This is a genomic window from Actinomyces respiraculi, assembly GCF_014595995.2.
GTDB classification, from domain to species: domain Bacteria; phylum Actinomycetota; class Actinomycetes; order Actinomycetales; family Actinomycetaceae; genus Actinomyces; species Actinomyces respiraculi.
This window is the reverse complement of sequence record NZ_CP063989.1, coordinates 2,129,688-2,187,358: the sequence shown is the minus strand read 5'-3', so window position 1 is coordinate 2,187,358 and position 57,671 is coordinate 2,129,688. Positions and strand designations below refer to the sequence as shown.

Genomic DNA, 57,671 nt, shown 5'->3' with positions numbered 1-57,671 from the left:
TTCCGGGCACTCATCTACCTGCACCGTTACACGCCGGCCACCCTTGGCACGGTGCTCGGCGACTACCTGCGCGAGTACCAGGCGAAGCTTCAGGCCGAGGCCTCACGTTTGGAACGTGCGGGCTCGGCTGCGGACCTCAAGCGGGCGGATGCTCACCGCCGTGCACTGACCGAGTGCGAGGACTACGAGCGCGACGTCCTCTACCCCCTCGTCACTCAGGGTGTGGACATCACCCTTGATGACGGCGTGCTCGTCAACTACCTGCGCTTCGGCCGCGCCCTGCAGAAGGTGGCCTCCATCGAGCGCAAGCGCGCCGACGCCACCACCTGGACCTGGCCCACCCACCCCCTCGCCCCCCAAGGCGGTACCCGATGAACCCAACGCGGATCCATAAGATCAAGAAGATCGACAACTACCGCATCTTCCAGGGATGGAAGCCGAGCGGGGTGGTCGAGTTCGCGCGCGTCAACGTCATCTACGGGCAGAACGGCAGTGGGAAGAGCACGCTTGCGAGTCTCCTGCAGGGCTGTGCTGATTACGCAGCCGATCAGTCCACCGAACGCGGCACTCGGCACACTGAGGTGATCAGTGCAGGCCTGCAGCTCGAGGTGTGTGATCCCTCCGATACGTCCGCTTCCGGCAACTCGTCGATCAGTCTGGATGATCGCAAATTCTGGGCGCGTGTGAGGGTCTTCGACAAGGACTTCGTCCGCAGAAACCTCCGATTCGAGGAGGCTGACGGCCCGCAGCCCGAAGCGCTCCTCACCATCGGTGAGAGACTTGCCGACGCTGAGAAGAAGATTGAGGAACTGCGCGCCGAACTGGCGACCAAGCGCGACGATCTTCCCCGGTGCGAAATGGCAGTGAAAGATGCTAAAGATGCCGTTGATAAGAAGTTGACAGACACGGCAAGACGGGTCGTTGACGATCTCAGGACCTCACCGGATTCTCGTTATTGGGCAACCAACACCTACAATAGGCGGCAGGTCCGTAAACTTCTCGACGGCAATCTCGCTGTCCTGGATGACGCAACAAAAGACCTGACTGCCGATCGCAAGCGTGCCACTAGCCCAGTGATGCGGTCTGTCAGCATCCAGCCTCGGGACGCATTGTTGGAGCAGGGCGGTCTCGACGATGCACATCGGCTGCTGACGGCGAGCGTCGTGACTCATCGGACGATTGACCAGTTGGTAAGGAGCGCTGACCGGTCCAGGTGGGTGCAGGAGGGCATTGGTCTCCACGAAGGGCTAGAGGAGTGCCTGTTCTGCGGCCACGGTCTGACCCCGGAACGTCGAGACGACCTCAACGCGCACTTCGATGAGTCCGTCAAGAAGCTCCAGGCCGCTATCGGCCATCTCATGACACGTCTGGAGGAATCGGTTAAGGTGTCGGAGGACTACCTGAATCGGTTTCCGACAACCGACAAAGTCTACGAAGACCTCCGGGACGATCTGCGGGGAGCGCGCAACGCCTACGACGCTGAGCACACGGAGTACGTCAAGGCTGCCACGCAGATTCGAGCGGCATTGAAGGAGAAAAAGGGTAACCCCTTCGAAACTCCCGTGCTCGCATCAGACCTCGCGCTGGTCGCGCCGAGCACTGCGCCGCTGGAGAAGGTCGTCAGGCAGCACCAGAGCAGGATCAACAGCCATGAGAATGAGGCTCTGAAGGCTGCCAGACGCGTCGAGCATTACCACGTGAAGAACGCTGCACCTGAGTACTCGCGCCTCAAGAAGGCGGAGCAGGGCAAGCAGACGGCCGTCAATGAGCTTCAGGTCCAGATGAAGAAGCTCGAGAAGGAGATCGCCGCACTCAAGAATGTGGACGGCGACCCCACACCAGGCGCAACTGAACTCACACAAGGGTTGAGTGGACTTCTGGGGCGGTATGAGCTTACCTTCAGTGTCGCCCAAGACGATAAGCACTATGCCATCACGCGAGACGGAAAACCCGCAACCCACCTCAGTGAGGGAGAGCAGACCGCGATCGCACTGCTATACTTCCTTCACAGTGTGCGTGAGGACAAGATTCAGGGCGATCCGCCCATTGTCATCATCGATGACCCGGTCTCCAGCCTGGACCATGGTGTCCTCTTCGGTGTCTCCGCGCACATGTGGGCGGAGCTCGTCATTAAGACCTACGTCAGTCAGGTCTTCCTCCTCACCCATAGCTTCGAGCTCTTCCGTCAGTGGCTGATCCAGATCGAACGCATTCCCAGGAAGGAGTGGAGGAACTACTCAGCGTACAGGGTGGTCACGAGGAGTGGCGGGGGTGGCTGGCGTAGGCCCGAGTTCGAGTCGTGGGAGATCGGCGATAAGCGGCGGAAGAAGTTGCGCTCCGAGTATCACTTCCTTTTTGACCAAGTGGCGACCGCTCTCACGGAATCGCTTGCTGCCCTCGACTCGACTGCCGAGATGGAGGTGGCCGCGTTGGCACCTAACTCCGCCCGTAAACTCTTGGAAGGATTCCTGAGTTTCCGCAGCCCCAATACTATGGGAGATTTCCGTGGTTCTGTACGCGCCGTTCTCGACGGGCACCCAGGGCTGGATGACTCGGTGCGTACGAGGATCGTGCGTTACGCCCACGCCCACTCCCACCTGGAAGAGGCGGATCCGATGAAGCCGCTTGAGCTCGGTGAGGCGATGCCCTTCCTGCGCGTGCTCTTCAGGTTTATGAATCACGTTGACAAGGACCACTTCACATCGATGTGTGACGCCCTCGACCATGACCCAGATATCTTGCTGGGCTTCTCGACGTCCTCAGAGCCAGGATCCCCCTCATGACCGACTACCTCACCCTCGGACCGGATGGCCGGGTCACGGACCGGGAGAGCAAGACCCTGGAGCTCAAGCGGGACCTGTCCTCGCCCGCAGGTCCGCTCAGAACGATTGTCGCCTTCGCGAACTCGGCGGGCGGGCGCCTTGTCGTCGGTGTCGAGGACGACGGTACCGTCGTCGGCGTCGCCGACCCCCTCGCCGAGGAGGAGCGCGTCGCCAGCCTCATGAGCGACTGCATCTCACCCCAGCTCGTCCCCGCCATCGACCTCGTGACGCTCGACGGCAGGACCGTCCTCGTCGTCGACGTGCCGCTGAGCACCCGCCGCCCCCACTACCTCACCCAGCAGGGGCCGGAGAATGGCGTATACGTGCGCCTGGGCTCCACCACCCGCCAGGCCGACCCGGCACTGGTGGCCGAGCTTGAACGCAACGCCCGCGGCCTCGCCTTCGAGGACCTGCCCGAGCCCCGCGCCGGCCTCAACGACCTCGACCTCGCCACCCTGTCCGACCTGCGTGGACGGCCAACCGACGTCGACGACCTCCTCGCGCTCGGACTCGCCGTGAGGCACGGGACCGGGATCGTCCCCACCAACGCCGGCATCCTCGCCGCCTGCCCCGACCCCACCCGCTTCCTGCCCTCGGCCTGGGTCCAGTGCGGGCGCCTGCGCGGCCCCCACGGCACCGACATCTTCGACCAGACAGAGATCCACGGCCCCATGCCACTGGCCGTCGATGAGGTCATGGGCTTCCTCCTCAAACACGCCTACAAGACCGCAGTCTTCGGCGAGGTCCGCCGCCGCGACGTCTACTCCGTCCCCGTCGAGCCGATCCGTGAGGTCATCGTCAACGCCCTCGTTCACGCCTCCTACGCCGAGCGAGGGACGCCCATCCGTATCGGCTTCTACGACGACCGTATCCAGGTCGACAGCCCGGGCCTCCTACTGCCTGGCATGACCGTGGAGACCATGCACCGGGTCTCCCGGCTGCGCAACCCGGCGCTGGCGCGCATCTTCCGTGAGGCCGGGATCATGGAGCAGTGGGGCACCGGCGTCCAGCGGGTCTTCGCCCAGGTCGCGGAAGCGGGCCTGCCCGAACCCGTCATCGAGGAGGTCCAGGACCGGGTGCGGGTGACGATCTACGTGCCCAGCCACGACCCGGGCCAGGTGGGTGAGCAGGTGAGCAAGTTGGGTGAGCAGGTGAGCAAGTCGAGTGAGCGCGTCGAGTCACTAAGTCAGAGCACGACGTCACTGCGTCGAGTCACTAAGTCAGAGCACGAAGACACTAAGTCGGGACACGAAGTCACTAAGTCAGGGCACCAAGTCACTAAGTCGAGTCACCAAGTCGAGTCACGACGTGGGGATAGCGCACAGCCTGAGGGCTATCGGATCGCGATCCTCACTGTGCTCCGTGGCGGGGAGCGGACCCGTGCGGACGTGCTGTCTGCGATGGGACTGAGCAATGAGACGCGCAACGTGCGTCGTCATCTCGACCCCCTCATCGAGTCCGGGCTCGTGGAGCGGACGATCCCCGACAAGCCCAACAGTCGCCTCCAGCGCTACCGTCTCACCGACGCCGGCCGCAACTACCTCGACAACCTGTCTGGAGACGCCGAATGAGCTCGTTGTCCACCGTCAAGCACCAGTTGCGCGAGCGCTTCGCCCGCCCCGGTGAGGCCGGGCGCATCGTCCTGTGGTCCGATCCGTCGGGCCGCTACGCAGACACCGTCACCGAGCTCGTGCCCCCCGGGACCACGATCCTGCGTGTCGACAACAATGAGTTCGCCATCAAGAGAGAGATCTTCGCCAGCAGCTCCGACAGCACGTTCCTCATCTACCGGCCCGGTCCCGAACCGCAGACCCCAACGGACAACTGGCTGCTCGACGTCGAACTCGCCTACGGCGTCTTCACCGCGGACCATGTCTCACTCGTCGTGCAGGAGCTCGGAGGCGGATCCGCGATGCGGGACGTCGTCGAGCAGTACCCACAATTCTTTGACAGCCAACGGCGACGGCAGGCGCTCACAACCCGCCTGCGCCCGGACGACGACGCCACCGACATCGCCGCCTCCATGGTCGCTGCGATCCTGGGCACCGAGGACCGCTCACTAGACGCACTATGGCGGGTCTTGCTCACGCAGCACGCAGAAGGCCGATCCACCGGAATTGATGAGATCACCCGACTCGGGCTTGACACCTTCCACTGGGAGGGAACCCGCCACATCTACGGATACACCGCAACGACCCCGACCGTTGAGGACTTCGTGCTGTGGCTCTTTGAGCGGGCATGGGAGGGATTCGCTCCCACCCACCCGGAGCGAGCCGACGAATACCGCAATATTCGCCGCGACTTCAGCACCTGGCGCCACGATCTGCGTTTCGCGGACACCTACCGGGCCCTCGCCACACACGCGGCCACAGAACTCGCCATCGCCGATCGCATGACCGACCTGGAGCTGGGTGACCTTCTGCCGCGCACTACCTTTCCGGAGGCGGACCAGGAGATCATCCGGCGGCTCGCTCAGGGAATCGAATCCCGCACCCTGCCGGACAAGCAGGTGCAGGAGGCGGTACAGCGACGTACCACGTCGATCTGGTACCACGACGTCCACCACGCCTACGAGGCACTTGCCGCCGCATCGACCCTGCTGTCCCTCGCCTGCGCCGGCGCCTGGGACATGTCCTCACCCGCCGACGGCGTCGAGCGCTACGCCAAGGAGTGGTACGCCGTCGACCAGGCCTACCGGCGCTTCCACCGGAACCTGGACCAGGCGGATACTGATCTCACCGCGAGCTTCGACCCCCTCACCTCTCAGGTCGAGCGCGCCTACCTCAACGACTACCTCGATCCCCTCGGCCGGGCCTGGCAGCAGCAGGTCAACACGATGGAGCGTTGGGAGATCTCCGGCATCCCATCAGCCCGATCCTTCTTCTCTGCGAAGGTGAATGCCCATTGGCTGAGTAAAGGCCGCAAGGGCGTCGTCATCATCTCCGACGCACTGCGCTACGAGGTCGCCGAAGAGCTCGGCCGACGCATCCGCAATGAGGACCGCTTCACAGCCGAGCTCACCCCCATGCTCTCCTGCCTGCCCTCCTACACCCAACTGGGCATGGCCTGCCTCCTCCCACACACCACACTCGCCTTCACCGACAGGGCGAATGTTGAGGTCGACGGCGCCCCCAGTGACGGCACCAACAACCGCGCCACGATCCTTGCCGCCGTCGGCAGCACCGCGATCCAGGCGAAAGACCTGTTGAGCATGCGCCCGGCTGAGACACGAGACCTCGTCAAGTCTCACCACGTGCTCTACGTCTTCCACAACCAGATTGACGCCACCGGTGACAAGCAACCCACCGAAACCGACACCTTCCGTGCCTGCGACGACGCCATCGCCGAGCTCATCAAGGTCATGAAGAAGCTCGCCAACGCCAACGTCAACAACATCCTCATCACCGCCGACCACGGCTTCCTCTACCAGGACACGCCCCTGGCCGAGCACAACTACCTCTCGGTCAAGCCCCACGGTGACACGCTCCTGAGCGTCAACCACCGCTTCGTCCTGGGACGCGGTCTCAAACGCGACCAGGCCTTCACCACCTTTACCTCCGCCCAGCTCGGGATGACCGGTGACATCGAGGTCCAGGTGCCTGCCTCAGTCCACCGCATCCGCGCGGCGGGATCGGGCGTGCGCTACGTCCACGGTGGAGCGTCCTTGCAGGAGATTGTCATCCCGGTCCTCGCCGTCAATAAGCGCCGCACCTCGGACACCCGACAGGTGCCCGTCAAGATCATGCCCGAGACCGACCGCATCACCACCGGACAGATCACGGTCATGCTCTACCAGCAGGAACCGGTGACGGAGAAAGTCAAGGCGAGGCGCCTCATTGCCGGACTCTATGCCGGCCAGACCCTCATCTCCGACGAGGTCACCGTCGACTGCTCACAAACCTCCGAGGAGGGGCGTGACCGCTTCTTCCCCGTCACCCTCGTGCTGAGCACAGAGGCCGACGCCTACAACGGCACAAAGGTCGAGCTGAGACTGCACGAGCCGGTCGGCATCTCCCAGCGCCGCCCCTACCCGGACAAGGCTCGATTCACACTGGTGCGCACCTTCACGAGCGACTTCGGCAACGACTTCGACTTCTAGGAAGAGACAGAGATGACCACCTCGCAGCCGTCCGCTCCCGAGCCCGGATCCAGGGAGACGCCATGCGCCGGCCAGGACCCGACCGCCTACACGCCGTCGGACCTGGACCGCAAGATCGCAGCCGCCTTCCCCGGCGTCGTCGTCCGAAAAGACCTCGTCAAGGCGGTCAAGGGCAACGCCATCGTGCCCACCTACGTGCTGGAGTACCTCCTGGGGCAGTACGCCGCCACCGACGACGAGGCGACCATTCGCACCGGCATCGAACAGGTGCGCTCCATCCTGCGCGACCACTACGTCCACCGCGGAGAAAACCGGCTCATCCAGTCCCGCATCCGCGAGAAGGGGCGCCACCGCATCATCGACAAGGTCTCCGTCTCCCTCAACGAGCGGCAGGACATCTACGAGGCCGAGTTCTCCAACCTCGGCATCTCCCGCGTCGAGATCGGCGCCGACATGGTGCGCGAGCACCCCAAGCTCCTCACCGGCGGCGTGTGGTGCATCTGCGACATTGTCTACGCCCACTCCGGGGACCCCAAGGAGGTCCCCTGGCGGCTTCACTCCCTCAAACCCATCCAGCTCTCCCGGCTCGACCTGACGTCCTACACCGACACGCGCGAGCAGTTCACCACCCAGGAGTGGACCGACCTGCTCATCCAGTCCATCGGCTTCAACCCCGAGATGCTCGGCGAGCGCACCAAGCTGCTCCACCTTGTGCGCCTCATCCCCTTTGTCGAACGCAACTACAACCTCATTGAGCTCGGTCCTAAGGGAACCGGTAAATCCCACATCTACTCCGAGTTCTCCCCGCACGGGATGCTGATCTCCGGGGGAGAGGTGACGGTGCCCAAGCTCTTCGTCAACAACGCCAACGGGAGGATCGGGCTCGTCGGCTACTGGGACTGCGTCGCCTTCGACGAGTTCGCCGGACGCAAGAAGCGGGCGGACCGGGCACTGGTCGACATCATGAAGAACTACATGGCCAACAAGTCCTTCTCCCGCGGAGTCGAGACCCTCGGTGCGCAGGCCTCGATGGTCTTCGTGGGCAACACCGCCCACACCGTGCCCTACATGCTCAAGAACTCCGACCTGTTCGACGAGCTGCCCGAGCAGTACCACGATCCCGCCTTCCTCGACCGCATCCACAGCTACGTCCCGGGGTGGGAGTTCGAGCAGATTCGCGGCGAGATGTTCTCCACCGGCTACGGCTTCGTCGTCGATTACCTGGCTGAGGTCCTCAAGTCCCAGCGCGACCTCGACTACTCCGACCGCTACCAGGAGTACGTCAGCCTGTCGGAGGACATCTCTACGCGCGACCGCGACGGCATCCACAAGACCTTCTCCGGGCTGATGAAGCTCATCCATCCCTCCGGGCGCGCCGGAGCAGACGAGATTGAGGCCCTCCTCAGGGTCGCCGTCGAGGGCCGCAAGCGGGTCAAGGACCAGCTCCTGCGCATCGACGGAACCATGACCCCGGTGCGTTTCGGCTACAGCACCGGCCAGGGATGGCGGGCGGTGAGCACCGTCGAGGAGGAGGAGTACCCCGAGCTGTACCACCGAGACGGTGCTGGCGATCATGACGGCACCGTCGAGAACGCGCGTGCTCGCGAGGCTGGGAGCAGCCGCGGCGCCGCGTCGCCTGAGGGCGACGGGGTGAGGCGAGAACCCCGCAGAACAGCTCCGGAGCTACGGGAGGGTTCCTTCTCCTTCACCGAAGGGCGACGCGGCTTCAGCTACGACCGATTCTTCGGCCCGTACCTGCGTGGAGCGACACGCATCGAGATCATCGACCCGTATATCAGGCAGCCGCACCAGGCGCGTAACCTCACCGAGTTCCTTGAGACGGTCGCTAAAGTGACCGACCGCACGAAAGAGGTCGCCGTTCATCTCATCACGAAGCCGGACACGACTGCGGAGCATGCCCGCAAACAGGTGGAGAACCTCGAGGCAATCAAGAACAACACGAGGGTGGCGGGCATCGCCTTCGACTATGCCTTCAACGACACCATCCACGACCGCTCCATCACCGCCGATACCGGGTGGCTGATCGTGCTCGGGCGGGGCCTCGACGTGTTCCAGCCCTTTGACACGAGCTGGTTCGACCTGCGCCTGCGCCAGCAGATCTACCGCCAGGTCAAGGAGTTCACCATCACCTACGTCCGCCGCGGTGATCGGGCCTAGTGCGGGCTGGGGTGGGTGGACCAGTCGGTTTCAGAGTGCCTTTCGTGACGGCCCTTCGTGGGGCGGGAGGACGGGAAGGTATGAGGAGGTTCTCTCAGCACACTCCTGAGCAGGTCGTGGTCACGCTCATGCACGCTCACGCTTTCCAGCCTCCGGCAGATTCCGCAGAATTCCGCGGTTTTCCGTCGCGGCGCTCTCGAGTCGTCTGGCTCCCATGTGCGTGAGCAACTCCCATGCACATGGGAGCCTCAGGGGCGGTTGTCGGCTTAAGGGCCAAAACCGCGGAATACCAACGAAAAGTCCGAATCGGTCAAGTCACACCAGTCACGTGAGCGTGCGAGCCCTGCTTGGCACCCTCTGGTCGGGCATTCATCACGAGTTTGCGGCCGGCGTCACTCCCACGCCATGCCCGGATCCCACCCGCGTCCCGCGCCCGGCCCGCCCTCGCCCCCAGTTTGTGTGAACACGACCCTTGACCAAATGTCCTGACGAATTACAGTGGGCCCATAGGGTACCTCGTCCGCGCGCCCCGGTAGGGGCGCCCGAGGGCCCATGAGACTCAGGAGTCATCAACGATGAAGACCATCCCGCACTGGATCGACGGCCAGGAGTACGAGGGCAGCCCCGTCGGCCGCTTCCCCATCGAGAACCCGGGCACCGGTGAGATCGAGGCCGAGCTGCTCCAGGCCTCGCCCGAGGACCTCGACCACGCCGTGGCCGTCGCCCGCCGAGCCCAGAAGGAGTGGGCGAAGGTCTCCCTGGCCAAACGCACCGCCATCATGTTCACCATGCGTCAGCTCGTCCTCGACCACCAGGACGAGATGGCCCGCCTCATCGTGGCCGAGCACGGCAAGAACTACTCCGACGCCATCGGCGAGATCCAGCGCGGGCGCGAGACCCTCGACTTCGCCACCTCCATCAACGTGGCACTCAAGGGCGAGTACTCCTCCGACATCTCCACCGGGGTGGACATCCACACCCTGCGCCAGCCGGTCGGCGTCGTCGGCGGCATCTGCCCCTTCAACTTCCCCGCCATGGTGCCGATGTGGATGCACCCCCTGGCCATCGCCACCGGCAACGCCGTGGTGATGAAGCCGGCCTCCGCCACGCCGTCGGCAATGCTGCTGACCGCCCGCCTGTACAAGGAGGCCGGGCTGCCCGACGGCGTCTTCAACGTCGTCTCCGGCAACCGCTCCATCGTCTCGGGCATCCTCGAGCACCCCGGCATCGACGCCATCTCCTTCGTGGGCTCCACCCCGGTGGCGCACATCGTCCAGAACACCGGCGTCACCCACGGCAAGCGCGTCCAGGCGCTGGGCGGGGCGAACAACCACGCCATCGTCATGCCCGACTGCGACCTCGACTTCGCCGCCCAGCACCTGTCCGCCGCAGCCTTCGGCGCCGCCGGCGAGCGCTGCATGGCGCTGCCGGTTGTCGTGGCGGTCGGCGGCTGCGGTCCCGAGCTGGCCCGCAAGGTCAAGGCCCACGCCGAGAAGATCAAGGTCGGCTACGGCATGGACGAGGGCGTCGAGATGGGCCCGGTCATCGACGCCAAGGCCAAGGAGTTCATCATCGGCCTGATCAACGAGGGCGAGGCCGACGGCGGCGAGGTCGTCCTCGATGGCCGCGGCCTCGTCATCCCCGGCCACGAGAAGGGCCACTTCGTGGGCCCGACCATCGTCGACAACGTCCCGGTGACCTCGCGCCTGTACAAGGAGGAGGTCTTCGGGCCGGTCCTCACCATCGTCCACGCGGACACCTACGAGGAGGCCATCGCCATCGTCAATGCCTCCGAGTTCGGCAACGGCTCGGCGATCTTCACCAACGACGGCGGTGTGGCCCGCCGCTTCACCCTCGACGTCGAGGCCGGCATGGTGGGCGTCAACGTCCCCATCCCGACGCCGGTGGCCTACTACTCCTTCGGCGGCTGGAAGGAGTCGCTGCTCGGCGACCACCACATCCACGGCCCCGAGGGCGTGCGGTTCTACACGCGTGCCAAGGCGATCACGAGCCGCTGGCCCTCGGAGAAGAGCTACGCCGCCACCATGTCCTTCCAGCGCGAGGAGTGAGGCTCTAGCCGCCGGCCGGTGGCTGCGCCCCCTGCACCGACGTCGGTTGGTGCAGGGGGCGCGCCTCGTCGGGTGCGGGTGCCGACGGCGAGGGGCCGGGCGGGTGCCGACGGCGAGGGGTCGGGCGGGTGCCGACGGCGGGGCGTCGGGGCGGAGGTTGGCGTCGTCGTCGGACGTCAGAAGGATCGATTTGTTGTGACAAAGGGGTGGTGTCCCGAGCGAAAGGGGCGTACTGTGAACCTCACAACCGAAACGATTCGGTTGTGACGACATACCGCGATCCAGGAGGGACAACGATGTCCAAGGCTGTCAACACCCTCGACCCCACCTACTCAAAACTCACCATCGGCGTGTGCCCCGACCAGTGGGGCGTCTGGTTCCCCGAGGACCCCAAGCAGATGGACCCGCGCCAGGCGTGGGAGGAGATGGCCGAGGCCGGCTTCGAGGTCATCGAGACCGGCCCCTACGGCTACTTCCCCACTGACCCCAAGGAGCTGCAGAAGTGGTGCGACGACTACGGCATGCGCGTGGTCGCCGGCACCGGCTGGGGCATCCTGCACAAGGCCGAGGCCTGGGAGCAGACCCTCGCCACCTTCCGCGCCATCGCCGAGACCCACGCCGCCGTCGGGGCGGAGTACATCGTCCACCTGCCCCCGCTCTACCGCGATGACAAGACCTGGGAGTGGACCGACGACCGCGTCCTGAGCGACGACGCCTGGAAGCTCTACGTCGAGCACGCCAACACCCTGGGCCAGATGCTCCTCGACGAGTACGGCCTCAAGATGGTCCTGCACCCCCACGGCGACTCCCACATCGAGACCCCCGAGGAGATCGCCCGGATCTTCGACGCCACCGACCCCACCTACGTCAACCTCTGCCTCGACTCCGGCCACGTCGTCTACGGCGGCGGCGACCCCGTTGAGCTGTGCAAGACGTACCCCGAGCGCATCACCTACGTCCACATCAAGGCCTTCGACGAGGACATCACCCGCGAGGCCCACGAGAAGGACTGGCCCTTCGGTGAGGCCGTGACCAAGGGCGCCTCCGTCTGCCCGCCCGCAGGCCTGCCCGAGATGCACGAGTTCGTCAACGCCCTGGCCGCCCTCGACAAGCCGATCTACTGCATCTGCGAGCAGGACTGCTACCCCTGCGACCCGTCCTTCCCCAAGCAGAACGCCATCAACATGCGCACCTACCTCGCCGAGTGCGGCCTCGGCCTCGCCTGACCCCCGATTCTCACCCCCCGTGCTCTCAAGGAGGAGACACCACCATGACCATTCGTATCGGACTCATCGGCGCCGGCGGCATGGGCCGCGCCCACCTCGCCCGCATCGCCAATGACCTCTCCGGCGCCGTCATCACGGCGGTGGCCGACATCAACCACGACGCCGCCGTCTCGGCCGCCGAGCCCTACGGTGCCAAGGCATACGACAGCTCCGAGGCACTCATCAACGCCCCCGAGGTCGACGCCGTCGTCATCGCCACCTTCGGCAAGGCCCACGCCCCCGACGTCATCAGGTGCATCGAGGCCGGAAAGTACGTCCTGTGCGAGAAGCCCCTGGCCACCACGGCCGAGGACTGCCTGCGGATCATGGAGGCTGAGCGCAAGGCGGGCAAGAGGCTCGTGACAGTCGGCTTCATGCGCCGTTTCGACGCCGGCTATCAGGAGATGAAGGCGGTCCTCGACTCCGGCGAGCACGGCTACGCCACCCTGGTGCACTGCCGCCACCGCAACCCCTCAGTCCCCGAGGGCTACACCACGCGCAACATGATCGACGACACCGCGATCCACGAGATCGACATCTGTCGGTACCTGCTGGGCGAGGAGATCGCATCGGTGCGCATCGACACCCCGCGCGCGACCTCGCGCCGCTTCGAGCACCTCCAGGACCCGCTGGTCCTCGTGGCCACGACCGCCTCCGGCGTCCTCATCGACGACGAGGTCAACGTCAACATCCAGTTCGGCTACTCCATCGAGTGCGAGCTGGTCATGGAGGCCGGCACCGTGCGCCTGGGCGACCAGGAGAAGGTCCACGTCCGCGACGTCCACGGCAACCGCAACGCCATGTGCCAGTCCCACATCGACCGCTTCCAGACCGCCTTCAACACTGAGTTCCAGTCCTGGATCAACGCCGTGGCCAGGGACGAGCACACCGGCTCGACCTCCTGGGACGGCTACGCCGCCACCTGTGTCGTCGACGCCGCCCTGGAGTCACTGGGCAACGGTGGCCGCGAGGTGAGCGTGTCCATGATCGACAAGCCGACCTTCTACGCCTGAGCGGCCCGGGCCTCCGGGGAGGCCCGCACCCGTGGGCTCCGGTGCGGGCCTGCCCGGCGCAACCTGCGTGTGCGTGGCCCGACGAGAATCGGGCACCTCATCTAGCGCGCGTAAAAATGTCGTGACATACTGACTTCTGTCGACAAAGCCGTCGAGCGACCGAGAGGAATCCCCATGGTTGATATCGCCCTCGACCCGAACATGTACTACCTCACCATGTCCACAGCGGACACGCTCCGCAAGGCCGCCGAACTGGGTTTCCGCCACGTGGAGCTCTCGCCCAACAACGAGTTCCACCTCTGGCACCACTATCCGAAGGCGGACACGACCTTCATCGAGGAGCTCACGAAGGCCCAGAAGGATACGGGCGTCACGGTGCGCACCCTCAATCCCGTCTTCAACTGGTCCTCGCCCGACGAGGCCGAGCGCCAGGCCCAGGTGCGCAACTGGAGGCGCCTGCTCGAGCTTGCCGACGCCCTCGACGTGCGTGACATCGTCTCCGAGTTCTCCGGGGACCGCAACCGGGCCTCCCGCTCGGAGCAGCAGTGGTACAAGTCCATGGAGGAGCTCACCCCCGTCTTCGAGAGGTACGGCATCCGCCTCAACATGGAAGCCCACCCCTACGACTTCGTTGAGCTGCACGATCGCGCCCTCGAGCTCGTGCGCTCCATCGACAAGGACTGGATCGGCTACGAGTACTGCTGCCCGCACACCTTCCACCTGTCCGACGGCGTCGGCGACGCCGGGCGCATGATCCGCACCGCCGCCGACGCGGGCAAGCTGCGCGAGGTTCACGTCTCCGACGGCTTCAACCACCGCATCAACGACGGCAACCGCTACATCGTCAACCCCCCGGGCGCCGACGTCACCGTGCACCAGCACAACGCCATCGGCCTGGGCGAGGTCCCGTGGGATGACGTCTTCCAGACCCTGCGCGACGTCGCCTTCGACGGCGTCGTGTCCGTGTGCATCTTCGGCTGGCACGAGAAGGCCGACGAGTACAACAAGGCCGCGCTCGCCCGGCTCACCGAGGAGCTCGGCGCCTGAGTCCCTCCCGGTTCTGCGACGGCCGCCGCGGGACCGATCACTCCACACGCCGACCGCCCCGCTCGCGGGTGGTCAGGACCCGTGCGGCCGCATCCGCCCGCCCCCGAACACCTGCCGACGACAGGTGCGAGAAGGAGACACACACATGTCCTCATCCGCCGAACCGGCTGCCCACCTCAGCCGCGGCGAGCTTGACAGGCTCGTCGACGCCACCCCTCCCTCCGGCAAGAAACGCTCGCTTGGGCTCATCGCCCTCGTGGCCACCCTGGGCTCCCTGCTCTTCGGCTACGACACCGGCGTCATCTCCGGCGCACTGCCCTACATGTACCTGCCCACCGACGCCCACGGCCTGGCCCTGACGACGGCCGAGGAGGGGTGGGTCGGCGCGCTGCTGGCCCTGGGGGCCGCGCTGGGCGCCTCCGTGGGCGGCAAGCTCTCCGACATGTACGGCCGCCGCCACAACATCAGCCTGCTGGCCCTCGTGTTCTTCGTCGGAGCCATCGGCTGCACACTCTCACCCAACATCTGGGTGCTGTACATCTTCCGCGTCATCCTCGGCTTCGCCGTCGGCGGCGCCTCCGTCACCGTCCCCGTGTTCCTGGGCGAGACCGCGCCCAAACGCATCCGCGGCACGCTCGTGGCCGTGGACCAGATGATGATCGTCTTCGGCCAGTTCGTCGCCTTCTCCATGAACGCGGCCCTGACCCGCATGCACGGCGGTCCGCACGTGGAGTCGGGCGGCGAGGTCATCGCGTGGACCAATAGCGTCGCCAACCAGGTGGCCAGTGGCGCCCTCATGGTCGACGGCGGCAATGGCCTGACCTGGCGCTACATGCTCGTCATCGCCTCGCTGCCCGCCATCGCCCTGTGGATCGGCATCCGCCTCATGCCCGAGTCCTCGCGCTGGTACATCGCCAACCACCGCATCCCTGAGGCCATCGGGGCCCTCAAGCGCATTCGCGATGAGGGCAAGGACGGCTCCGTCGCCGAGGAGATCGACGAGATGCTGGAGAACCAGCGTCAGGAGGCCAGCCAGGAGAAGTGGCGCCTGTCCCAGATTTGGGGCACGCGGTGGACCCGGCGTCTGCTCATCATTGGCATCATCCTGGGTATCGCCGACCAGCTCACCGGCATCAACACGGCGATGTACTACACGCCCAAGATCCTCTCCGCCGCCGGCCTGCCTCTGGACGACGCCATCACCCTCAACGTCATCTCGGGCGGGGTGTCCTTCATCGGATCGGCCACGGGCCTGTGGCTCGTCCACCGCTTCGCCCGTCGGCACGTGGGCATCTACCAGGAGACCTCCATCGCCATCTCCCTGGGTCTGCTCGCTGCGGTGTTCTACTTCCTCATCGAGCCCTTCCAGGACGCCGACGGCGACATCGTTGGTGCTGCCAGCTGGGCGCCTTACGTCGTGCTGCTCATCGTGAGCGTCTTCGTCTTCGCCAAGCAGTCCGGCACGGTGACCTGGGTGCTCGTCGCCGAGATCTTCCCCAGCAAGATTCGCGGCACCAGTATGGGCCTGGCGGTGGGGGCACTGTGGGTCGCCAATGCCTTCGTGGCCTGGGTCTTCCCCATCATCATGAAGAGCCTGGGAGGGTCCCTGACCTACCTCATCTTCGCCCTCATCAACGTCGGGTCACTGATCTTCTACATCAAGTTCGTCCCCGAGACGAAGTACCACTCCCTCGAGGAGCTCGAGCGGCGCTTCGAGAAGGAGTACAGCTGAGCGCCGGCCTCCCGCGGCCAGCACGGCCGCCTCGGGCTCTCTGCCCTCGCGCCCGCCCCGTCGGAACCTCACGACGGGGCGGGCGCCGTCGCGCTCTCAGGACAACGCGCCGCTCGTAGGACAACCGGGTGGAGGCGCAGAGGTTGTCCTTGTAACGACAGGTTGTCCTGGGCGCTCTGGAACAGTGGCGCGAAGGGCGGGGCGGGGCGCCGAGAGTGTCCAGAGTGCCCACTAAATGTCCTGACAAATAGGGGCGGGCTCGGTAGGGTATGTCATGTCAAACGAAGTGCGGGCGCGCCGGGCGCCCGCCGAGAGAGGTTGAGACATGACGAGCAATGACGCCTTCACCATCCCCCAGACCATGCGAGCAGCCGTGCTGCGCGACCACAGCACGGGCCTGCGCGTCGAGACCATCCGCACCCCGCGCCCCAAGGCCGGCGAGGTCCTCATCAAGGTGGCCGCCTGCGGTCTGTGCCACTCCGACCTTCACGTCATCGGCGGCGCCATCGCCTTCCCGCTGCCCGCCGTCCTCGGGCACGAGGTCACCGGCACCATCGTCGAGCTCGGCCCTGGCAACGAGCACACCGGCCTCAAGGTCGGCGACCGTGTCGCCGGCGGCTTCCTCATGCCCTGCGGCCAGTGCGAGGCCTGCGCCGCCGGCCGCGACGAGCTGTGCGGCCCCTTCTTCGACCTCAACCGCCTTAAGGGTGTCCTCTACGACGGCACCACGCGCCTGGCAGGCCTCGACGGCGAGCCCATCTACATGTACTCCATGGGCGGACTGGCCGAGTACGCCGTCGTGCCCGCCACCGCCGTGGCTGTGACCTCCGAGTCCATCGACCTCGTGCCCGCCGCCATCCTGGGCTGCGCCGCGATGACCGGCTACGGCGCCGTACGCCGCGGCGCCGACCTGCGCTTCGGCGAGAGCGTCGCCGTCGTCGCCACCGGGGGAGTGGGTACCAACATCGTCCAGATTGCCGCCGCCTTCGGCGCCTCCCAGGTCATCGCCATCGACGTCTCGGACGACAAGCTCGCCCCCATGCCCGGTTACGGCGCCACCGCCGTCGTCAACTCCGTCACCCAGGACGCCCGCGAGGAGGTCCTGCGCCTGACCGGTGGCAAGGGCGTCGACGTCGCCTTCGAGGCCCTGGGCATCCCCGCCACGTGGAGGACCGCACTCGACGTCCTGGCCGACGGCGGCCGCATGGTCCCGATCGGCCTGGGTGCCGGCGTCCAGACCGCCGAGGTGGAGATCAACCGCACCGTGCGCCGCTCGCAGTCGATCCTCGGCTCCTACGGCGCGCGCACCCGACAGGACCTGCCCGCTGTCGTCGACCTCGCGGCCAAGGGCGTTATCAACTACACCGACGTCGTCTCGCGCCGCTTCCCGCTCGAGGAGGCCGGCGTCGGCTACACGGCGCTGAAGAACCGCGAGATCCAGGGGCGCGCCGTCGTTGACATGAGTCTGTGAGAGCGTCCGGGCGGTCGGAGCCCGAGGCTGTGTGTCACGCATCCCTGGTCAGAGAGATTCGTGTTCTGGCGGTTCCGTGGAATCTCGCGGTTTCCGGGGTGCCCGGCGGGCCGGGTCGAGTTCTGACCAGGGATGCGTGACAGGCCCGGCAGCAGCCCGTAGGGGCGCTGCCGGGCCTGCACCACGCCGGACTGCGAACTCAGATGGTGAACAGGGTCGACTCGATGTAGGCGCGGGCCTTGGCGCCGTACTCGTGCGGGTTGGCGATGGCCGGGTCCTGCTCGGCCTCCACGAGGATCCACGTGTTGTAGCCGTGCTCAACGAGGAAGCGGTAGGGCTCGGTGAAGTCGATCATGCCGTCGCCCGGGACGGTGAACATGCCCGCCATGAAGGAGTCGAGGAAGGAGCGCCCCAGCTCCTTGGACTCGGCCAGCTTGTCCGGACGCACGTCCTTGAAATGGACGTGCTTGACGCGGTCGATGGTCGCCTCGAGCAGGCCCATGACGTCGCCGTCGCCAACGAAGGCGTGGCCCGTATCGAACAGGAGGGAGACCTTGGCCGGATCGGTCAGCTCCATGAGCCGAATCGTCTCCTCCTTGGTCTGGACGACCGTGCCCAGATGGTGGTGGTAGACGAGGTCGAGGCCGTGCTCCAGGGCGATCTCCCCCAGGCGGTCCAGGCCCTCGGCCAGCACCGGCCACTGCTCCTCGGTGAGCACCGGCTTGTTCGTGAAGATGTTGACGTCGCGCACCCCCTGCACCGAGCCGGTCTGCTCCGAGACGACGACGCGGCTCGCGCCCAGGTAGCGCAGGTACTCGCAGGTGGCGGTGAACTCGGGGATGACGGCCTCGACGCCGTCGCGCACGATGAAGGAGGAGAACCACTGGGCGACGATGGCGATGCCGCGGGCGTCAATGCGCTCCTTGGTGACCTCCTTGGAGGGGAACCAGCCGGCCACCTCCGTGCCGTGATAGCCGAGGTCGGCCAGGTCGAGCAGCATGTCCTCCAAGGTGTTGAAGGCGCCGACCTCCTTGATGTCGTCATTGCGCCAGGCGATGGGGTGCATGCCCCAGCTGATGCCGTGGGGGTCGGTGATAGCGGTGGTGGGGTCGAGCCGGAAGGCCATGGTGGGATCTCCTTCGATCTGTGCGGGCGACGCGTGCTTCACACTGCGCGGCATCGCCGTCGTCGATTATAGAAAATGTCAGGACTAACTGTGGGCCGAGGGGCGGGGCCCAGCGCACTGACCGGGCCCCGCGCCCACCGGGTCAGGAGAAGCGCTCCTGCATGTCGCGCTCGATCTGCTCCAGAGAACGGTTGTGCGTCTCGGGCATGATCTTGAACAGAATCACCGCGACGATGAGGTTGAGCAGACCGTAGAAGGTGTACGTCAGCCCGCCGCCCAGACCCTCCATCATCTTGGGGAAGGTCCAGGTGATGACGGCGTTGGCGATCCACATGCAGAAGATGGCCGTGCCGTTCATGACCCCGCGGACATTGGACGGGAAGATCTCACCCATCATCGTCCACACGACCGTGCCGTTGGAGGACTGCACGATGAGCATGAACAGACCCATGAGGGCGAGGATGAGATAGGCGGCCCAGGCCGGCGGAGTGGTGCCCGCGGTGATGTGCGGGGCGATGGTGAAGTGGAAGGTCGCCGCGATGCCCAGCAGGGTCAGACCCACGCCGGTGACGTCGGCGATGAGGATCTGGCGACGGCGGAAGCGCCCGATGAGCCAGATGCCCAGTGCCGATCCGACGACGGAGAAGGCACCGTTGGCGACCTGCGCGGTGATGGCCGCGGAGGTGCCCATGCCCGCGAAGGACAGGACCTTCGGGGCGTAGTACATGACGGTGTTGACGCCGGTGGTCTGGTTGATCACCGCCAGGAAGATGCCCACCAGGAGGAGCTTGCGCAGCCAGGGCACCGACCAGACGTAGCCCAGGCCGCGCTTGGAGGCCTCCTCCTCGATCTCGTGCTGACGGGCCTCGACCATCTCCATGAGCTCGTCCTCGACCGGGCCGTCCTTGGCCTCGTCGCGCACGCGCTTGAGTGAGCCGATGGCCTCGTACAGGCGCTCCTTGGCGATGTACCAGCGCGAGGACTCCGGCATGAGGCGGATGCCGATCCACAGGGCGATGGCCGGCACAGAGCACAGGACGAGCATGTAGCGCCACGCCTGGCCGTTGCCCGAGCTGATGACGAGCTGGTCGAGGAAGGCGTGGAAGGAGGCCTCGTCCATGACGCCGCCGTTGGCGGCGGACAGGGCGGTGATCTCGTCGTAGGCGTAGGAGCCCGCGACCAGGGTCCCCGACGGGTCGGACTCGACGGTCAGGTGGGGCCCGCCGTTGGCGGCGGAGATGATCGCGTTCATCGTGAAGGCGAGCATCTGGCCGGTGACGATCATGAGCTGATCGACGGCGACGATGGAGCCGCGGATGCGCTTGGGTGCGGACTCCGCGAGGTACACCGGCACGGTGGCGCTCGCGCCACCGACGGCCAGACCGAGGATGAAGCGGAAGGGGTACATCACCCACACGTTCGGCGCGAAGGTGGTGCCCAGGGCGCCGATGAGGAAGATGATGGCCAGCATCGTGATGTTGTGGCGGCGCCCGTAGCGGTCGGACAGACGGCCGCCGAAGAGCGCGCCGAAGGCGGCACCGACAAGCAGGAAGCCTCCGACGGCGCCCTCCTCCAGGGCGGTCAGCTGCAGTCCGTCGGCCCCGTAGGGCATGTACATGTAGGGCAGCGCACCGGAGATGACACCGGTGTCGTAGCCGAAGAGCAGCGAGCCGATGGTGGCGACGGTGGCCACGGCGACGATGCCGCGGCGCTTACCCGACGGCGGCGTGGCGTCCACGGCCTCCTTCATCTGGGCCGGAGTGATCCCCCTGAGGGAAATCGGGGCAGGGGTACTCATTGTGAGGGTGTCTCCTGAGATCGGGGTGGATGGTTGACAGTCTGAGGGGTCAGGCGTCGAAGGTCGTGGTGCCGGTGACGCGGGCGACGTCGTGCCACTGGCCGTCGGCTGCCGAGGCGACGACCGCCTCATCGACCTCGGCCGCGCACCAGGCGTCGGCCGCGGAGGGGGCGAGCTGCTCGCCGGTGAGGACGGAGCGGATGAACTGGGCGGCCTCGATGGACTTGAGGTCGTCGAAGCCCATTGAGGTGCCGATGGCCGGCTGGTAGCGCGACCACTCGCCCCAGGCGGGGTTGGCCCAGGCGCGCTGATAGCCGTGGGTGGGGCCGCCGTCGACGCTCGTGCAGACCTCGAGCTCGTTGAGGGAGGCGAAGTCCCAGCGGGCCGAGCCCTCGGTGCCGTAGACCTCGACGACGTACTCGGCGCGCGGGCCCACGCTGGCCCGGCTGGACTCCATGGTGGCCAGGGCCCCGTTGTCGAAGCGCACGAGCATGCCGACGTAGTCCTCGTTCTCGACCGGGCCGACCTCGTCGCCGATCTCGAAGCCGGAGTGGCCGAAGCCTGTTGTGGTGGGGATGGGCCGCTCGGTGATGAAGGTGGCGGTCATGGCCGAGACGGAGGCGATGCGCCCGATGATGTACTGGGCGAGGTCCGCGCCGTGGCTCATGAGGTCGGGCACGACCCCGGCGCCGGCCTTGGCACGCGAGTTGCGCCAGGTGAGCGGTCCCTGGGGCGAGGAGGCGTAGTCGGCGATGAACCAGACGCGGGCGTTGGTGATGCGGCCGAGCGTGCCGCCGCGCACCAGCTCGCGCATGTACTCGATGGCGGGGACGTGGCGGTAGTTGAAGCCGACGGCGTTGACGAGCCCGGCGGCTGCGGCGGCCTGGGCGATCTCGCGCGACTCGGCGGCGCTGACGCCCATGGGCTTTTCGATCCAGAAGGGCTTGCCGGCGTCGATGGCGGCAAGCGCGATCTCCTTGTGCAGGTAGTTGGGTGAGGCGATGGAGACGACGTCGACGTCGGGGTCGGCCAGGAGGTCGCGGTAGTCGGCGTGGGCCCGCTCGAAGCCCAGGTCCTTGGTGGCTGCGCACCGGGCCTGCTCCATGGGGTCGGCTGCGGCCACGAGGCGGGCCTCGACGTCGAGCTCGGGGAAGCGCTCTGACAGTGAGCGGTAGCTGCGGGCGTGGAGTCGGCCCATCCATCCCAGCGAGATGACGCCGACGCCGATCTGCTCCTTGCTATTCATGGAATCCATCGTCTCCTCACGGCCTCCGTCGGCCCGCTGGCAGCCGGGTCTCTCATTGACCCGCTGGTGGTAACGCGCGTCAGCAGTGACGCAGGAGTGACGTTAGGGCAGGACCGGGTGGGCAGTCAAGGGTTAATTGTCTGGACTTTTAGAGTGATGGTGCGCGGGCCCCGACCCCGGTTGCGGGCCCGCCTCAGCCCCGGCGCGTCGTACTGCCGCGGGCGATCAGCCCCGCCGGGACCGTACGGTCGGCGGGCGCGTCCTCGGGGCCGAGGACGACGGACAACGCGTAGGCCATGAGCTGCTCCGGGTGCTGGTTGATGCTCGTCACGTGCAGCTCCGAGCGCTCGGCGAGGGCCGAGTTGTCGTAGGAGGACACGCCCAGCTCCTCGGGAATCGAGACCCCCAGGGCCAGCCCGGCCGCGACGACGTCGATGGCAAGCAAGTCGTTGTAGGCGATGACCCCCAGGGGGCCATCCCCCTGACCCATCGCCGCCGCGAGCGCCTCGCGCACCTCGCCGTCGGCACTCATCTCTGTGAGAACCAGGCCCTGACGGGCGGCCTCCGCGCGGTTGGCCTCGAGCCGCTCGAGGGCCACGGGCTCGTGACGCTCCTTCGCGGGGGACAGGAAGGCGAGGCGCTCGTAGCCCTGCTCCTTGAGGTGAGTGACGCTCAAGCGTGCGGCATGGGCCTCGTCCAGGCGCACAGTCGGGATGCCGGCCTTCCGTGGCAGCGTGCGGTCGACGACGCACAGCGGGACGTGGCGGGCCAGGTCGACCAGCTCGTCGACGCTCAGGGTGGTGCCGGGAAGGATGAGGCCCGCCGGGCGCAGTGACAGCACGTCGTCGATGGTCGAGTGCTCGGCCTGGTCCTCCAGGTCGGAGAGGAAGGCCACGAGCGTGTAGCCGCTCTGGCGTGCGCGACGGCGCAATGCGCGCAGCAGCAGGTCGAAGAAGGGGTTGTCGAGGTAGGGCACGACGATCGCGACCCGGTTGGAGTGGCGTGCGGCCAGCTCCGCGGCGGCGGCGTTGGTTCGGTAACCCAGCGCGCGGGCGGCGTCGAGGACCCTGTGCCGGGTCTCCTCCGACATCCGCCCCTCGCCCTTGAGCGCCAGGGAGACGAGACCGCGCGAGACGCCCGCGGCGTCGGCCACGTCCTGCTGGGTGGCAGGGGTTCGTCGGGCGGAGCGGGACATGCTGTGCTCCTCGGTGCTCCAGAGAGTCGGGCGGGCCCAGGATATCGGCTGCCCGCCCGCCGTCGGCTCATACGAGCAGGTGGGCGGCAGATGCCACGGTGAGGATGGTGACCAGCGGGTCGAAGATCCGCTTGTCCATCCGGGCGGCGAGCCAGCGCCCGGCCAGGGCCGAGACGATGACGACGGGCACGAGCGCGAGGTCCACCCACAGGGTCTCGGCACGGATGAGGCCCAGGCCGATGGACAGCGGCAGCTTGACGAGGTTGACGGTGAAGAAGAACCAGGCCGTCGTGCCCAGGAAGGTCATGACCGAGAACCGCGAGGCCAGGAAGTACATGGTCGTCACCGGGCCTCCCGCGTTGGCGGCCATCGTCGTGAACCCGGCCGCCGTGCCGTAGATGGCGCGCCCCAGCGGTCCCTGCACCTCGGGAGGCTCGGGCAGGCGCATGAGCGCGAGCGTGGCGGCGATGAGGACGAGCAGCAGGGCCCCGATGAGCCGCCTTGCCGCCTCGTCCGAGACCAGGTGCAGGAAGACGGCGCCGAGCACGACTCCCGCGAGCACCCCGGGCACGAGCCGCCTCAGCTCGGACCAGTCGGCGTCGTGCCGGTACATCCAGATGGCCAGGACGTCGCCGATGAGCAGCAGCACGAGCATCGTGCCCGTCGACTCCTTGGCCGGCAGAACCGCGGCGAACAGGGCGACGGCGAGCGTCGCGGCCCCGGGCAGCGCGGTCTTGGCGATGCCGGTCGCGGCCGCGGCGACGACGAGGATCGCCCACGTGGAGGCCGGGAGAGAGGAGGCGTAAGCGAGACCACTGGACAACATTGTCAGCACAAATGCATCCTAGTGGAGATCCGGGGCCCCGGCTGGGCCCTTCGCCCGAGGCATCGCCCCCGACCTCGGACGCCACCCTGCGCACAGACGCGCCACACAGGAAGGCCACCGATGACGCTTGGGCCTCGACCTGCCGCGCAGCTGCGGCTGCGTGCCCTGCTCGTGCTCGCAGGCACGGTGCACGGGGCGGCCTGGGGCGCCGTCGGCATGACACTGCTCGGCGACGACGACGCCCCCGCCATCCTGGCCCTCGACGGCCCACGGGTGACGTCGGAGGCCGACCTGCTGACCTGCCTGCTGCTCGTTGCGGCCCTGCCGCTCGGCTCCCTCCTGGGCGCCCCCGCCCTCGACCGCCTCTCCCACACCCTGGGGCGACGACCGGCCGTGATGTCCGCGGCCGCCCTCATCGCCGTCGGCGCCCTACTGCCCACCCCCGGAGGCCTGATCCTGACGCTTTCGGGGGCGCTCGCCGTCGGCCTCGGTCTGGGCGGCCTCACCATCGTCCTGCCCAAGCTCGCCCACGAGCTCGCCGCCCCGGGACACCGCCGCCTCATGCCGCGCACGTGGGCCGTGGCCCCAGTCGGCGCCGCAGGGGCCGTGGCGGCAGGCGCACTGGCCTCGCTCGCCGAGCCCCGCGGCGCCGTCGTCGGAGCCTGGGCCGTGCCCGCCGTCCTCGCCACCCTCGTGCTCCTGCTCGCCACCGCGCTGCCCGAGACCCCGCACTGGTACACGGCCCAGAACCGGCTCGAGGCCGCCCACGCCTCGCTCGTGCGCATGCACGGGGCCCTGGAGGCCGCCGTCGCCATCGACTGGGTGCTGCTGGACGCGGGCACCCGCGGCGACCAGGCCCGGCTCAGCCGCTCCGACCTCACGATCCGCCGCGTGCGCCAGGTGGTGGTCGCCGGTCTGCTGCTCGAGCTCGTCCAGGCCCTCCCGCTGGGGCTGGCGGCCCTCGTGCTCACGCCGCCGCTGCTCGCCGGCCGGGTGCCCGAGGGGTGGGTGCCTGCAGGGCCGCTCGCCATGCTCGCCCTGCTCTGGGGCGGAGCCGGGCTCTGCGGCCTGCTGCGCCGACGCGCCCACCACCTCGCCTATGCGTGGGTCATGGTCGGGACCGGGGTGTCTGTGTGCGGCACCGTCCTGCTGGCCCTGCTCGGCTCCGTCGGCCCGGTTGGCGACGTCGTCGTGCTGCTCGCCGCCTCCACCCTCATGGTCGCGGGGCAGTACGTCGCCGTCGTGCCCGCCTGCGCCGGAGGGGTTGACCCGCTCGTGCCGCCCTGGCTGCTGCGCTCCCAGAGGCGGGCAGTGGCGGCGCTGCGGCCCCTGGTCCAGCTGGTGAGCGTCGGGGGTGCGGTGCTGGTCCTCGCGCTCGCGCCGTCGTCGGCCGTCATGCTGGGGCTGGTGCTGGGCGGGCAGCTCCTCAGCCTGCTTCTGGCCCTGCTCGCGCTGCCTCGCGCTGTTGCGGCGCTGCGGTGAGGGGCGGGGGGACAGGCCCTGAGGGACGAAAGAGCGCTGACCGTAGGGTCAGCGCTCGTGTTGGATGGGCCCGAGAATGGTGATCCCGAGGGCCCGGGGGCAGCGCGGTCCGCGTTGGCCGCGCTGCGCAGGAGGGCGGGGCGGGCGTCCTCCGGTTCGTGCCTGACGCGCGGGTCAGGCGGCGATGAGGTTGATGCCGATGTAGACGCCCACCATCGTGGCGACGCTGCCCGTCAGCCCGGCCGTGATGACCAGCAGCGGGGAGCCGACGGCGACGCCGATGACGGCCATGAGGGTGAGGACGACGGCGATCATCGTCATGCCGATCTTGAAGGTCAGCAGGTCCGCGGCCTTGACCTCGTCGCGCGCGGAGGTGGCGGGGGCGGTGCGGGCGGAGGCCGTGGCGGCCGCGGCCCGGGCGGTGGTGTCGATGACGGGAGCGCTCATGGTGTGTTCCTCTCGGTTCCTGTGCGGAACCGGACGGAGGGGCTCCGCACGGCGGTGTGCCCGGCTCGTGGCCGGTGCCGACCTGGTTGGCCGACAAGGCGAGCCTAGGAGACCTCCTTAGCAAATGTCCAGACAAAGAAACGATAGGTGGGTCACGCCGTCGGAAGGCCGCGCGGCCCAGAGCCTGTACGTCGGACAGGGCGCGCGCCCCGTATCCTGTGCCGGTGACGACCGCACCCGCAGCACACTCCGCCACCGCCTCCGACGCCCCCGCCCAGGGGGACGCACAGGGAGCCCGGCCCGGCCCGGTCCTCGTCGTCGACTTCGGCGCCCAGTACGCCCAGCTCATCGCACGACGCGTGCGAGAGGCCGGCGTCTACTCCGAGATCGTGCCCCACTCCACGCCGGTGGCGGACATGCTCGCCAAGGGACCCGCGGCCATCATCCTCTCCGGCGGCCCCTCCTCCGTCTACGAGGACGGCGCCCCCACCATCGACGCCTCCCTCTTCGACGCCGGCGTTCCGGTGCTCGGCATCTGCTACGGCTTCCAGACGATGGCGCAGGCACTGGGCGGCGCCGTCGGACGCACCGGCACCCGCGAGTACGGGCGAACCCCGGCCGCCGTCGACGCCAGCTCGTGTCTCTTCGCCGGCACCCCCCTCGAGCAGTCCGTGTGGATGAGCCACGGCGACGCCGTCCAGGCCGCGCCCGAGGGCTTCGCCGTCACCGCCTCCACGGCGCAGACGCCCGTCGCCGCCTTCGAGGACCGCTCGCGACGCCTCTTCGGCCTCCAGTGGCACCCCGAGGTCCTGCACTCCGAGCACGGGCAGAAGGCCCTGGAGAACTTCCTCCACGTCGGCGCCGGAATCCCCGCCACGTGGACCGCCGGCAGCATCATCGACGAGCAGGTCGAGGCGATCCGCGCGCAGGTGGGTGACGCCCACGTCATCTGCGGCCTGAGCGGGGGAGTGGACTCCTCGGTCGCCGCAGCCCTCGTGCACCGGGCCGTCGGCGACCAGCTCACCTGCATCTTCGTCGACCACGGTCTGCTGCGCGCCGGCGAGCGCGAGCAGGTGGAGAACGACTACGCCCAGGGCATGGGCATCCGCGTCATCACCGTCGACGAGTCCGAGCGCTTCCTGGGCGCGCTCGCGGGCGTCACCGAGCCCGAGGCCAAGCGCAAGATCATCGGACGCGAGTTCATCCGCTCCTTCGAGGCCGCCCAGCGGCGCGTCATCGAGGAGGTGGGTGCCGCCGGCGGCGAGATCCGCTTCCTCGTCCAGGGCACCCTCTACCCCGACGTCGTCGAGTCCGGCGGCGGCGAGGGCACGGCCAACATCAAGAGCCACCACAACGTCGGCGGGCTGCCCGAAGACCTCGACTTCGAGCTCATCGAGCCGCTGCGCGCCCTGTTCAAGGACGAGGTGCGCGCCATCGGGCGTGAGCTCGGCGTGCCGGAGAGGATCGTCGCGCGCCAGCCCTTCCCCGGGCCCGGCCTGGGTATCCGCGTCATCGGTGAGGTCACCCGAGAGAACCTTGAGGTCCTGCGCGCCGCGGACGCCATCGCCCGTGAGGAGCTGAGCGCCGCCGGGCTGGACGGGGAGATCTGGCAGTGCCCGGTGGTCCTGCTGGCCGACGTGCGCAGCGTTGGCGTCCAGGGCGACGGGCGCACCTACGGTCACCCGGTGGTCCTGCGGCCGGTCAGCTCGGAGGACGCGATGACGGCCGACTGGATGCGCCTGCCCTACGACGTGCTCGCTCGCATCTCCACGCGCATCACGAACACGGTCCCGGAGGTCACCCGCGTGGTGCTGGACGTGACCAGCAAGCCGCCGGCCACCATCGAGTGGGAGTGAGCCCAGGCGCCGGACACCTGTCACTCATTCCTAGTCAGAGAATGTCATGACGTTTGAGATTGGCGGAATCCTGCGGTTTCTGAGCGCCCGGATCGGCCGGGACGGGCTGTGACGAGGGATGCGTGACACGCCCAGTCGCGTCGAAGGAGGCCGCACTGGAGGACTTGCACGCTCACGCTTGTCGGTGTCTGTCGAAAACCGCGGGATTCCGCGGTTTTCTTGATCGGCGTCGTCGAGTGCTTCGGCTCCCATGTGCATCAAGGACCTCGACGCACATGGGAGCCGAAGCGACCCCCTCAAACCCCAGTACAACCGTTAACAACTGTCACATGAGCGTGCAAGCCCCACCCGGCACCCTCCGGGGCGGGCCTGAGCGTCGCCGGCCGCCGACCATGCTCGCGCCGAGCTCGAGCCGTCACTGGGCTTGGTGGGGTGGGGTGTCGGAGGACACCACCACCGTCACGACCGGCCAGAAGCGTCACCCCCGCAAGGAAACCGGCCAACTGACGCAACGGAAACCGGCCAACTGTCGCAACAGAATCGGTCCAACTCACGCAATCGGCTAGACTATTGGCGAGAACACAAGGGTTCTGTCTACTGAGGGGGAGCGCATGCGCTACTTGCCGCGAGTGGCCGATGACCTGCTCGCCACCACGCTCGCCACCAGCGGCGCCGTCCAGGTCAAAGGACCGAAGTGGTGCGGCAAGACCGCGACCTCCCTGCAGCGGGCCAGCAGCGCCGTCTACATGCAGGACCCCGACCACAGCCGTTCCTACCTCGCGCTCGCGGACGTCAAACCCTCAGCACTGCTGGAAGGGGACACACCCCGTCTCATCGACGAGTGGCAGATGGCGCCCCAGCTGTGGGACGCCGTCCGCTTCGCCGTCGACCGTCGCGGGGAGCCGGGTCAGTTCATACTCACCGGTTCGACCACGCCCACCGTCCAAGGAGCGCACTCGGGTGTCGGCAGGATCGCCACCCTCGTCATGCGGACGATGACGCTGTTCGAGTCAGGGGAGTCCACAGGGCAGGTGTCCCTGCGCTCGCTCTTCGATGGAAACCTCGACGTCGCGGGCGTCAGCACGCTCGATGTCGAGGCCATGGCGCAGATCCTGTGCCGCGGCGGATGGCCCGCCGCCGTCACGACGGGCGCAGCATCGTCCACCGGACGTCTGGCGCGCAGCTATGTCGAGGGCCTGATCGACTCCGACGTCGCGCGCTTCGACGGCGTGAACCGTCACTCGGGTCGCATGCGTGCGCTCATGCGCGCCTACGCCCGCCACGTCTCCACTCAAGCCTCGCAGGCCACGATCACCGCGGACCTCGCCGTCGACGATGCGACGATGGCCCCCAACACCGTCAGTGACTATCTTGACGCCCTCACTCGCGCCTACGTCATTGAGGACCTGCCCGCCTGGAACCCCGTGCTGCGCTCGCGGACCGCGATCCGCACCAGCCCGACGCGCCACTTCGTGGACCCGTCAATCGGCACGGCCGTCATGCGGTGGTCGCCGGCTGACCTGCTGCGCGACGTCGAGGCCTTCGGGCTGCACTTCGAGTCGCTGTGCGTGCGCGACCTGCGGGTCTACGCCGAGGCCAATGACGGGACGGTCCACCACTACCGCGACAAGACCGGCCTGGAGGCCGACGCCGTCGTCGTCCTCGCAGATGGGAGGTGGGCGCCGGTCGAGATCACGCTCGGCACTCGCCAGCTCGACGACGCCGCCACCCACCTGCGGCGCTTGCGCGAGCGCATGGACCTGGAGCGCATGGGGGAGCCGTCCTTCCTTGCCGTCATCACCGCCGGGGCAACGGCCTACCGGCGCGACGACGGCGTCCTGGTGCTCCCATTGGCCTGCCTGCGCCACTGACGACCCGCCCCAACCTCGCGCTCAACGCATGAGGCGGCGCCGGTTGGGCGCCGTGGTGCACACCGATGAGCGGCCCATGTCTTTCTGGAATAAGGACGAGGCGGCACACTTGCGCCTGGGCGGCGTGGCACCACTCGCCTGCACCCCACCGACCAAGGAGACCCCATGGACCTCACCTCCAACACCCGCCCGGCGGACATGGAGCGCATCACCACCCCCGGGCTCGCGGACGCCTTCATCGCCGAGGCGGTCGAGGCCGTGCGCGCACAGGTCGGCGACGGCAAGGTCTTGCTGGCCCTGTCCGGCGGCGTCGACTCCTCCGTCGTCGCCGCCCTGCTCATCAAGGCGATCGGCCGTCAGGTGGTCAACGTCCACGTCAACCACGGCCTCATGCGCAAGGGCGAGTCCGAGCAGGTCGTCGAGGTCTTCGAAAAGGGCATGGACGCCAACCTCGTCTACGTCGATGCCTCCGACCGCTTCCTGGCCCTGCTCGAGGGCGTGGCGGAGCCCGAGGCCAAGCGCAAGATCATCGGAGGCGAGTTCGTCGCCGTCTTCGCCGAGGAGGCCGCCAGGCTCGAGGGCATCAGCTTCCTCGCGCAGGGCACCATCTACCCCGACATCCTCGAGTCCGCCGACGGCGTCAAGGCCCACCACAACGTCGGCGGCCTGCCCGAGGACATGGACTTCGAGCTCGTTGAGCCGGTCAAGCTGCTCTACAAGGACGAGGTGCGCGTTGTTGGCCGCCAGCTCGGCCTGCCCGCCTCCATGGTGGACCGCCAGCCCTTCCCCGGGCCGGGCCTGGGCGTGCGGTGCCTGGGCGCCATCACCCGCGAGCGCCTCGAGGCGCTGCGCGAGGCCGACGCCATCGTCCGTGAGGAGATCGAGGCCGCCGGCCTCAACATCTGGCAGTACTTCTGCGTCGTGCCCGACGTGCGCGCCACGGGCGTGCGCGAGGGGCGGCGTGCCTTCGACTGGCCCGTCATCATCCGCTGCGTCAACACGGTTGACGCCATGACCGCCGAGGTGCCCGAGCTCGACTGGCCGCTCATGAAGCGCCTCACCGCCCGCATCCTCGCCGAGGTTCCCGGCGTGTGCCGCGTCGCCTACGACCTCACCCCCAAGCCCGTGGGCACCATCGAGTGGGAGTGAGGCCGCCGCGCCTGCCCCACCCACCCCCATCTCACAGCGCCGCGTGTGCCCGGCTTCGTCCGAGGAAGAGACCGACGCAGGCCGTCGCCACGGCGAACAGCGCACACACCCCGCAGTAGCCGGCGAGCGGGGCCAGGTCCCCCCAGGAGGAGGACGGCGCCGAGGCCGCACCGAGGATCGCCTCGCTCGCCCAGTAGCCAGGCGTCAGGCGCGAGACCGTGAGGACGGCCTGGGGCATGATGTCCTTGGGGATCCACGCCCCGCCGATGAAGGTCAGCACCATCCCGCCAATGTTGGCTACCGCGCTCGCCGCGGTCTCGCCCAGGCCAGCCTGCCCCAGCAGGAAGCCGATCGAGACGGAGAACAGGGACAGGGACAGCAGCGCCAGGCCGACGACCGCCAGCAGCGGGCCGGACGTCGCCAGCGAGTCGCGGGCGAAGACGAACACCCCCATGGCGCAGATCCACGCCCAGCCGACCACCCCGATGATGAGGCAGGCGCCGATCATTCCCAGGCTGCGCGAGCGCGCGGTCGTCGGCGAGGACAGGATCCGCGCGCGCACCGCCCGGCGGCGCAGGGCCGTCATGACACTCGAGACGCTGACCACCGAGTAGGCCAGGAGCGGGTAGAAGGAGAACAGGGCGAAGATGACGAGCCCTTGGCTCAGCGGCGGCTGGTCCGCGCTGATGAGCTCGGCCTCAATGCCCGCCGAGCTCGACTGCGCGGCGAGAGCGGCGGCCTCGGCGGGATCCTGCGTCCGCGTCGCCAGGGCGGTGCGCAGGTGGTCGACGTAGGTGTTGACCCGCAGGTCCACGAGGGAGCCGTCGGCGGAGCGGTAGCTCGTCACCGTCTCCAGGGCGGGCGCCTGCCCACCGGTGGCCGCGGCCTGGGCCATGGCCTGCCCCCAGCCGTCGGGGATGATGAGGATGTAGGCCACGCGCCCGCGCGCCGTCGTGTCCTGCAGCGCCTGGACGGAGTCGTCCACCTCCTTGACCTCACCCACGGACGCGGCGAAGTCCGCGAGCGCCTGGGACAGGTGTGAGCCGTCGCGGTCGATGACGGCGAGCACCGGGTGGGACCGGGTGACGTCCTGGGCGGAGGCCCGGGTCGATGACATGCCTGTGAGCAGCCCGAGGGAGCTGATGAGGACGAGGTAGACCACGAGGTACTTGCGGTGGGCCGCGACGATGCGCAGGCAGGTTCTCAGGGTGCTCATGCTGTCCTCCTCAGACGCAGCAGGGCCAGGACGAAGAAGACGACGGCGAAGGCGGTCATCGCCGCGCAGGCCAGGACGAAGGGCTCGAGCGAGCCGAAGTAGAGCAGCGAGTAGAAGGCCCGGGACGAGTGCCACAACGGGTTCGCCCGCGCCAGCCACGGCACCGTCTCCTCCAGGGAGTCGGCGAGGTTCTTGGCTCCGGGGCCGTACAGGCCGGTGAACAGTGAGAGGAACGATGCGACCGCTGAGACGATGGCGGGCTTGAGCGAGGGCCAGGTCCCCAGCAGGGCGCCGCCCGCGCAGCTCATGAGGCTGGAGACGACGACGGCGACGACACTGAGCCACCCGTGCGGGCCCATCTCGACGTCGGCGACGAGCACCATGACGGCCAGGGCCACGAGCAGGCAGACCGTCATCGCCACCCACGAGGCGAGCAGGACCCCGGCCAGGACGGTGCGCCTGGGCAGGGCTGCAAGCGTGCGCCGGGCACCGGTGGGGCCGGAGGCAGCCAGGCACTCCTGGACGGCGACGAGCGCGAACATCATCCCCATGGCGGAGGTGAAGGCGAGCAGGGACAGGTAGTAGCCCGTGCCCGACGAGCTGGCCACCGGCGTGAGCGCCATCTCGCGGGTGACGTCGGGTCCCCGCCCCGAGGCGGGCAGGGCGGCCAGGGCGTCGGGGGAGACCTCGCCCGCGGCGACGGCCGCGGTGAGGGAGTCGATCTGCGCGCCCGTCTGCGCCCAGACGTCGAGGGCCGCCCGCAGGACCGGGGCCGTCGTCGTCGCGTTGCCCTCGTCGGTCAGGTGGAGGACCAGGCGGCCGTCCGTGACGTCGAGGTAGCCCAGGGTGTCTCCGGCGCGGGCCGCCGCCAGCGCCTGCTCGGCGTCGGCCGCAGGCACCGGGTCGATGAGCCTGTCCGCCCCGGTGGAGACTGTCTCGACGACCTGGGACACGCCGGGCGCCTCGGTCAAGGCGGTGTCCTCGACGACGCCCAGCGTCATCGGGGTGGGGGCGAAGGAGTCGTCGAGGTGGGAGAACATCGCCATGAAGATGACGGTGAGGGACAAGGGCAGGACGAGAGCCCACATGAGCAGGGTCTTGTCGCGCAGCAGGCGCACGAGCTCGTAGCGCACGAGGGTTGCCATCTCAGGCCGCCTCGTCCCGCAGGGCACGGCCCGTGATCTCAAGGAAGACGTCATTGAGGGTCGGCGGCTGTGAGGTGACACGGCCCACCGTGACGCCGGCCTCGGACAGGACGGAGAGGATGTCGGAGAGGTTGTGGGAACCGGGTCGGCACTCGACGGCCAGCAGCCCCTCGGAGTCGATCGAGGCCGAGCGCACGTGCTCCAGGCGCCGTAGCCGCTCGAGGAACACCTCGCCGTGGGTCTCGGGTGCGAGGAGCTCGGCGTTCACACGGTCACCGGTGCCGATCATGGCGGTCAGCTCACGGGGCGTGCCCGCTGCCACCTGGCGGCCGGCGTCCATGATGACGACGCGGTCGCACAGCTGCTCGACCTCCTCCATGTAGTGGCTCGTGTAGATGATCGTGGCGCCCTGCTCGTTGAGACGCGAGATGCCTTCGAGGATGGCGTTGCGGCTCTGCGGGTCGACGGCGACGGTCGGCTCGTCGAAGATGACGAGCTCGGGCCGGTGGGCGATGCCGCAGGCAATGTTGAGACGGCGCAGGAGCCCTCCGGAGAGCTTGGCCGGCCGGAACCGGGCGAACTTCTCCAGGCCGACGAAGGCGATGGCCTCCTCGACCAGCTCGTGGCGCGCGGTGCGGTCGGTGACGTACAGGGCGCAGAAGGCGTCGACGTTCTCGCGCACGGTGAGCTCGTCGAGGACCGCGACCTCCTGGGGCACGAGGCCGACGCGCCGCTTGAGGGCGTAGGAGGTTGGCGTCATCGGCTTGCCCAGGACGCGCACCTGCCCGGCGTCGTAGCTCAGGAGGGACAGCAGGCAGCTGATCGTCGTCGTCTTGCCCGAGCCGTTGGGGCCGAGCAGCCCGAGGATCTCGCCGCGCGGGACGGTGAGGGACAGCCCGTCGACGGCGACGAGCTCGCCGTAGCGCTTGATGAGGCCGTCGATGGCGACCGCAGGGACGTCGTCGGATGCCGGTGAGGGGGCCGCTGAGGAGCGGGGATGCGGTGATCTGGTCATGGATCCATGCTCCCCGGCGCCCGATGGCGCCCGGAAGTGCCTGCCGTCATGAGGACGACGGCGCCCGCTCGCTCACCCGTGACAGGTGTCATGGGTGGCGCGCGGGTCCCTATCATCGCGCTATGAGGGTCGTGGCCGACAAGGCGGTGCTGGCGGGCGTGTGCGTCGCCATCGTGGTCATCGCCTGCGAGGCGGACGGGCACGCCGTCGCCTGGCTCCTCGTCGCCGTCACCGTCTCCGCCCTGTGCGGCGCCCTCGAGGAGGGCGATGGTGGCGAGGACGGTGGCGACGGCGCCAGGCGCACGCGAGCGCGCGCGGGGGCGAGCGCCCTCATGCCGTCGGCGCTCCTGCTGGCCGGAGCGCTCGAGCCCCGCGCCGTCGTCGTGGTCCCGCTGCTCGTCTACGACCTCGTGAGGGCACTGACGCGCAGGTCGCACGGCGGGGACCGCCCGGCGTGGTGGACGTGGGCGCTCGCGGCCGCGGTGCCCGTGTGGCTGCGCGCCCTGGATCATCCCGACGTCGTTAAGGGTGCGACGGTCGCGTTCGTTGGCGCCGTCGCCCTGCTCGGCGCGCTGCTGGCCGTGCGCACCGTCGAGCTGGCGGGTCGCACCCGCCACATGCATGTCCTGCGCGACGACCTCGACCGGCGCATCCGCGACCTCGTCGTCTCGCGCGCCCGCCTCGAGGAGGCCTCCGAGTACGAGGCGCGCGCGGCCGTCCTGGGTGAGCGCACCCGTATCGCCCAGGACATTCACGACGGCGTCGGCCACCAGCTCACCCGCCTCCTGCTCCAGGCGCGGGCCCTGGAGGTCGTCCACCGCGACGACGAGGCCGTCGTGGCGGCGCTGGGGACGCTGACGTCGGGTATCGACGACGCCCTCACCCTCATGCGCACCTCCGTCCACGACCTGGCCGACGACGCCCAGGACCTGGCGACGACGCTCCACGTCCTGGCCGGGCGCAGCGGCCTGGAGGTCGACGTCGAGTGCGACCTCGAGCGCGAGCCGCCCGCCCAGGTGGCGCGGTGCGTGAGCGCGCTCGTGCGCGAGGCGCTGACCAACGCGGTGCGCCACGGGCGTGCGCAGCGCGTGAGCGTGAGCGTGACGGACCTGCCCGCCCTGTGGCGCGTGCGGGTCGTCGACGACGGCGCCGGCCGTCTCGACCCCGGCCTGCCGGCCCCCGGCCGGCTCGACGATGGCGGTCCCCGGGGCCGCGGCCGGCAGGACCCGGCCGCCCCCCGCCCGTCCCACCGTGGCCTGGGCCTCATGTCGATGGCCGACCGCGTCGAGGCGCTGGGCGGCCGCCTGCACGTGCACGCCCGCCCGCGCTTCACCATCCTCGCCACCATCCCCAAGCCCCAGGAGGAGCCGGCATGAGAGTGCTCATCGTCGACGACGACGTCATCGTCTCCCAGGCCCTGACCACGATCCTCACCGCCGAGGGTGATATCGACGTCGTCGCCACGGGGACCAGCGGCCCCGAGGCGGTTGCCCTGTGGCGCCGCCACCGCCCCGACGTCCTGCTCATGGACGTGCGCATGCCCGCTGGGGACGGGCTCAGCGCCGCCGAGGAGGTCCTGGCTGAGGACGCCCAGGCCCGCATCGTCTTTCTCACGACCTTCGCCGACGACGAGTACATCGGTCGTGCCCTGCGCATGGGGGCACGGGGGTTCCTTATCAAGCAGGACGTCGCCCGCATCGCCCCCGCGCTGCGCGGGGTCATGGCAGGCATGAGCGTGCTCGAGGGTGAGGTCGTCGAGAGGGGCGTGCTCGCCGGTGCCGCGGCGGGCGGTGCCCCGGCGGGCGCCCGGGGCGTCGGCCGGGCGGGCGCCTCGACGGGCGAGGAGCGCCCCGAGGCGCTGCGGGACCTCACCGAGCGCGAGTACGAGGTCGTGCGCGCCGTCGCCGACGGCCTCGACAACGCCGAGATCGCCCAGAGGCTGTTCATGAGCGAGGGCACGGTGCGCAACCACGTCTCCGCCGCCCTGGCGAGGACCGGGCTGCGCAACCGCACCCAGCTCGCCGTCCTCTACCTGCGCGCCGTGCACCCCCAAGCGGTCTGACGGCACCCCTAAATATGACCGATCGCACTATTACGCCCACGCCGGGGAGATGGCAGAGTGCAAGCCGCCGCGCGGATGCGGTCACCGGCGTCATCGAAGGAGAGAGCCATGAAGTACACCGAACTGGGTACCACCGGCATTCGCATTCCCCGCCTGTGCCTGGGAGGAATGAGCTTCGGGCAGGCCGTGCCCGAGTTCCATCAGTGGGTCATCGACCAGCCCTCGACTCAGGCCGTCATCGCCCGAGCCCTCGAGCTCGGCCTCAGCTTCATCGACACGGCCAACACCTACGCCCGGGGCACGAGTGAGGAGTTCATCGGGACGTCCCTGAAGAACCTGGGCGTCAAGCGCGAGGACGTCGTGCTCGCCTCCAAGGTCTACTTCAACGAGGGGACCCTCACCGCCCCCGCCATCGCGCGGGAGATCGAGGGCACGCTCCAGCGCCTGGGCACCGACTACCTCGACCTCTACATCATCCACCGCTTCGACTACGCCACCCCGGTGGAGGAGACGATGGAGGCCCTTGACGCGCTCGTGCGCGCCGGCAAGGTCAGGGCCCTGGGCGCCAGCGCCATGTACGGCTACCAGCTGCACAACATGCAGCTCGTCGCCGACTCCCACGGCTGGACCCGCTTCGCGAGCATGCAGAACCACTACAACCTGCTCTACCGCGAGGACGAGCGCGACCTCATCCCCGTGTGCGAGCAGTACGGGATGAGCCTGACCCCCTACAGCCCGCTGGCCTCGGGCCACCTCGCCCGCCCCGAGTGGGACTCCGACTCCACGCGCTCGAGGACGGATGTGATGATGCGCGACAAGTACGACCGTACCCGCGAGATCGACATGCCCGTCATCGAGCGGGTGGCGACACTGGCCGCACGCCTGGGCGTGCCCATGGCCGACGTCGCCCTCGCTTGGCACTGGGCCAAGGGCGTGGCCGCCCCCATCGTCGGCTGCTCGCGGCCCAGCCGTGTCGACGACGCCGTGCGGGCGCTGAGCCTGGAGCTGAGCGCCGAGGAGGTCGCCTTCCTCGAGGAGCCCTACCAGGCCCACGACGTCGTCGGAGCGCTGCCGCGGCCCTGACACGTCGGCCGACCCGCCGCCCCCACGCTCTCGAACTCCTCGGTGTGCTCTCGACACGGCGCATATCCGTACGTCGCGAGCACACCGAGGAGTTGGGGGAGGGGTAAGGGGCTAGCGTCATTTTGTACCGGGCGGTAGGATTTGTGGCGTGGCCAGCTCCCAACGTTGGTGAGCCGCCACCAGCACCCCGACGACGGCGAAGGAGCCACACGTGGAACAGTTCGAGATCGACCACCTCGCGACCGTCAGGGCCGCCGCCCCCGAGTCCATGGTCCTGCTCAGCAGCGACGGGACCTTCCCCCTCGACGCGCCCTGCCGCATCGACGCCTACGGCGCGGGCGTGCGCCGCACCGTCAAGGGCGGCACCGGCTCCGGCGACGTCAACTCCCGCCACGTCGTCACCATCGAGGAGGGCCTGATCAACGCCGGCTTCGACATCACCACCCGCTCCTGGCTCGACGCCTACGACACCCTCGCCGACGCCGCCTACCGGAACTTCCTCACCCAGATCAAGGCCGAGGCCAAGGCCGCCGGCCAGCCCCCCATCTTCTACGCCATGGGCGCCGTCGTGCCCGCTCCCGCCGTCGACCTGCCCCTCGACGGCGACGGCGACGTCGCCATTTACGTCGTCGCCCGTGACTCCGGTGAGGGCACCGACCGCACCCCCGTCCCCGGCGACGTCATGCTCACCGACGACGAGGTGCACGACATCCTCGCCCTCGAGGCGGCCGACAAGCCCTTCCTCCTCGTCCTCAACGTCGGCGGCCCCGTCGACCTGACCCCCGTCAAGGATGTGGCCAACATCCTCGTGCTGTCCCAGCTCGGCGCCGTCACCGGTGACGTCCTCGCCGACGTCCTGCTCGGCACCGCCTACCCCTCCGGCCACCTCGCCACCACCTGGGCCGCCTGGGAGGACTACCCGGCCGTGGGCACCTTCGGTGAGAGTGACGACGCCGACTACCGCGAGGGCGTGTACGTCGGCTACCGCTACCTCGACTCCGTGGGCGCCGAGCCCCTCTTCGCCTTCGGCCACGGCCTGGGCTGGACCACCTTCGCACTCGGCGACGCCGCCGTCGACGTCGAAGCCTCGACCGTCACCGTCACCGTCCCCGTCACCAACACGGGCACCCGCCCCGGCAAGGAGGTCGTCCAGGTCTACGTCTCCGTCCCCGCCGGCGACCTCGACCAGCCCTACCAGGCGCTCGCCGGTTTCACCAAGACCGCGGAGCTGGCCCCCGGCGTGGGCACCGAGACCACCGTATCCTTCGACCTGGTCGACCTCGCCTCCTACAACGAGGCCACGGCCGCCACCGTCCTGGAGGCCGGCGACTACGTCGTGCGCGTGGGCACCTCCAGCCGCGCCACCGCCGTCGCCGCTGTCATCACCCTCGCCGAGACCGCGATCGTGCGCCGCCTCCACGATGTCCTGGGCGAGGCCGGCTTCACCGACTGGCGCCCCGAGGCCCCCACCGCCGTCGAGATTCCCGACGACGCCCCGCGCCTGGCCGTGGCCGCAGCGGACCTGCGCCGCGACGACACCCAGGAGGCCGTCGACCTGAGCGAGGAGCTGGACTTCGTGCGGGGGCTCAGCGACGACGACCTGAGCTACCTCGTCCTGGGCGACTACGCCGAGGCCGCAGACAAGCAGTCGATCATCGGCCAGGCCGCCTCCAGCCTCATTGGCGCCGCGGGCCAGTCCACCACCCGCGTCGAGAACGTCCCGCCGCTCATCCTGCCCGACGGCCCAGCCGGCCTGCGCCTTGCCCCGCAGGTCGGCGTTGACGAGCGCGGTGCCTTCCCGCTCGGCAGCGCCTTCGGCGGACTCATGGGTGACCTCATGGACGAGGAGTCCCTGGCGGCGCTGGGCCTTGTCAATGAGCCCCGCACCCCGCGGTCCACCTACGAGCAGTACACGACGGCGATCCCGATCGGCACCGCCGTCGCCCAGACCTGGAACCCCGCGCTCGCGGCCGCCTACGGCGACCTCGTGGGGACCGAGATGGAGCACTTCGGGGCGCATCTGTGGCTCGCCCCGGCCTTCAACCTGCACCGCTCCATCCTGTGCGGACGCAACTTCGAGTACTTCTCCGAGGACCCGCTGCTGTCCGGCCGCATCGCTGCGGGCATCACCCGCGGCGTGCAGCAGCACCCGGGCCGCGGCGTCACCGTCAAGCACTTCGCCTTCAACAACCAGGAGACGAACCGGCTCAACTCCAACAGCCGCGTCTCCAAGCGGGCGGCGCGCGACCTGTACCTGCGCTCCTTCGAGATCTGCGTGCGCGAGGCCCAGCCGCATGGGCTCATGACCTCCTACAACCTCGTCAACGGAGTCCACACCTCCGAGTCCGCCGAGCTGCTGGAGACGATCCTGCGTGAGGAGTGGGGCTACCAGGGGCTCGTCATGACCGACTGGGTGGTGCGCTTCATGACCCGCACCGACCTCACGCACCCGCGCGCTGCCGCGGGCGCCACCGTCGCCGCGGGCAACGAGCTGTTCATGCCCGGCTGTGAGGAGGATCGCCAGGACATCCTCGAGGCTCTGGCCGGCGGGTCCGAGTCGGGCGCCACCCTCACGCGCGAACGCCTTCAGACGCAGGCCGCCCGAGTGGTGCGCATGGCCTGGAAACTCGCCCGCTGAGCCCGGCTCGCGTATCCGTCCGCTCGGTCGGGCCTGCGCCGTCGAGCCGCCGAGGTCGGCCGCTCGCCCGCCCACTGAGCCCGGCCCGCGTCGTCGCCCGGCGTCCCGTGGAGACCTCCACGGGACGCCGGGCCGACGCCATCTTCACACCTGATCACCAGCGATTGGAGAGACCATGCCCCTGACCCCCGCCGCCCGCGAGACCTTCACCCGGCTCTTCGGCGCTGAGCCCGAGCCCAGCCCCACCGACCCCGAGCTCATGGAGACCCTCCAGAACCAGATCTTCGATGAGGTCTTCTCGGCCGGGGTCCTCACCGACGTCGAGCGTGAGCTCCTCACCGTCACCTGCCTGGCCACGATGCAGACGCTGCCACAGCTGCGCGCTCACGTGGGTGCGGCCCTGAGGGTCGGTGCCACGCCCGAGCAGCTGCGCGAGACCGTCTACCAGTGCCAGCCCTACATCGGCTATCCCAAGACGCTCAACGCCGTGGCGGTCCTCAACGAGGTCCTGACCGCGCACGGCGTCGCCCTGCCTCTCGCGCCCGCCGCGACGGTCGCCTACGAGAAGCGTGAGAAGGCGGGCGCTGCCATCCAGCGTCCTCTCTACGGGGACGAGGTCGCGGAGGTCTTCGCGGGCCTGCCGGCCCCCTTCGACACTCAGGTCCCCCACATGCTCACCGCCGTCGCCTTCGGGGAGGTTGAGACGCGCGGCGTGCTCGACATCGCCTTCCGCGAGCTCGTCAGCCTCGTCGCCATCGCTGCCCTCGGGGCCGCGACCCAGCTGCGGCCTCACGTGGCCGGGGCGATTCGGGCCGGCAACTCGCGCCAGAAGGTCGCGGCGGCCCTGGTCCAGGCCCTGCCCTACATTGGCGGCCCCTACGCGCTCAGCGGTCTCGTCCTCGTCGCCAACTACGAGGAAGGGGCCTCCTTCGAGGCCTACCGCTGAGGCCTGAGCGTTCACACTGGTCCCTGACCCGAAGCATCAGGGGAAGCATCAGGGGCCGGCCCGAAAACTCGAGGCTCAGCGCATGCGTGCGGCTGTGGGTGCTGTGTTCGGGCGAGCCTCGCAGCGTGGTCACAACTGCCCGCGATGGCATGTTGTGTCCGGGTCGCACGCTCTTGCACGCTCACGCTTTCCGACCTCCGACAGATTCCGCGGAATTCCGCGGTTTTCTGGATTGGAGCTTGTGAGTCGTTCGGCTCCCATGTGCGTGAGCAGCCCCCATGCACATGGGAGCCTCAGAGGCGGTTTTCGGCCTTCGGGGTCAAACGGTGGAATACCAAGGAAAAGTCCACATTCCGCACATCACGCCAGTCACTTGAGCGTGCAATACCCACTGTCATGGGTATTACTTCCCGCCCAGGCCGCGGCTCGCGCCAGCGGCTTCGGTGGCGCCTTCGCGCACAGGGCTGGGGGCGGGCTTAACCTTGGCGTATCCGCATCCGTTTTCCGGGAGGCCCCGTGTTCTCCAGGCTTGCCTCGCTTATTGTCGACCACCGCCGCGCCGTCGTCGCCCTCCTGGCCGTCCTCACAGCCGCCACCGCCCTGCTCCTCCCGCGGGTCGGCATCATCACCGACCAGCGCGAGTTCCTGCCCGATGACTCCCAGATGCGCGTCGGCATGCGGGTGATGGAGCAGGAGTGGGGCGCGGAGGAGCCGACGGCGAGCGTGCGCGTCATGGTCACCGGCCCCGCCACTGAGGCGGACCGCGCCGCCGTCGCCGACCAGCTTGCCGCCATCGACGGAGTCAGGGCCGTTGACTTCGCCGAGGACGAGCACCACGTGACCCAGGTGAACGGTGCCACCGCCTCCCTCTATGTCCTGAGCATCGACGGGGACTACGACTCCGACGCCTACGCCCGGGTCACCGCCGCCCTCGAGGCCCAGGAAACCAACGGCCTCGTGTGGAGCACGGACAACCCCTCCAACGCCTCACAGGTGCCCCTGTGGATCCTCGTGGTGGCGGTCGCCCTGGCCGCCGTCATCCTCGTGCTCATGTGCGCCTCCTGGATCGAGCCGCTGCTCTTCCTTGTGACCATCGGGGTCGCCGTCATCATCAACATGGGCACCAACCTCATCCAGGGGCAGATCTCCGACGTCTCCAGCTCCATCGCCGGCATCCTGCAGATGGTGCTGTCGATGGACTACTCGATCATCCTCGCCAACCGCTACCGCCAGGAGCGCCAGGCCCAGCGGGCCGCCGGGACCGACGTCGAGGCGGGCGCCACCGTCACCGCCATGAAGACGGCCCTCGCCAAGGCCTTCACCGCCGTCTCCTCCGCCTCGCTGACGACCTTCGTCGGTCTGCTCATGCTCACGCTCATGAGCTTTCGCATCGGACAGGACCTGGGCATCGTGCTCGCCAAGGGCGTGCTCATCTCCCTGCTGTGCGTCCTGACCCTCCTGCCCGCGCTGCTCATCTGGTGCGACGGCCTCATCGCCCGCACCGCCAAGCCCTTCGTCGAGCCGCGGCTGGGCGGCCTCGCCCGCGCCGAGCACCGGGGGCGCTGGGCGATCGCCGCGGTCTTCGTCGTCCTGCTCGTGGGGGTGGGACTCGCCCAGGGGCAGGTGACCACCGCCTTCACACTCAATCGTGACGACGCCGTCGCCGACGTTTTCGCCAAGGACAACCAGGTGGTCCTCGTCTACGCCAACGATGACGAGGTGGCCGCCACGGCCCTCGGCGAGCAGATCGCCGCCGACTACGCAGACCAGGTCCGCTCCGTCCAGGGCTACGGCACCACCCTGGGTGCGCAGCTGACCGCCGAGCAGATGCAGGCCGCCCTCACCGCCCAGGTCGGGCGGTCCGACGGCGGCCAGGTCGGGCGGTTCGACGAGGCCCCCGTCCTGGACCCGCAGTCCCTCGCCCTCATCTACTACCGCTACCACGGCGGCGAGACCGGCACGATGAGCATCAACGACCTTGCCGCTTACGTCAGCGAGACCCAAGCCACCCAGGTCGGGGGCCAGGCATCGCCGTCGGTACTGAGCGAGCAGGACGCTGCCGCCCTGGCCGGGCTGTCCCAGCTCGGCGACGCCGCGGCTGCCGGCCTCATCGACCCCGCCCTGCTCAGCGCGGAGCTGACTCCGGAGGAGATGGCCGCCACCCTCACCCAGATCCGGGTCTCCCAGGCCCAGGCCGAGGCGGCCCAGCAGGGCGTGGTCCTCGACGAGGCGAGCGCCGCCGCCGTGGCCGGGCCGGGCGTGGACGCCACCACCCTGGAGATGCTCTACCTCAACCGGGCGGCCGCCACCTCATCAGACCCCAGCTGGACGATGAGCACCGACGAGCTGCTCACCTACGTCAGCTCCAGCGTGCTCACCGACGCCGCCTACGCGAGCCTCGTGAGCGAGGAGCAGGCCGCCGCCCTCACCACTGCCAAGGCCCGGGCGGACCAGGCCCGGGCCGAGCTCATCGGCCCGACCCACTCGCGCATGCTCATCACCACCGGCCTGCCGGAGGATAGCCCCGAGACGACCGCCTTCATCGAGGACCTCACCTCGCGGGCCGACGACGCGCTCGCCGGCCCGCACTGGAGCGTCGGCTCCTCCGTCATGGTCTGGGAGCTGCAATCCGGCTTCGCCGCGGAGAACCTGCGCATCGCCCTGCTGACGGCGCTGGCGATCTTCATCATCGTCGCCCTGACCTTCCGCTCGCTGGCGGTGCCGGCGGTCCTCGTCCTGCTCGTCGAGTGCGGCGTGCTCGTGACGATTGCCGCCTCCGGCCTGGTAGCGGGCTCCATGTACTACCTGGCGATGCTCGTCGTGCAGTGCATCCTCATGGGAGCCACCATCGACTACGCCATCGTGCTGACGACCTACTACCGCCAGCACCGGCGCACCGAGGGCGTCGTCGACTCCCTCACGGGCGCCTACGACGGCGCCATCCACACCATCCTCACCAGCGGTCTCATCATGGTCCTCGTGACCGGGGTCCTCGGCCGGCTCTTCGAGAACCCGACTGTCGGCCAGATCTGCCAGACGATCTCCATCGGTGCGCTCAGTGCCGTCCTGCTCATCGTCTTCGTCCTGCCGGCCCTGCTGGCGGTCAGCGACCGGTGGGTCGTGGCCGGGCGCAGGGTTGGGTAGGGGAGTGCGGTAGCGGTCAGACCTCGCGGTCGCCCAGAGCCTCCCGCGGGGTGGTGAGGACGCGGGCGTTGCCGCCATGGTTGTAGCTGCCGGGGCGCCCGGCGATACCGCCACCAGCAGCTCCTTGCCGTGCAGGGCCGTGCCGCGCGCGCCGTCGGCCAATAGCATTGGGGCAGGACCGCCTCGCGCCAGCAGGAGGGAGCACCCGTGCCGCGCACCGTGACCATCGCCTACGACTCGCCGCTCGGACCCATGACGCTGGCTGCGCAGGAGGGTGCCGGGCGGGAGGGGGCCGGCGCCCTCGTCGGCTGCTGGTTCGACGGGCAGCGCCACGACCGGGCCGGGCTGGACGAGGACGCCGCCGTCGGCACCCCAGACGAGCCCCCTGTCCTGGCTGAGGCCACCGCCTGGCTCGACGCCTACTTCGCACGACGCACCCCCGGCCCGCTCCCCGCCCTGGCGCCCCGGGGCACGCATTTCCAGCGCCTCGTGTGGGACGCGCTCCTCGACATCCCCGCAGGGCAGACCCGCACCTACGGCGAGCTGGCACGCGACCTCGAGGACCGCACCGGCCGCCCACGCTCCGCTCGCGCGGTGGGCGGCGCGGTCGGCCGCAACCCGGTGAGCATCATCGTCCCCTGCCACCGCGTCCTCGGTGCCGGCGGTTCCCTCACCGGTTACGCCGGCGGCACGGAGCGCAAGACCTGGCTGCTGCGCCTCGAGGGCCTGCCCGGGGTCGCCGGTGCGGGCGCTACCGGCCGGGTGGGTGACACGCTCGGCCTCGCCGTCGCAGTAGGGTGAACGGGCACCGCCGTCAACCTCGGAAGAAGCACTGTGCTCGAGCTGCGCTCCGTCACCAAGGCCTACCGCACCGCCTCCCTCACGCAGACCGCCCTTGACGGCGTGACCCTTGCCTTCCGGGACAACGAGTTCGTGGCCGTCCTCGGCCAGTCGGGCTCCGGCAAGACCACGATGCTCAACGTCATCGGAGGCCTCGACCACTTCGACTCCGGCGACCTCATCATCGACGGCGTGTCCACCAAGGACTACCGCGACCGCGACTGGGACACCTACCGCAACAACCGCATTGGCTTCGTCTTCCAGTCCTACAACCTCATTCCCCACCAGAGCGTCCTGGCCAATGTCGAGCTGGCGCTGACCCTCTCCGGTGTCCGGCGCGCCGAGCGCCGTCGTCGGGCCGTCGAGGCCCTGGAGCGTGTGGGGCTGGCAGACCACGTCCACAAGCGCCCCAACCAGCTCTCCGGCGGGCAGATGCAGCGCGTGGCCATCGCCCGGGCCCTCATCAACGACCCCGAGATCCTGCTGGCCGACGAGCCCACCGGCGCCCTCGACTCCGCCACCAGCGTCCAGGTCATGGACCTGCTGCGCGAGGTCGCCTCCGACCGCCTCGTCATCATGGTCACCCACAACCCCGAGCTCGCCCGCGAGTACGCCACCCGCGTCGTCGAGCTCGCCGACGGGCGGGTGCGCTCCGACTCGCGCCCCCTGGACCCCGCCACCGAGCCCGCCCGCGCCGCCAAGGAGACGCGCCGCACCCGCATGGGCCCGCTCACTGCCCTCGCCCTGTCCTTCGACAACCTCATGACGAAGAAGGGCCGCACGATCATGACCTCCTTCGCGGGGTCCATCGGCATTATCGGCATCGCGACGATCCTCGCCCTGGCCAACGGCGTCAATGCCTACATCGCGCGCACCGAGGAGGAGACCCTGGCCTCCTACCCCCTGAGCATCCAGGCCATCGGCTTCGACATGACCTCGATGCTCACCTCCCCGCCGTCGGACACCGAGCCGGCCGCCGACGGCACCATCAGGACCGCGGCCGGCTTCACTGCGACGATGGGCTCGCAGTCCAGCAACGACCTCACCGCCCTCAAGGCCTACCTCGACCGTGACGGCGGGGGCGTGCAGTCCCACATCAACGCCATCGAGTACACCTACGACGTCGCCCCGCAGATCTATCGGGTGGACACCTCCGACGCCGTCGTCCAGCTCCACCCCGAGCAGGCCTTCGCCCAGATGGGCGCCGCGGTGGGCGGGTCGGGCGTGTTCTCCTCCCTCGTCTCCGTCGACGCCTTCCGCCAGCTGCCGGAGCACTCCGGCCTGTACGAGTCGACGTACGACGTCGTGGCCGGGCGCTGGCCCCAGGCGGCGAACGAGCTCGTACTCGTCGTGCCCGAGTCCGGGCAGATCGAGGACGTCTTCGAGTACACGCTCGGGCTGCGCGACCACGCCGAACTCGACGATCTCATGGCGGCCTACATGGCCGGCAACGTCCCTGAGGACAGTGAGGGCCGGGGCGAGCAGCGCACCTACACCTACGAGCAGATCCTTGGGCGCACCTTCTCCCGGGTGGCCGCCAGCGACCGCTACACCTACGACGAGACCTACGGGGTGTGGACGGACCGCTCCAACGACACCGATGTCATGCGTCAGCTGGTGGCCGACGGCGAGCGGCTGAGCATCGTCGGCGTCGTGCGCGCCAACGACGACTCCGCGCTGCTGGGCCAGGGCGTCTACTACACGCCGGCCCTGACCCGCGAGGTCATGGAGGAGGCGGCCGCCTCCCAGGTGGTGCGCGACCAGATCGCCCGCCCCGACACGGACGTCTTCACGGGCCGCACCTTCGAGGACCTGGCCTCCGGCGAGGGCATGACCTCCTTCGACATGTCCTCCCTGTTCACCATCGACGGCGCAGCCCTCGAGTCGGCCTTCTCCATCGACCCCTCCGCCCTCCAGCTCGACCTGTCCGGCCTCGACATGTCCAGCGTGGGCCCCGCCTCCCTCGACCTGGCCGGCCTGGACATGTCCGGCATGGACCTGTCGGCCCTGGATATGTCCAGTGTGGGCGCGGTGGACATGAGCACCCTGGACCTGTCGACCCTGGACCTGTCCGACCTCGCCACCTGCTACCCGCAGCTGGCCGAGGTCGACTACCAGACGATCATCACCCGGGCTCTGAGTGCCGACGGCGTCATCCGGCCCGACGCGGGACAGACCCTGTCGACCGCCGCCGTCACCCTCGTCCAGGGCATGGTGCCCTGGGTCCAGACCCAGATGCAGGCGGACCTGGCCGACCCCAACACCCCCGACCGCTCCGTCTTCGAGCTGGTCACCACATACCTCGCGCTGCCCGCGGACCCCTCCCAGCCCGACGGGCCGGACATGGCTCAGCCACTGCGCGACGCGGCCGCCTCCAGTGTCGATACGGCCGTGCTCACTGAGCAGCTGCTGGCGGGCCTGGGTGAGGACGCGGCTCTGTCCGCCGTCGCCACGGACGTGTCCGAGCGCGCGGCCACGGCCATCAGCACCCAGATCGCCACCCAGCTCGGCACCCGGCTGTCGGGGGCGGTCGGGGAGCTGGTCTCGAGCTACGTGTCCACCACGATGACCAACGCCATGACCCAGATGATGACCTCGCTCCAGGCGACGCTGGAGACCCAGATCGAGCAGGCGATGGGACAGCTGGCGACTTCCCTGTCCTCCGCCATGAGCATTGACGAGCAGGCCTTCGCCGCCGCCTTCAAGCCGAGCATGAGCGAGCAGGATCTGGCCGCCCTCATGTCCACCCTCATGTCGACGACGCTGCCCACCTATGAGGACAACCTGGCGTCGTTGGGTTGGGCCGATCTCGACTCGCCCCACAGGATCGACATCTACCCCGCGTCTTTCGAGGACAAGGACGCGGTCAAGACCATCATTGAGGACTACAACCGGGCTGCCGAGGCCGCGGGAGAGGATGAACGGGTCATCACCTACTCGGACCTCGTGGGCACGCTCATGAGCTCGGTGACGCGCATCGTCAACATCGTCTCCTGGATGCTCATCGCCTTCGTTGCGATCTCCCTCGTGGTCTCGAGCATCATGATCGCGATCATCACCTACATCTCCGTCCTGGAGCGCAAGAAGGAGATCGGCGTCCTGCGGGCGATTGGTGCCTCGCGCTCGGATGTGCGGCACGTGTTCAACGCGGAGACGGTCATCGAGGGGCTGCTGGCGGGTGTGCTCGGCGTGGGGGTGACGGTGCTGCTGTCGCTGCCGGCCAACGCCATCGTGAACGCGCGCTTCGGGGTCTACCCGATCGCAACCCTGCCGGTGACCGCGGGGGTCGTGCTCGTGCTCATCTCCGTCGGCCTGACGGTGGTGGCCGGCATCATCCCCTCGGGCAAGGCGGCCCGTGAGGACCCGGTGGAGGCCCTGCGCAGCGAATGACACCCGCGCCTGGGGACATCCCTGGCTTACACCGCGTACGGGTCGAGCACGGCGGGCACGACGCAGACGGGGTAACGGTTCCCGCGGCCTCGTGCGGCGAGTTCGCGCGGCGAGCTCGTGCGGCGGCCTCGTGCGGCGAGCTCGCGCAGTGACCTTGTGCGAGGCCGCTGGCGGGGTGATGCACGCTCACGTGATGGGGCGGCGGGTCAGATCCGCAGGATTCCGCGGTTTTCTGGTTCGGGCGTTTCGGGACGCTCGGCTCCCATGTGCATGGGCCACACGCACGCACATGGGAGCCTCAGCAGCCGTTTTCCGTCAAAGGGCGCAAACCGCGGAATTCCAACGAAAACCCCGGATCTCTGAAATCACAGGCGTAACATGAGCGTGCAACGACCACCACTCCGGCACCACTGCGGCCCCGTTGGGAGTGCGCTCCACCGTCGCACCGCCAACCGCGACCGCGCGACACCCGACGCTACGCCACCCGAGGAGGAAATATGCCCACGCCCGACACCCTCGCCACCGACAAGACGGTTGCTGTCCTCGTCGCCCCCGGACTGGAGGAGGTCGAGGCCCTGGCGGTCGTCGACGTCCTCTACCGGGCCGGTGTGCGCACGGACCTGGTGGCCGTGGGCGACTCGCTGGAGGTGACGAGCTCGCACCGCATCACCTTCCTCGCCGACGCGCGGCTGGCGGACACGGACCTGGCCGCCTACGACCTCGTCATGCTGCCCGGAGGGATCCCGGGCACCCCCAACCTGCGCGCCTCGCAGGCCGTCACCGATGAGGTGCGCCGGCGCCTGGAGACGGACGAGCCCTTGGTGGCGATCTGCGCCGCTCCGTCGATCCCGGCCGAGCTCGGACTCCTGCACGGGCGCCGGGCGACGGCGAACCCGGGCTTCATGCAGGTGCTGGCCGATCACGGCGCCGAGGTGAGCGAGGAGGCCGTCGTCGTGGACGGCAACCTCATCACGAGCCGGGGCATGGCGACGGCCACGGACCTGGGCCTGGCGGTCATCGAGTACCTGCTCGACACCGAGGCCGCCGACCGCGTGCGCACCGGCATCGTCTATGGCTCGCGGCTGAGGTCCTGACCGACCGGGTTGCCCAGCCGGAGCCGAGCGGACTCCACGTCCACGGCTCGCGGCTGAGGTCCTGACCGGTTGGGTTCCTGCCGGTCAGGATCCCGGGTCCCCGGGGCTCCTCTCCTCCGCCGACCGGGCCGCAGACGGTCCCTCAGGTCCCTTAGAACGTTACCTGGTCGGGGTCGTGGTGCTCGAGACCATCGTCGATCGCACTCACGGCCGCCATCTGCTCGTCGCTCAACTCGAAGTTGAAGAGCTCGGCGTTGGCGACGATCCGCTCGGGCGTCACCGACTTGGGCAGGACGACGACATCCTGCTGCAGAAGCCAGCGCAGAGCCACCTGGGCGGGCGTGCGCCCCGTCTCGTCCGCCACCGCCGCGAGCACCGGGTCACTGAGGACCGTGCCGGAACCGAGCGGGCTCCACGCCTCGACGACGAGGCCGGCCTCCCGGGAAGCCGCAGCGGCCTGCCACTGGCCGAAGCCGGGGTGCAGCTCGATCTGGTTGACAACCGGCGGCTCATCGGCGCCGGCGAGCAGGGCCTGAAGGTGACGGGGCATGAAGTTCGACACGCCGATGGAGCGCACACGGCCCGCCGCCTTGAGCTCCTCAAAGGCGCTCCACGTGGAGGCGTTGACCTCGGCCCAGTCCTCGGGGTGCTGGCGGGAGTTCGCGGGCCAGTGGATGAGGTAGAGGTCGACGTAGTCGAGGCCGAGCAGACGCGCCGACTCATCGAAGGCGCGTAGGGCCTCATCGTGACCGCGGCGCGTGTTCCACAGCTTGGTGGTGACGAACAGGTCCTCACGGGCCAGGCCGTTGTCCGCCAGCGCCTCGGCGATGGCACGCCCGACCGCCGCCTCGTTGCCGTAGTAGGCGGCGGTGTCGATGTGGCGGTAGCCGGCGGTGATGGCCGTCTTGACGGCGGACACAGCCTGTTCGTCGTCGGTGACCTGCCAGGTGCCGTAGCCGATTGCCGGGATGGCGTTGCCGTCGGAGAGCGGGAGCGTGTCGGTCAGAGAGGTGATCATGGCGGTGTCCTTCCGTGGTCGGGTGCTGTCGCCTCACGCGTTTCTGGACAGCTCCACCGTACCCGGGTGGGGCCCGCCCCCCGGGTGTTGCGACACGCCTCCGAGACACCGCCGACGGCGACGCCCCCAGAGTGCACCGCCAAATCCCCGTCCTCAGAGCGCGGCGACAACGGCGGCCTCGACCTCGGACATCGGCGCCGTGGGCTCGAATCGAGCCAGGACCTCGCCCTGGCGTGAGATGAGGAACTTGGTGAAGTTCCACTTGATGTCCGGCTTGGAGGCGTAGTGGCGGTCCTGCGCCTTGAGCATGGCCCGCATGGCCAGCGCCTTGGCGGAGGAGCCCATCCCCTCGAAACCCGTGGCGGCCTTGAGCCAGGTGAAGACCGGCGACTCGCCCTCGCCGTTGACCTCCACCTTGGAGAACTGGGGGAAGGTGGTGCCGTAGGTCAGGGTGCAGAACTCGTGGATCTCGGCGTCCGTGCCCGGGGCCTGCCCCCGGAACTGGTTACAGGGGAAGTCGAGGATCTCCAGGCCCGCCTCGCGGTGGGCCTGGTAGAGGCGCTCGAGGTCCTCGTACTGTGGGGTGAAGCCGCAGCCCGTCGCCGTGTTGACGATGAGCAGGACCTTGCCCTCGTAGCGGCCGAGGTTGATGTCGGTGCCGTCCTGGGCCCGGACGGTGAGGTCGCGCAGCTGTGTCATGCGGCGAGTATGCCCGGTGCCTCGGACACGCTCAGACCTACGAGCGCTCCGAGCCGTGCTGGGGCAGCAGCGCCAGCCCGAGCAGGAGCACCCCGAGCGCCACGAGCACGCTGATCCCGGCGGTGGCGAGGTTGATACGCACCCCCAGGCCGATGAGCAGGGTGATGACCCCGATGCTCACGAGCAGCACCCCCCAGGAGAGCGTGCTCGGACGGAGCGTGCGCGGGGCCTGCGGCTCGGGCTGGTGTGAGGCGGTCCACACGCCGTTGACAACGCGCGCGGTCGGGCCGGGTTGTGCCGATGGCGTGGCTGGGCCGGACTGGGTGGTGGGCTCTGCTGGGCCGGGTTCGGCAGACGGCGAGGCGAAGGGCTGTGTGGTGGGCTCGGCGAACGTCGCTGGGTCAACGACCTCGGTGGGCGCCGCGGTCTGACCAACCTCGGTGGGCGCGGCGAGCTCGGTGGTCTCAGCGACCTCGGCGATCTCCACGAGCTCGGTGGTCTCAGCGCTCCCGGCGGGGGAGTGGGCTGAGGCGGGTGTTGTGGTCATGGTTCTGGCTCCTGTCAGCATCGTGTGACGTCGTCGGACGTCCAGGTCACGGGGTGGCGGTCGGTGCCGGCGTGGCGGCATCGGTCGCCAGCGCGGTGGGCTCCACGGCGGTGGGAGACGGCACGGGCTCGGCGTCCGGCGGCACCTGTCCCGTCCGTATGCCGATCCGCTCGAGGACGCAGGCGTCAACCTCGGCGCGCACGTCGTCCGGCAGCAGGTCGAGGCTGTCAGGACCGTCGGGCCAGTCGTAGGCGTCGTCCGGGGCGACCCGGTCGGCGATCTTCTCGGTGCACGCCCGCACGTCGTCGGAGGACACGGCGGGGAAGGTCATGCCGGGCACGGGCTCGGTACCGTCGTGGATCATGCCGTTCGGCTCCTGCCAGGAGTCGACGACCCAGTAGGCGTCGTACACCCAGCCGGTCCAGGTGACCTCGTTCCTGCGCTCGTCCACCCTGACGACGCCGACGCCGACCTCGACGTCGATCTGGAGGGCATCGGTCGTGCCACCGGTCTGGGCGGCGGGAGAGGCGAGCCGCGCGTCGAGGTCGAGGCCGTTGCGCACGACGTAGGTGTCGAGCACGTTCTTCCCGGTCACGGAGTACGTCTCCGCCCAGGGCGCGTATGTCCTCTGGGACTGCGTGACGCCGGAGGAGTGCCACGTCTCGGCAAGGGTTCCGGACATCTCCCCGATCCCGATCTCGGCGTTGACCGTCACGGCCTGGCCCTGCTGGGTCCACACCCGCACGCTGCCGACACCCACCGAGACGCCGATCGTGACCCCACGGGCCGCCTCGGCGGGCAGATCCCGCAGGTCGATATTCACAGTGCCGACGGCGTAGTCGCCCAGGTCAAGGTGGCCTCCGGCGCCGTCCAGCATGGCTTCGGTGACGACGATGTTGACCTCCTGGTTCGGGATGCGCCCGTTGAGGGCGCCGACGCCGCCGACGAGGGAGCCGAAGAAGAGGGACGGCACGGCGATGATGAGGGTGAGGAAGCCCCAGACGGACATCCAGCCTCCGCGCCGACCCCTGAAGGCGCTGATGACGACGCCGAGACCAAGGGTGGTGACGAGCAGGCCCGCGCAGACGACGAGCGCGCTCAAGACGCCGAGGCGACCGGTGGTGGTGGTCAGGCCAGAGGCCGCCAGGGAGAACAAGATAAGAGCGAGGACCGTGAGGCTGAGGGAACGGCCTGGGCCGGGAACCCTCGGCGGGGCGACGGGCACGGGTACCGGCGCCGCGGGTGCCCGCCAGGCGGGGGCGACGGCGGGTCCGCCGGCCCGAGGGCCTGTGGGGGCGCCCGGGCTGCTGACAGGTGTGGAGGCCCAGGCCGGGGTGGGGCCGGGGGTCGGCTGGTAGGGGGTGTGGAAGGCCGCTGTGCTCGCGGAGGGTGCGGGCTGTGCCGCATAGGCAGCGTCGGCGGTGGCGGGCGGGTTGGCCGCGGGAGCCACGGGGGCCACAGTGTCGGCCGTCCCCATCGGGTCGGCAACTGAGGCCGGGCCCTCGGTGCCTGCCGGGCCCTCGGTGCCTGCCGGGTCCGGCGTGCCCGCCGCGTCATCGGCGTCTGTTGCGCTCATGGTGTCTCCGACGGCGCTGTCCGCGGTCACGGTGGCTGCACGGGGCGCGGCGGCAGCGTCCGCTGAGGCAGCCGTGCCTGCCGGGGCAACCGGGGCCACGCTCGTGACGGGGGAAGGCGAGGCCAGCGGGGCCTGCGGGGTGTGGGGCGGGCGTCCGGCCTCGGTCGCCGGAGCGGCGGCCCACGCGGTGGTCGGCTGGACCGGCCCACCGGGCTGCTGCGTGCCACCGGTGTGCGGTCCGCCGGGATACGTGCCTTCCGGCTGAGGCGTCTTGCGCATCCGCGAACCCCGGGTCACCGCCCACAGCACGAGCAGGATGAGCCCGACCCAGAACAGCGTGGTGAGCACCCGCCCGACGGAAGAAGAGGTCCAGCCCAGCACGAACCACGCAGGGAAGAGACCGCCCTCGCCCAGACCGAAACCGGTGATGACAGCGACGGCGGCACCGGCGAGCCCGGCGTTGATGTCCCCGCAGGACGCCTGCTCGGCGTGGATGCGCCCGTCGCGCTCCTCAGGCAGCAGCGCCCAGGCAAGCCCGTAAAGCACGAGACCGAGCCCGGAGAACACCATGAGCACGAGCCACACGCAGCGCACGAGCACAGGGTCGAGGTCCAGGCGCCGGGCGAGCCCCCCGGCGACACCTCCGACCCACCGCTCCTCGGAACGGAACAGGCCGGTGCGCCGCACCGAGGCAAAGAAGGAGTGCAGCGGGCTCGTCCTGGCATGGGGCGCACCGGCTCCCGGCTGCTGATACCCGCCATGCGGCTGCTGGTACCCGCCATGCGGCTGCTGGTACCCGCCGCCGGGCGGGTACTGACCGGCCTGACGCTGGTACGGGTCCTGCGGCTGCTGGTACGGGGCCTGATACGACTGCTGGTAGGGGCCGGACTGTGCCGGGCCGCTTCCTGCCTGACCGGGCTGTGCCGGATCAGGCTGCGCTGCGCCGTCGTCCTGCTCAGGGATGGGGATCGGGGTCTCGTTCATGTCTCCATGCTCGCCCCCGCCACCGCACCCCGACGATGGGGGGACACCCTGAATGATCCCTGGTCAGCCCCCGGGACCCGGCTCCCTGCCCTGAGCGCGTGCCACGATAGAGTCATGACGACGACCCCGGGACCCATGCGCGCGCAGGGACCCGTGGCGTCCGTGCCCGTGGCGTCCGTGCCCGGTCACCCGTTGGTCGGCGCGCCCGGTGCCCGGCTGCCCCTGCGCCGTCCACCGCGCTACCCCGCCCCCGCGCCCCTGCTCACCGAACCGCGCCCCGGACGACTCCTCGCAGGCGTCTGCGCGGGCGTTGCCACACACCTGGGCGTCAGCGTCACCCTCGTGCGCGCCGCCACCGCGCTCGCGGCCCTCGCCGGCGGGGCGGGCGTCATCCTGTACGTGCTGCTGTGGCTCCTCGTGCCCTCCGCGGACCCCTGGGAGGAGGCCGCCGGACGCATCCCGCCCACCCGGGCCCGCCTGGCCTCGCACCTCCAGACCTCCAGCGCCACCCCCCGCCTGAGCCCGCGCCTGGCCACGCTTCTGGGTGGTGGAGCCATCCTGGCCGCCGGCCTGCTCGCCCTCGCCTGGCGGGCCGGGCTCCTCGACCCGAACTCCGTGCTCCTGCCCGTGCTCGTCAGCGGTGCGGGCGCAGCGCTCGCCTGGTCCCAGATCGAGGCCGTCGTTGGCCCCGGCCGTGACCGCGGCGCCGTGCTGCGCCTGGCGGGCGGCGTCGTGCTCACCACTGTCGGCATCCTCCTGTGGCTCGCCGCGGACACGCCGCCGCGCGCCCTGCTCACCGGGATGCTGACCGGAGGGGCCCTCATCCTCGGCGTCGGCCTCGTGCTCGCCCCCGTGTGGCTGTCCGCCAACCGCGCCGTCGCCCAGGCGCGTGCCGCCGAGGTCCGCGAGGCCGAGCGGGCAGACATCGCCGCACACCTGCACGACTCCGTCCTGCAGACCCTCACCCTCATCCGTCGCCGCGCGGATGAGCCGGAGACGGTCGCCCGCCTGGCCCGCTCCCAGGAGCGCGAGCTGCGGGCATGGCTCTACACCGACCGCGCTGCCCAGGGCACCTCCGCGGCCGACGCCGTGCGCGACCTCGTCGGAGAGGTCGAGGACCGTTACGGGGCGGAGATCGAGCTCGTCGTCGTCGGCGACCGGCTGCCGGACCGCGACACCGAGGTCGTGGTGGCCGCCGCCCGCGAGGCCCTGACCAATGCCGTCAAGCACGGGGCGCCGCCCGTGAGCGTCTACGCGGAGATGAGTGAGGACAGGCTCGAGGTCTTTGTGCGCGACCGGGGCCCCGGCTTCGGTCTTGAGGACGCCGCAGCGGTCCCGGCGGACCGTCACGGTGTGCGCGAGTCCATCGTGGGGCGCATGGCTCGCCGCGGCGGGACTGCGACCATCCGCCGCCTGTCCACCGGCACCGAGGTCCACCTCGACCTGCCCGCCTCCGCGGCCGTGACGGTCGGTACGGCTGGCTCTCCGGCTGGCTCGTCGCCCGCGACGGCCGCCTCTCCGACGGCGTTCAGCCCGCTGGCCCCGCCCGTCTCGATCAGCCCGCTGGCCCCGCCCGTCTCGTTCAGCCCGCTGGCCCCGCCCGTCTCGATCAGCTCGTCCGCCCCGGCCGCCTCTCCGGCGTCGGTCCCGGCGTCGACGAGCCCGTCCGCCCCGATCAACCCGCCCGTCACAACCCCCTCAGGAGCAGCATGAGCGCCGCCACCCCGACCGGACCCGCCCCGGACCCGACCGGAGCCGGCCCCGCCCCAGCGACGCCGCCCGCCCGCCGCCTGCGCGTCATCGTCGTCGACGACCACACCCTCGTGCGCGCCGGGGTGCGCGCCGAGCTCGACCTCAACGCCCCCGACCTCGAGGTCGTCGCCGAGGCCGACGACGTCGGGGGCGCCGTCGCCGCCGTCCACGCCCTCGTCCCCGACGTCGTCCTGCTCGACGTCCACCTGCCCGGAGGCAACGGCGGAGGAGGGGCCGAGGTCGTCGCCTCCTGCCATGACGTGCCCGACACCCGCTTCCTCGCCCTGAGCGTGTCCGACGCCAGCGAGGACGTCGTGAGCGTCATCCGCGCCGGCGCCCGCGGCTACGTCACCAAGGCGATCTCCGCCGAGGACCTGGCCCAGGCGGTGCGCCGCGTCGCCGCCGGGGACGCCGCCTTCTCCCCGCGCCTGGCCGGCTTCGTGCTCGACGCCTTCGGTGCCGGCACGGGGGAGGTCGCCGTCGCCGACTCCGAGCTCGACCGCCTCTCGGCGCGCGAGCGCGAGGTCATGCGCCTCATCGCCCGCGGATACACGTATAAGGAGTGCGCCAGCGAGCTGTTCATCTCCGTCAAGACGGTCGAGACCCATGTCTCTGCCGTGCTGCGCAAGCTCCAGCTGTCCAACCGCAACGAGCTCACCCGCTGGGCGGCCGCCCGCCGGATCGTCTGAGCCCCGCGCCACCGGCCCGCCCCGCCGCCCCTAAGGCCCGCCGCCCCCAGAGCCCCACCATGAGCACTCCCGCGACCACTGTCCTGACCGCCGCCGACATCACCGCCGTCACCGGCCGCCCCACCCCCGGTGCCGCCCTGCGCGTGCCCGCCCTCCTGCGCCACCGCTGCACCGGCCGCCTGCTGCTCGCCCACGACCTGCGCCCCGTCACCACCTCCGACGACGCCTGGCGCACCAGCGGCGGAGCCCTGCCGGGCGACCTGCCCAACCCCAACTCCCTGTGGCTGCGCGCCAGCGACGACGACGGCGCCACCTGGTCCGCCCCCGCACCCCTGCTCCCGGACCCCGAGGCCCTGCCCGGCATCGTCGGCCTGTCCGACCCCGTCCTGCTGGAGGGCCCGAGCGGCACCCTGCACCTCCTGGCCGCCGCGAGCGCCGACGTCGGGCTCTTCGGGGCCCACGTGCCCACCCGCCCCTGGCGCGCCGGCCAGGCTCCCGAGCCCGGCACCCTGCGCCTGCTGCACGCCACGAGCCACGACGTCGGCGCCACCTGGGCCTGGACGGACCTGACCGACCTGTGCCTGCCCGGCCCGGTCTTCCCCGAGGGCTGCGTCCTCTTCCCCGCCTCCGGCCACGGCACGGTGCTCGGCCCGGGCCCCGCCGTCGGACGCCTCGTGGCCCCGCTCGTCGCCGCCCTGCCCGCGCCTTCCCGGTCCGGTCAGGACGTCCACCTGCGCTCGGTGTGTCTACTGTCCGACGACGACGGGATCACCTGGCGCCTGGGACGACCCGTTCCCGTCGCCACCAGTGCCGGACGCTCCCTCGCCGGGGGCGCGCGCACCAGCGGCACCGATGAGCACGCCGTCGTCGCCCTCGACGGTGCGACCGTGCTCATGAGCGCCCGCGACGGCGCCTACGGCGGCACCCGCCTGACCAGCCTCTCCGTTGACGGCGCCGCCACCTGGAGCCCCGCGCAGCGCGAGGCGGACGTCCCCGACCCCGGCTGCAACGCCGGGCTCATCGCCCTGGTCGGCGGCCGGGTCGACGAGGAGGAGGCCCGCCCCGAACTGCTCAAGCAACGCCGGGCTCATCGCCCTGGTCGGCGGCCGGGCCCTGCTGTCCCACGCCGGAGACCCGGCCG

General features: G+C 69.5%; 40 protein-coding genes (2 of these 40 cut by a window edge). 27 read left to right on the top strand and 13 right to left on the bottom strand.

What is annotated here, in order from left to right:
• From pglX to ID810_RS09060, 11 genes are all read left to right on the top strand, one after another.
• Nucleotides 1–375: the end of a BREX-1 system adenine-specific DNA-methyltransferase PglX gene (gene pglX / locus ID810_RS09110; RefSeq protein WP_166855916.1), read on the top strand. The gene continues 3,210 nt to the left of window position 1, outside the view; only the last 375 of its 3,585 coding nucleotides appear in the window; its start codon lies off the left edge, out of view; it ends in the stop codon at nt 373–375.
• On the top strand, nt 372–2,783 hold the full coding sequence (locus ID810_RS09105; protein WP_166855914.1) for an AAA family ATPase: 2,412 nt from the start codon (nt 372–374) through the stop codon (nt 2,781–2,783). Before pglX ends, ID810_RS09105 begins: the two co-directional genes overlap by 4 nt.
• Nucleotides 2,780–4,393 carry an ATP-binding protein gene (locus ID810_RS09100; protein ID WP_166855912.1) on the top strand — a complete coding sequence of 538 codons (1,614 nt, stop codon included), beginning with the start codon at nt 2,780–2,782 and terminating at the stop codon, nt 4,391–4,393. Before ID810_RS09105 ends, ID810_RS09100 begins: the two co-directional genes overlap by 4 nt.
• Nucleotides 4,390–6,921, top strand: a complete 2,532-nt coding sequence (gene pglZ / locus ID810_RS09095) for a BREX-1 system phosphatase PglZ type A (RefSeq protein ID WP_166855910.1) — start codon at nt 4,390–4,392, stop codon at nt 6,919–6,921. The genes ID810_RS09100 and pglZ overlap by 4 nt, the downstream gene beginning before the upstream one ends.
• 12 nt (nt 6,922–6,933) lie before the next feature.
• Nucleotides 6,934–9,099, top strand: coding sequence for a BREX system Lon protease-like protein BrxL (gene brxL, locus ID810_RS09090; RefSeq protein WP_166855908.1), 2,166 nt, complete (start codon nt 6,934–6,936; stop codon nt 9,097–9,099).
• Between the two features lie 575 nt (nt 9,100–9,674).
• The gene (locus ID810_RS09085; protein WP_166855906.1) at nt 9,675–11,168 is read left to right on the top strand and encodes a CoA-acylating methylmalonate-semialdehyde dehydrogenase; all 1,494 of its coding nucleotides are present in this window, start codon (nt 9,675–9,677) and stop codon (nt 11,166–11,168) included.
• A gap of 296 nt (nt 11,169–11,464) precedes the next feature.
• The gene (locus ID810_RS09080; protein ID WP_166855904.1) at nt 11,465–12,394 is read left to right on the top strand and encodes a sugar phosphate isomerase/epimerase family protein; all 930 of its coding nucleotides are present in this window, start codon (nt 11,465–11,467) and stop codon (nt 12,392–12,394) included.
• 44 nt (nt 12,395–12,438) lie between these two features.
• A complete protein-coding gene (locus ID810_RS09075) occupies nt 12,439–13,446 on the top strand; it encodes a Gfo/Idh/MocA family protein (RefSeq protein ID WP_166855903.1) in 1,008 nt (335 codons plus the stop codon).
• A gap of 174 nt (nt 13,447–13,620) precedes the next feature.
• Nucleotides 13,621–14,493 carry a sugar phosphate isomerase/epimerase family protein gene (locus ID810_RS09070; protein ID WP_166855901.1) on the top strand — a complete coding sequence of 291 codons (873 nt, stop codon included), beginning with the start codon at nt 13,621–13,623 and terminating at the stop codon, nt 14,491–14,493.
• A 145-nt stretch (nt 14,494–14,638) separates the two neighbouring features.
• Complete coding sequence (locus ID810_RS09065; protein ID WP_166855898.1) at nt 14,639–16,225, top strand: MFS transporter; 1,587 nt, start codon at nt 14,639–14,641, stop codon at nt 16,223–16,225.
• Between the two features lie 325 nt (nt 16,226–16,550).
• A complete protein-coding gene (locus ID810_RS09060) occupies nt 16,551–17,696 on the top strand; it encodes a zinc-binding dehydrogenase (protein WP_166855896.1) in 1,146 nt (381 codons plus the stop codon).
• A 199-nt stretch (nt 17,697–17,895) separates the two neighbouring features.
• On the opposite strand, the gene iolE is transcribed toward ID810_RS09060, so the two are convergent.
• From iolE to ID810_RS09035, 5 genes are all read right to left on the bottom strand, one after another.
• Entirely contained in the window at nt 17,896–18,822 is a 927-nt protein-coding gene (iolE, locus tag ID810_RS09055; protein WP_166855894.1) for a myo-inosose-2 dehydratase, read from the bottom strand.
• Between the two features lie 142 nt (nt 18,823–18,964).
• A complete protein-coding gene (locus tag ID810_RS09050) occupies nt 18,965–20,620 on the bottom strand; it encodes an MFS transporter (protein ID WP_166855892.1) in 1,656 nt (551 codons plus the stop codon).
• A gap of 49 nt (nt 20,621–20,669) precedes the next feature.
• A complete protein-coding gene (locus ID810_RS09045; protein ID WP_166855890.1) occupies nt 20,670–21,866 on the bottom strand; it encodes a Gfo/Idh/MocA family protein in 1,197 nt (398 codons plus the stop codon).
• Nucleotides 21,867–22,059: 193 nt separating this feature from the next.
• Nucleotides 22,060–23,061, bottom strand: coding sequence for a LacI family DNA-binding transcriptional regulator (locus ID810_RS09040; protein ID WP_166855888.1), 1,002 nt, complete (start codon nt 23,059–23,061; stop codon nt 22,060–22,062).
• Between the two features lie 67 nt (nt 23,062–23,128).
• The gene (locus ID810_RS09035) at nt 23,129–23,887 is read right to left on the bottom strand and encodes a sulfite exporter TauE/SafE family protein (protein ID WP_166856162.1); all 759 of its coding nucleotides are present in this window, start codon (nt 23,885–23,887) and stop codon (nt 23,129–23,131) included.
• 120 nt (nt 23,888–24,007) lie between these two features.
• Here ID810_RS09035 and ID810_RS09030 point away from each other — a divergent pair, with 120 nt between their 5' ends.
• Complete coding sequence (locus ID810_RS09030) at nt 24,008–25,369, top strand: MFS transporter (protein WP_166855887.1); 1,362 nt, start codon at nt 24,008–24,010, stop codon at nt 25,367–25,369.
• Between the two features lie 174 nt (nt 25,370–25,543).
• Here ID810_RS09030 and ID810_RS09025 read toward each other — a convergent pair whose 3' ends face one another.
• On the bottom strand, nt 25,544–25,816 hold the full coding sequence (locus tag ID810_RS09025; protein WP_166855885.1) for a mandelate racemase: 273 nt from the start codon (nt 25,814–25,816) through the stop codon (nt 25,544–25,546).
• A 224-nt stretch (nt 25,817–26,040) separates the two neighbouring features.
• Here ID810_RS09025 and guaA (ID810_RS09020) point away from each other — a divergent pair, with 224 nt between their 5' ends.
• The 3 genes from guaA (ID810_RS09020) to guaA (ID810_RS09010) all read left to right on the top strand — a co-directional run bounded on the left by guaA (ID810_RS09020) (nt 26,041) and on the right by guaA (ID810_RS09010) (nt 30,692).
• Nucleotides 26,041–27,672, top strand: coding sequence for a glutamine-hydrolyzing GMP synthase (guaA, locus tag ID810_RS09020; protein WP_166855883.1), 1,632 nt, complete (start codon nt 26,041–26,043; stop codon nt 27,670–27,672).
• 611 nt (nt 27,673–28,283) lie between these two features.
• Nucleotides 28,284–29,543, top strand: coding sequence for an ATP-binding protein (locus tag ID810_RS09015; RefSeq protein ID WP_166855881.1), 1,260 nt, complete (start codon nt 28,284–28,286; stop codon nt 29,541–29,543).
• Nucleotides 29,544–29,708: 165 nt separating this feature from the next.
• A complete protein-coding gene (gene guaA / locus ID810_RS09010; protein WP_166855879.1) occupies nt 29,709–30,692 on the top strand; it encodes a glutamine-hydrolyzing GMP synthase in 984 nt (327 codons plus the stop codon).
• A gap of 31 nt (nt 30,693–30,723) precedes the next feature.
• Here the strand turns inward: guaA (ID810_RS09010) and ID810_RS09005 are convergent, their stop codons facing one another.
• The 3 genes from ID810_RS09005 to ID810_RS08995 are packed head-to-tail and all read right to left on the bottom strand — an operon-like array spanning nt 30,724 to nt 34,068.
• Complete coding sequence (locus ID810_RS09005; RefSeq protein ID WP_166855877.1) at nt 30,724–31,908, bottom strand: ABC transporter permease; 1,185 nt, start codon at nt 31,906–31,908, stop codon at nt 30,724–30,726.
• Entirely contained in the window at nt 31,905–33,053 is a 1,149-nt protein-coding gene (locus ID810_RS09000) for an ABC transporter permease (RefSeq protein ID WP_166855875.1), read from the bottom strand. The genes ID810_RS09005 and ID810_RS09000 overlap by 4 nt, the downstream gene beginning before the upstream one ends.
• 1 nt (nt 33,054) lies before the next feature.
• Entirely contained in the window at nt 33,055–34,068 is a 1,014-nt protein-coding gene (locus ID810_RS08995; RefSeq protein ID WP_166855873.1) for an ABC transporter ATP-binding protein, read from the bottom strand.
• A 122-nt stretch (nt 34,069–34,190) separates the two neighbouring features.
• Here ID810_RS08995 and ID810_RS08990 point away from each other — a divergent pair, with 122 nt between their 5' ends.
• The 9 genes from ID810_RS08990 to ID810_RS08950 all read left to right on the top strand — a co-directional run bounded on the left by ID810_RS08990 (nt 34,191) and on the right by ID810_RS08950 (nt 49,265).
• Entirely contained in the window at nt 34,191–35,444 is a 1,254-nt protein-coding gene (locus ID810_RS08990; protein ID WP_166855871.1) for a sensor histidine kinase, read from the top strand.
• Nucleotides 35,441–36,130 carry a response regulator transcription factor gene (locus ID810_RS08985; protein WP_166855869.1) on the top strand — a complete coding sequence of 230 codons (690 nt, stop codon included), beginning with the start codon at nt 35,441–35,443 and terminating at the stop codon, nt 36,128–36,130. The genes ID810_RS08990 and ID810_RS08985 overlap by 4 nt, the downstream gene beginning before the upstream one ends.
• Before the next feature lie 108 nt (nt 36,131–36,238).
• On the top strand, nt 36,239–37,213 hold the full coding sequence (locus ID810_RS08980) for an aldo/keto reductase (RefSeq protein WP_166855867.1): 975 nt from the start codon (nt 36,239–36,241) through the stop codon (nt 37,211–37,213).
• Nucleotides 37,214–37,424: 211 nt separating this feature from the next.
• Nucleotides 37,425–39,851: a glycoside hydrolase family 3 protein gene (locus ID810_RS08975; protein ID WP_425321768.1), complete on the top strand. Its 2,427-nt coding sequence runs from the start codon at nt 37,425–37,427 to the stop codon at nt 39,849–39,851.
• Nucleotides 39,852–40,026: 175 nt separating this feature from the next.
• The gene (locus ID810_RS08970; RefSeq protein ID WP_166855866.1) at nt 40,027–40,797 is read left to right on the top strand and encodes a carboxymuconolactone decarboxylase family protein; all 771 of its coding nucleotides are present in this window, start codon (nt 40,027–40,029) and stop codon (nt 40,795–40,797) included.
• A 516-nt stretch (nt 40,798–41,313) separates the two neighbouring features.
• Nucleotides 41,314–43,941: an MMPL family transporter gene (locus ID810_RS08965; protein ID WP_166855864.1), complete on the top strand. Its 2,628-nt coding sequence runs from the start codon at nt 41,314–41,316 to the stop codon at nt 43,939–43,941.
• A 207-nt stretch (nt 43,942–44,148) separates the two neighbouring features.
• Complete coding sequence (locus ID810_RS08960) at nt 44,149–44,742, top strand: methylated-DNA--[protein]-cysteine S-methyltransferase (protein ID WP_243856569.1); 594 nt, start codon at nt 44,149–44,151, stop codon at nt 44,740–44,742.
• Nucleotides 44,743–44,775: 33 nt separating this feature from the next.
• Nucleotides 44,776–48,171 carry an ABC transporter ATP-binding protein/permease gene (locus ID810_RS08955; protein WP_166855862.1) on the top strand — a complete coding sequence of 1,132 codons (3,396 nt, stop codon included), beginning with the start codon at nt 44,776–44,778 and terminating at the stop codon, nt 48,169–48,171.
• 497 nt (nt 48,172–48,668) lie between these two features.
• Nucleotides 48,669–49,265, top strand: a complete 597-nt coding sequence (locus ID810_RS08950; RefSeq protein WP_166855860.1) for a DJ-1 family glyoxalase III — start codon at nt 48,669–48,671, stop codon at nt 49,263–49,265.
• Between the two features lie 151 nt (nt 49,266–49,416).
• Here ID810_RS08950 and ID810_RS08945 read toward each other — a convergent pair whose 3' ends face one another.
• From ID810_RS08945 to ID810_RS08930, 4 genes are all read right to left on the bottom strand, one after another.
• Entirely contained in the window at nt 49,417–50,283 is an 867-nt protein-coding gene (locus tag ID810_RS08945; RefSeq protein ID WP_188232587.1) for an aldo/keto reductase, read from the bottom strand.
• Between the two features lie 153 nt (nt 50,284–50,436).
• Entirely contained in the window at nt 50,437–50,982 is a 546-nt protein-coding gene (locus tag ID810_RS08940; RefSeq protein ID WP_166855858.1) for a glutathione peroxidase, read from the bottom strand.
• A 37-nt stretch (nt 50,983–51,019) separates the two neighbouring features.
• Nucleotides 51,020–51,529 carry a hypothetical protein gene (locus ID810_RS08935; RefSeq protein WP_166855856.1) on the bottom strand — a complete coding sequence of 170 codons (510 nt, stop codon included), beginning with the start codon at nt 51,527–51,529 and terminating at the stop codon, nt 51,020–51,022.
• A 46-nt stretch (nt 51,530–51,575) separates the two neighbouring features.
• Entirely contained in the window at nt 51,576–54,089 is a 2,514-nt protein-coding gene (locus tag ID810_RS08930) for a PspC domain-containing protein (protein WP_166855854.1), read from the bottom strand.
• A gap of 114 nt (nt 54,090–54,203) precedes the next feature.
• Here ID810_RS08930 and ID810_RS08925 point away from each other — a divergent pair, with 114 nt between their 5' ends.
• The 3 genes in view from ID810_RS08925 to ID810_RS08915 are tightly spaced (at most 59 nt apart) and all read left to right on the top strand, a layout consistent with a single transcriptional unit that may run on beyond the window.
• Nucleotides 54,204–55,802 (top strand): ATP-binding protein, encoded by a 1,599-nt coding sequence (locus tag ID810_RS08925; RefSeq protein ID WP_243856568.1) that lies wholly within the window; start codon nt 54,204–54,206, stop codon nt 55,800–55,802.
• Entirely contained in the window at nt 55,799–56,530 is a 732-nt protein-coding gene (locus tag ID810_RS08920; RefSeq protein WP_235931466.1) for a LuxR C-terminal-related transcriptional regulator, read from the top strand. Before ID810_RS08925 ends, ID810_RS08920 begins: the two co-directional genes overlap by 4 nt.
• A 59-nt stretch (nt 56,531–56,589) precedes the next feature.
• Nucleotides 56,590–57,671 carry the 5' portion of an exo-alpha-sialidase gene (locus ID810_RS08915; RefSeq protein ID WP_166855852.1) on the top strand. 70 nt of this gene lie beyond the right edge of the window, so only the first 1,082 of its 1,152 coding nucleotides appear in the window; it begins with the start codon at nt 56,590–56,592; its stop codon lies beyond the right edge, outside the window.

Bases quoted from the DNA above. Each gene is read 5' to 3' on its own strand.
- ID810_RS09105 (WP_166855914.1), top strand. From the start codon at position 372: ATGAACCCAACGCGGATCCATAAGATCAAGAAGATCGACAACTACCGC.
- ID810_RS09100 (WP_166855912.1), top strand. From the start codon at position 2,780: ATGACCGACTACCTCACCCTCGGACCGGATGGCCGGGTCACGGACCGG.
- pglZ (WP_166855910.1), top strand. From the start codon at position 4,390: ATGAGCTCGTTGTCCACCGTCAAGCACCAGTTGCGCGAGCGCTTCGCC.
- brxL (WP_166855908.1), top strand. From the start codon at position 6,934: ATGACCACCTCGCAGCCGTCCGCTCCCGAGCCCGGATCCAGGGAGACG.
- ID810_RS09085 (WP_166855906.1), top strand. From the start codon at position 9,675: ATGAAGACCATCCCGCACTGGATCGACGGCCAGGAGTACGAGGGCAGC.
- ID810_RS09080 (WP_166855904.1), top strand. From the start codon at position 11,465: ATGTCCAAGGCTGTCAACACCCTCGACCCCACCTACTCAAAACTCACC.
- ID810_RS09075 (WP_166855903.1), top strand. From the start codon at position 12,439: ATGACCATTCGTATCGGACTCATCGGCGCCGGCGGCATGGGCCGCGCC.
- ID810_RS09070 (WP_166855901.1), top strand. From the start codon at position 13,621: ATGGTTGATATCGCCCTCGACCCGAACATGTACTACCTCACCATGTCC.
- ID810_RS09065 (WP_166855898.1), top strand. From the start codon at position 14,639: ATGTCCTCATCCGCCGAACCGGCTGCCCACCTCAGCCGCGGCGAGCTT.
- ID810_RS09060 (WP_166855896.1), top strand. From the start codon at position 16,551: ATGACGAGCAATGACGCCTTCACCATCCCCCAGACCATGCGAGCAGCC.
- iolE (WP_166855894.1), bottom strand. From the start codon at position 18,822: ATGGCCTTCCGGCTCGACCCCACCACCGCTATCACCGACCCCCACGGC.
- ID810_RS09050 (WP_166855892.1), bottom strand. From the start codon at position 20,620: ATGAGTACCCCTGCCCCGATTTCCCTCAGGGGGATCACTCCGGCCCAG.
- ID810_RS09045 (WP_166855890.1), bottom strand. From the start codon at position 21,866: ATGAATAGCAAGGAGCAGATCGGCGTCGGCGTCATCTCGCTGGGATGG.
- ID810_RS09040 (WP_166855888.1), bottom strand. From the start codon at position 23,061: ATGTCCCGCTCCGCCCGACGAACCCCTGCCACCCAGCAGGACGTGGCC.
- ID810_RS09035 (WP_166856162.1), bottom strand. From the start codon at position 23,887: ATGTTGTCCAGTGGTCTCGCTTACGCCTCCTCTCTCCCGGCCTCCACG.
- ID810_RS09030 (WP_166855887.1), top strand. From the start codon at position 24,008: ATGACGCTTGGGCCTCGACCTGCCGCGCAGCTGCGGCTGCGTGCCCTG.
- ID810_RS09025 (WP_166855885.1), bottom strand. From the start codon at position 25,816: ATGAGCGCTCCCGTCATCGACACCACCGCCCGGGCCGCGGCCGCCACG.
- ID810_RS09015 (WP_166855881.1), top strand. From the start codon at position 28,284: ATGCGCTACTTGCCGCGAGTGGCCGATGACCTGCTCGCCACCACGCTC.
- guaA (WP_166855879.1), top strand. From the start codon at position 29,709: ATGGACCTCACCTCCAACACCCGCCCGGCGGACATGGAGCGCATCACC.
- ID810_RS09005 (WP_166855877.1), bottom strand. From the start codon at position 31,908: ATGAGCACCCTGAGAACCTGCCTGCGCATCGTCGCGGCCCACCGCAAG.
- ID810_RS09000 (WP_166855875.1), bottom strand. From the start codon at position 33,053: ATGGCAACCCTCGTGCGCTACGAGCTCGTGCGCCTGCTGCGCGACAAG.
- ID810_RS08995 (WP_166855873.1), bottom strand. From the start codon at position 34,068: ATGACCAGATCACCGCATCCCCGCTCCTCAGCGGCCCCCTCACCGGCA.
- ID810_RS08990 (WP_166855871.1), top strand. From the start codon at position 34,191: ATGAGGGTCGTGGCCGACAAGGCGGTGCTGGCGGGCGTGTGCGTCGCC.
- ID810_RS08985 (WP_166855869.1), top strand. From the start codon at position 35,441: ATGAGAGTGCTCATCGTCGACGACGACGTCATCGTCTCCCAGGCCCTG.
- ID810_RS08980 (WP_166855867.1), top strand. From the start codon at position 36,239: ATGAAGTACACCGAACTGGGTACCACCGGCATTCGCATTCCCCGCCTG.
- ID810_RS08970 (WP_166855866.1), top strand. From the start codon at position 40,027: ATGCCCCTGACCCCCGCCGCCCGCGAGACCTTCACCCGGCTCTTCGGC.
- ID810_RS08950 (WP_166855860.1), top strand. From the start codon at position 48,669: ATGCCCACGCCCGACACCCTCGCCACCGACAAGACGGTTGCTGTCCTC.
- ID810_RS08945 (WP_188232587.1), bottom strand. From the start codon at position 50,283: ATGATCACCTCTCTGACCGACACGCTCCCGCTCTCCGACGGCAACGCC.
- ID810_RS08940 (WP_166855858.1), bottom strand. From the start codon at position 50,982: ATGACACAGCTGCGCGACCTCACCGTCCGGGCCCAGGACGGCACCGAC.
- ID810_RS08935 (WP_166855856.1), bottom strand. From the start codon at position 51,529: ATGACCACAACACCCGCCTCAGCCCACTCCCCCGCCGGGAGCGCTGAG.
- ID810_RS08930 (WP_166855854.1), bottom strand. From the start codon at position 54,089: ATGAACGAGACCCCGATCCCCATCCCTGAGCAGGACGACGGCGCAGCG.
- ID810_RS08925 (WP_243856568.1), top strand. From the start codon at position 54,204: ATGACGACGACCCCGGGACCCATGCGCGCGCAGGGACCCGTGGCGTCC.
- ID810_RS08920 (WP_235931466.1), top strand. From the start codon at position 55,799: ATGAGCGCCGCCACCCCGACCGGACCCGCCCCGGACCCGACCGGAGCC.